The sequence below is a fragment of the Anaerosacchariphilus polymeriproducens genome (assembly GCF_003363435.1).
GTDB lineage: Bacteria > Bacillota > Clostridia > Lachnospirales > Lachnospiraceae > Anaerosacchariphilus > Anaerosacchariphilus polymeriproducens.
This window is the reverse complement of record NZ_QRCT01000015.1, coordinates 1-57,671: the sequence shown is the minus strand read 5'-3', so window position 1 is coordinate 57,671 and position 57,671 is coordinate 1. Positions and strand designations below refer to the sequence as shown.

Here is a 57,671-nt window from a genome sequence, read left to right as displayed (position 1 = left end):
TATTGCTTCTCGTTCGGATAATCCTGTCTGAGCAACAGTCATTCCAAAAATCTGGAATATTCCAGTTCCTAGAATTCCTCTGAACCTTAAGTCACCTCCAGTAATTACATCACCAGCAATCCTTCCTGTTTTATTTGCAGTAGAGCCCAGCGGACGATAAACCGGTTTTCCAGTTACTATATGATAATGTTCAATGCAATCCCCACAGGCATAGATTTCTTCAATATTTGTCATCATTTTCTCATTGACTTTTATAGCCTTTGTCATCCCCAATTCCACACCTGCTTTTACTGCAAGTTCAGTATTTGGTCTAACTCCTGCCGAAATTATTACCATATCCGCTTGAATCTCTCGTAAATCAGCTAGTATCACCCTGTTCTTTTCAATTTTTGTGGCAGTCGCACTAGTAAAAACATGAATTCCATTCTTCTCTAAATGCTCCTCTACATATACTGCCATATCTGAATCAAGCCCTGGTGTTACATGTGATAGATGTTCTACCAATGTTACATCGATTCCAAGTCCCTTCAGATTTTCACATACTTCAAGTCCAATAAACCCTGTTCCTATAATGACGGCTGATTTTGGATTACATTCATTTATACATCTTTTTATTTTGTTCATATCTCCAATATTACGTAAGGTAAATACAAACTCTTCATCTGCTCCACTAATCGGTGGTAGAAAGGAAGAAGCTCCGGTAGCTATTACCAGCTTATCATATTGTTCCACAAATGTTTGCCCCGTTAATAAATTCTGAATTTCCAATGTTTTATTTTCAACATCAATTGACAAAACTTCATGACGTACGAATACATCAACATTATATTTACTCTTAAAAAATGCCGGATCACGTGGAGTAAGTTTTTCTGCATCCTCTACCTCTCCACCGATATAATAAGGCATTCCACATCCCGAATAAGAAATAAAACCATCCATGTCATAAATTATAATTTCAGCATCTTCATCGTTTCTTCTTGCTTTTGCCGCTGCTGAAGTTCCTGCCGCTACTGCTCCAATAATAATTATTCGCATCTATTATCCTCCTTTGTATTCTTACAGATACAATTTTCCTGTTCTGTTGTTATGATATCCCAAAAAAGTTTAATTTCATTAATCAATTCATAATTATTACTATATCTAATCCAAGATCCATCTTTTCTACTTTTCACAAGACCACATTCTGTTAATATTTTCATATGATAGGACAGTGTTGGCTGAGTAATAGCAAAGGATTCAAGAATATCACATGCACAAAGCTCTCCACACGATAAAATTTCAATAATTTTTAATCTTGTTTCATCTCCCAATGCCTTAAACACTGGTGCGACATCAATCTGTAATTGCATTTCCCATCTCTCTCTTACTATATTTTTAACTATTATTAAGTATCTCTTTTATATCACATAGACATTTATCTATATGTTATTATATTGATCATATAGACGTTTGTCAATGTCTTGATTGTAATATTTGTGTAAAATATTTATATTTATTACCTTAAATGAAATGAAAAATACCATGGCTTTCACCATGGTACCTACGATTGCACTCAATTACTTAATTATCTGTTAATTTCTATAATAATAGGCATAACTAGTGGACTTCTTTTCATTTCTTTCCACAAAAATTCACCCATATCATCTTTTATTGTTGCTTTGATTTTTCCCCAGTTAGAAATATTGTTATTTATACATTTTTCCACACTTCTTCCTGCGACATTTCGTATCTTATTCATTAGTTCATCGGCTTCTCTAACATAAACAAATCCACGAGATACCACGTCCGGTCCTGAAATAATCTGATTGTTATGTTTATCGATGCCAACGACAACTATAATCAATCCATTTTCCGAAAGTACCAATCTATCTCTGATAACAATATTCCCAACATCTCCAACGCCTAACCCATCCACAAAGATTTCATTAGCCTTGACTTGTCCTATTATGCTACCCTGCTCTTTGGATAGTTGCAAAACATTCCCTGATTGTAAGACGAAAATATTACTCTTATCTGTTCCCATTTCCTGCGCCAGCTTTTCCTGCGCTTTTAAGTGCTTATACTCTCCATGTACAGGAATTACATATTGAGGACGCAATAATGAATACATCAACTTTAACTCTTCCTGACAAGCATGACCAGAAACATGTGTATCCTGATATATTACCGTTGCACCTTTCATAGAAAGTTCATTTATAACTTTCGATACAGCCTTTTCATTCCCAGGAATCGGAGTTGAACTAAATATAATATGGTCTCCTGGTTTAATCGAAATTGTCTTATGTGTCGAATCTGCCATTCTTGATAGAGCCGCCATAGCTTCTCCTTGGCTCCCCGTTGTTACTATGACTATTTTTTCATCCTGATAATTTTTCATTTGCTCAACTTCAATCACCGTATTTTCTGGGATTTTAATATAACCTAATTCAGAGGCGATATTTATGACATTTACCATACTTCTTCCCTGAATTACTACTTTTCTTCCAAATTCAAAGGCGGTATTGATAATTTGCTGTACTCTGTCAACGTTAGATGCAAATGTTGCTACTATCATTCTATTTGTTTTGTTTTCAGCGAACAAATGATTAAATGTCTTGGCTACCAACTTTTCAGACATAGTAAATCCCGGTCTTTGAGCATTCGTACTGTCCATCATAAGTGCTAATACACCTTTTTTCCCCAGGCCGGCAAATCGCTGTAAATCTATCGGATCACCAAATAGAGGTGTATAATCAATCTTAAAATCACCTGTGTGAACAATAACTCCCGCTGGCGTATGAATTGCTAATGCAGATGCATCGGCAATACTGTGGTTTGTTTTGATAAATTCCACTCGAAATCCACCCAAATTAATTGATTGCCCGTGTTTTACAATTTTTCTCTTCGTTTTCTTCAATAAATTGTGCTCTTTTAATTTTAACTCGATAAGTCCGTGTGTTAGTTTTGTCGCATACACTGGGACATTCAAATCTTTCAGCACATATGGAAGAGCACCTATATGGTCTTCATGACCGTGAGTAATAAAAAACCCTTTTACTTTTTCTTTATTATCCACTAAATAAGAAACATCCGGAATAACCAAATCAATCCCTAACATGTCATCTTCCGGAAAAGATATACCGCAATCTACAACGATTATACTGTCCTCATATTCAAATGCAGTTATGTTCATTCCGATTTTTTCAAGTCCACCCAATGGAATTATCTTTATTTTTTTATCATTATTCTCATTTTTTTCTTTCATTTAACTCCTGACTTTCTACGCTTATAGCGCTTTTTTAATTGTTTGCTAAACACAAAAATCTTGTTACACCTATATACTAGTCCACATACTCTGGCATTATAGAATATTGTACTGATGTTTTATCTAATAATTTTTCACATGCCTCACTCAAACCTTCAATTTTTATCTGTACATGCCTTTCATTATATTTCTTAATAAGTTTATCAAAAGTATCTCCAGCAGATTCATCCCAAAACTTTAAATGTTTCACATCTAGTTCAATCATTTGATGACTAATATCAAAGTCGAATTTGTCTAAAAAGTGTGTTGTCGAGGCAAAAAACAACTGCCCATAACAATGGTAACTTATTCCCTTTTCCGACTCTATCTTCTCAACTTTCACTTGAGATATCTTATTTACAAAAAATACTGAACTCATCAATATCCCGGTCACAACTCCCAAAGCTAAATTATCTGTTGCCAATACAACTGCTACCGTAGTAAGCATGACCGCAGTATCTGACTTTGGAATCTTAACGACTCTCTTTATTGATCCCCAGTCAAAGGTAGCAATTGAAACAATAATCATGACAGCTACCAATGCTGCGATTGGAATCTGCACGACCCATCTGTTTAACACAACGATAAGAATCATTAAAAACACACCAGAAGTAAAAGTTGATAATCTTCCTCTTCCACCTGATTTAAAGTTTATTACTGATTGACCAATCATGGCACAACCTGCCATTCCACCAAAGAAACCTGTTACTATATTAGCTGCCCCTTGACCAACACATTCTCTATTTTTATTACTTTTAGTATCTGTTAACTCATCTACTAGTCGTGATGTAAGCATGGACTCAACTAGACCTACTATGGCGAGTGATACTGAATACGGCAATATTATTACTAATGTTTCCAAACTTAATGTGATATTTGGAAATGCAAAACTTGGCAGTCTGCCAACTATATTTCCCATATCGCCGATAGAACTTACATCCATTCCAGATGCAATTGTTACAACGGACAAAACTAAAATAGCAACTAAAGGAGCTGGTATTATTTTATTAACTTTGGGAAAAAGAAAAATTATCAAAATTCCAGCTGCAACTAACAGATACATACTGATTCCTGCACCCTTAAAATAAGTTAATTGAGCTTTAAAAATTAGTATGGCCAGTGCGTTCACAAAGCCTGTCATTACCGGTTTTGGTATGAATCTAAGTAAATTACCAACTTTAAAAAACCCCATAATCATTTGCAATATACCTGCAAATACTGTTGCTGCCAGCATATATTGAACGCCATGTGTATGTACCAACCCGGCAAGCACCAAAGCCATTGCACCAGTTGCTGCTGAGATTAAACCTGGACGTCCACCTGCAAATGCTGTTATCAATGCGATACAAAATGATGCATATAAGCCCATCATAGGATCTACTCCGGCTAAAATCGAAAATCCGATTGCTTCAGGTATTAGTGCTATGGCAACAACCATACCTGCTAATATATCTTTTTTTACGTTTCCAAACCATTCTTGTTTCAAATTTCTCATAAAATCTCCTTAATTTCATTCTGTTTCAATAAATTAATCAACAAAAAATAAACTCTTATTAACTGAGATATTCTTCTTGCATCATACATTTAGTTTTCATTTATTCCGCTACTTATTCACTAAATCAAATTCACATTTCTTTTCATAGAATTATGATACTGAACAGTATTATTATTCCTTAAAAGCTTAAGCAATGAAAATCTCCATAGCTGTGAACTTCATTTTTACAATAATTATTCCGAACACACAATTGTTATTACAATACCATTATATACGTTATCATGTCAACTTTTTTTTATATAACAATTCATATTACGCTTCGATTATCTACACTTTAACAAAAAAACCTTCAAATCACACTGATTTGAAGGTTTATACTAATACATTATTTTTGCAATAATTTTACCGCTTCTTCTACCTTTAATACTTTTCCATATGACACAACTTTTCCATCTACCACTAATGCAGGTGTTGTCATAACGCCATATGCTGCAATTGCATTAAAATCCGTTACATGTTCGATTACCGTATCCATACCAAGTTGCTCCAATGCAGTTTTTACATTTGCTTCAAGCTCATTACATTTCGCACAACCTGATCCTAAAACCTTAACAGCTTCACCTGAATCTGGACTATCTGCAACCTTTTCTACTGTATCTGGTGTACATGCTCCTCCTTGGCAACAGCTTGACGATGTTTCCTTTTCTTCTTTTTTCTTCCCTAATCCAAATAATCCCATGATACTATCTCCTTTTCTAAATAAATTAAAATCCTAAATAAAACATATAAAAAGCAATAAATAAGATCGCACAGCCCATTACTATTTTAAGAATGATGCTGAATCGTCCGTATTTTTCGCTTTTTGAAAGTTTCTGCACAAAACCAATACTAGTACCCGCAATAACAGCCAATACCGCATGCCCAACTGAATATAGCAAAAGCAGTAGAATTCCCCAAACAACACTTCCCTTTCCAGCTACGATTGCGAGTAATGCAACCAAAACCGGTGTGGAACATGGTGAAGAAAAGATTCCTCCAAGTATTCCTGCAATCAAAGCTCTTATATATCCCTTTTTTGAGTTTTTTGAAATTAAATAGGTGGATGGGATAAAATGAAAAATATCCCATGTTTGAAGTGCCATTAAAACCATAAGAATCCCTAGTACGATATACCACCATTTTGCTGATGTCCCTATCAGATTACCTGCTAGCGATGCTGCTGTACCTAAGACCGTAAAGGTAATTGCTGTTCCAATTGCAAATGTAAGCGATAAACGAAACGCTCTTTTAGTATCCTTTTGACCTGTTCCTCCAACTACACCAATTACAAGTGGAATGGTTGACAAAGAACATGGGGTGACAGAAGTCAAAAGTCCTGCAAGCAAAGCCAGAAACGGTGCCAGCCAAAAGCTCTCCTTAATCAACACAGACAAGGATTCCAGAATCTCATTCATTACTTAACCCCCATCTCTGCAAAGATTTTTCTCATCTGTTCTTCTGTGATGCCCCCTTGATGTACCGTAAAGAGATGTTCATTACTTGTTTTTGAATTATAAAAAGTGAATTCAATTTCCTTTGATAGTGCCTCACTTGGTACATACGGTGTACCATCTGCATTATAAAAAACCTGTGTTGGTATAACTGAAACTGGAAAATCAGTAGCAGCTGTCTGGTTCTTCCATACGTCTACAAAATGCACAACGGCTTTATCCTGAAATTCTTCATGTAATGTTTCTAACACAGGAGCCATTTCCTTACACGGGATACAGGAATCTGAACCAAAATCAATTACGAAAGGTACTCCATATGATTTGATTTTCTCTAAATCCACAGATGTTATCTCTAATGGAAGACTATCCTCAGAATTTTTTTCTACTTGAGTCGAAGAATTATTGTTACCTTCCTCTGCTTTTTTAAAAATATAAATTCCTATAACCACAAGTACAATTAAAATCGGAACCGCTATTTTAATAAGTATTCCCTTATTTATTTTCTTTGTTTCCTCTGTCACAACACTTCCTCCCTGATCGATTTATTTTGTTAGCATACAGCTTTCTAATTCTTGCAATATTTTCTTTGCATTTTCATAGCCTTCCTTGTTAATGGAATAATGCATCCATTTTCCCTGTCTGTTTGATTCCACAAATCCTGCCTCGCATAAAATCTTCATGTGATGGGATAAGGTTGATTGGCTAATTTCTAAGTCTTCTAACAACTTACATGCACATTTCTCTCCACTTTGTAAAATTTCAAGTATTAATAGACGATTGGGATCACTAAGTGCTTTAAACACCGCTGCTTCATTTTCGTATTTTAATTTCATATATTTGCCCTCGTATTCATAAACATCGATATGTATATACTATACAACATATCGATGTTTGTCAATTCATTTTCTATAAGATACACAGTCTTTTCACAAATTATAACCTAAAATCGTACAGCAATTACTAGTTTTCTTACACAATCAAAAAACTAAATGCGTTAAAGAAATAACCAATAATGAGAATTCCTGCAGCAACTACACCAATAAAAATTGCTAATAACTTGTTTTTCACAACTCTTTTAAGCATTATCATGGATGGTAAACTAAGTGCTGTAACACCCATCATAAAAGATAGAATGGTACCTACTCCGACACCTTTTGCAAATAATGCTTCGGCAATTGGAATGGTTCCGAAAATATCCGCATACATGGGAATTCCTATAACTGTTGCTATCAAAACAGAAAATGGGTTATTTTCACCAAGTATTGTTTGGATCAAAGATTCCGGAATCCAATTATGAATGAAAGCACCAATTCCAACTCCAATTAAAATATAAAGAATAACTTTTTTAACCGTTGCCATAACCTGTTCTCTTGCGTAAATAATTCTATCTTTTCTTGTCAAATCCGGCTCTTCAATATCTACCGTTGCACCTGGATTAATAAATTTCACTACATAGTCTTCCATGCCTAATTTGTCTATTAACGTCCCACCTGCTACCGCAAGTACAAGTCCTACGATAACATAGGCAAATGCAATTTTTACTCCAAAAATACTCATTAATAGTATTAATGCACCAAGGTCAACTAGCGGTGAAGAAATCAAAAATGAAAAAGTAACTCCTACCGGAAGTCCTGCGTTTGTAAATCCAATAAACAGCGGAATAGAGGAACAACTACAAAACGGTGTCACCGTTCCCAATAAGGCACTTAAAATATTAGCCTTTATTCCATGAAACCTGCCAAGTATTTTTTTTGTTCTTTCCGGTGGAAAATAACTTTGTATATAGGATATGAAAAAAATCAGAACAGATAATAAAACTAATATTTTTATCGTATCATATAAAAAAAATTGAATACTTCCTCCCAGCCTCGAAGTAATATCGAGTCCTAATGCAGACAGTCCGCCTCCTATTAATTCATTTAACCATTTCATACCAAGTATCTGGTTCTGAAAAAAATCCCAAATTACTTTCATATTAAGCACCTTCCTATATTTTAATATATCGATATCCATCAATCTGATATTATTATATTCTTCATATCGATATTTGTCAATATGTGATTAATGTATCATATTAAATTCTGGCACCAAATACCGGAAATAATTTTATCATAGTCATCATTACTAACCAATTCCATTTTAGAAGGGCAAATATATTACAAGTCGTTATAGCTTTGTGGATGCTTTTTCTTTTTATTTTTTTAGCTTCACTTTGAATATTTTATTAGACTTCCCATAAACTCTTTTCCCCAAAGAATCTGTTTTATATGCTTTTACAGTTACATAATAAGTTCTTCCTTTTTTTATGGTTGCTGTTTTCTTTTTCGAAGTCAAATGAATGGTTCTGGCATTGCTTAATCTCTTATATAAGCCACAGATAGTGCTGTTTTGCTTCATACTCCTCCCCATTATCTTTCCACATTTTCAATAGCTGATAATTGACCTCTTGATCATAAGGCGCTATTTGAGATAACAGTTTTAAATACTTAAGTACTTCTTCCCTTTTATTATATTTACTATAATTTTTCACAATTTCATTTAATATTCTAATAAAATTGTCACCTAATTCCATATCTTTTCCCATGCTCCACAAATACCCCTGCTGTTCCAGAAATCCCTTTTTGTACAATTCCAAATATTTTTCAATACCTTCATAAGTTTTTTCATCGTCTAACTGAAAATCGGAAAATGTATGTTCCATTTCAACCAAATCACAAGCAACCTCTTTTAACAGGAGACAGTATTTGTTTCCACTATAATCTAAAATAATTTTTTCGCTCATCTGTGAAAATATATTTCTAATTCTGCTTACTGCAGTTTGTAAAATCTGCAAAGCCCTTGTGGGGTCGTAATCTGTCCACAAATCTTGTATAATTATATCTTTATGAATGTAACTATCATGATTCATAACAAGATAAGCAAATAATTCTTCTGACTTTGAGCGTTCCCATTTTACGGGTATCCCACCTATGCTGGCTTCCAATTTTTGAAAACAATTAATTTTTATTTTATCTGAATAGGAACTATGCTTCGTTTTAAACTCACTCTTTAGTTTCTCTACCATACGCTGAAACCGCTCCAATTTAATCGGTTTTAAAATATAATCCACCGCATTCAAATCAAATGCCGAAACAGCATATTGGTTCCAGCTGGTAATAAAGACAATCCTGATTCCAGGACAGACTTTATATAATTGCTCTGCCAGATTAATCCCGTCTATTTCTGGCATCTCTATGTCTAAAAAGGCCAATTCTGGTTTGTATTGTTTCGCTTCTTGCAACGCCCGGATGGGATTTTGATATTTCTTTATTACATGAATAAACCCTGTTCCATTCACTAAATCAACAATTTCCTCCAGATTGTACCATTCATCATCTATAACAATTGCATTGATCATTTCGCAGCTCCTTTGCTTCACAAATTTCCCCGTTTGGTATTCGAAAAGAAATTGTTGACCCTTTGCCTGGTTCACTTATAATTAATAAACCTTCACCGTAATATTTTAATAAACGTCTGTGTATATTTATCACACCAATTCCTTTTCTGACTCCCTCTTCGTTTAGCAAGCTTTTTCGTACTTCTTCTGCCATTCCAATTCCATCATCTTTGATTTCAAAATAAATGAACTGGGAATCCCTTTGTATTTTCAACCATACATTCCCTCCCACTATTTTCTTAAGTATTCCATGACGAATTGCATTTTCCACTAATGGTTGAATAATAAGCCTCGGTACTTTTATGTTTGGTATTTCTTCTCCAATAATATGAAATTGAAGCCTTTCTTGAAACCTAGCCTTTTCAATATTCACATAAGTATTAACTATTTCAATTTCTTTTTCTAAGTTCACCATATAGGATTTATTATCAAAATAGTAGGAATTTGCAAGATATTCTCCCAAATCTGCAATCAACACCTTCGCTTCATTCGGTGCTCTCGTTATCATGGAAGCAATTACGCTGAGACTGTTATTGATAAAATGAGGACTGATTTGTGCCTGCAAAAAAGAAACTTCACTGGTCTCAACTTGTTCTATAGCACTTGATACCATTTTCTTCATTTTCTTCTTTTCCAGAGATTCTGCTGTAATATCAAATATTTGAATGATCTTACCTATATCTAACTTATTATCTATCTGTATTTTTCCTACAACTACATTAAAATACCTTAATTCCTCAGATATCTCAGCTTCAAACAAAAATGTTTCCTTATTTAAGATGAGTTCTTTTAACTCTGAATGCCTTGTTACGAAATCCGATAATGGAATATTTTTCTTACAATTTTCCAACTCTGGATATATTTTTATAGCAGCTATATTTGCATCAACAATTATTTGCTCCATGTCCAGCAGAATGATAGCCTCTTTTGTATGTCTAAATACAATTTCAGTAGCAATGGGTATTGTATGGAAAATTTTATATTGAAAAATACCAATCACATATAATCCACCGGCAATTATAGTGGAAAAAGGGAAGAAATCTACTCCATATCCCAATTTCAATGCCCCAATATACACTGCTACCCATGGAAAAACTGTGGCTGCCATCATAATTAAATAACTATTTCGTTGAAAATTCGAAGATTTCATATATCCATTGATATATGCTATACTAGAAATAATCCCAATTACAGTTCCTGACAAAACGATAAGGTAGTATAAAATTCCATATTGAAAAATGAGTACATGAAAACTGCCTCTGTCTACAAACTGATATGATTTTATATAAAGATTACTAAGACCAGGTGTATAAAATACTAGGTAGTAAAGTATTGGATGAGATAGCCCAATTGTACTAATTATCTTAAACCATCTCTTATTAATATTCGTATATTCAAGGCTTAACAACAGTAGAAAATAGTGCTGCATCGGAATCGCTATGTGTTCTATATCAAACCATAATTTGGCTGTTTGATGATCATTTGCATTAATTTCAAAAAAGTAGCCACTATTATAAACAATTGCTGTAATTAACAGGAGCAAAAAATATTTCGCTCCTGGCATTTTACGTTTTTTATATGCATAGTGAACTAAATAGAACGCACAAATTACAGATCCAAACAAAAGTATGTTTAAAAATAGTTTCATTTTAATCTCCATATATTCTTAAAGATTGGATTACTCCGTAATTAAATACTCCCACTACATTCCCTATATCCTATTATACCTACTTTCTAAACGAAATCAATAATTAAAATTCACCTTGAAAAACAGTATCTGTTTCTCTGCATAAGTATTGAACAGCCTTTCGTCCCGTTTCTGCTGCTACCGGTAATCCTCCTGGCGGTGCTATTCTTTGTCCGGCAAAGTAGACATTTTTAATGCTTTCAGGCATAGAAGGATAACTATTCATTTTACTGCCTTTTCCAGTGATTGACATCCAGGAGCCCTTATAGGAATGTAAATACCTTTCATAAGTCAATGGGGTCGCCACATCCCAAACAGTTATCTTACCTGCCGTTTGCGGAAATTTTTTTTCAATAATCTCAATAAATACTTCTGCCAGCCTTTGCTTTTCTGAATCATAGGTACCATTTTCCTTACAACTCTTCCAAAATTCATAGCTGTCTTCAAATATTATGGAGGTTAAGGCAGTACATCCTTCTGGTGCATAGCCTTTATACCTTGCATAATTATTTATCCCAATCATATTGATTTGTATTTCACCACACATAATTGGTTTATCTATCTTAAATGTCAGGTTCTCTTCTACCTCAGACAAATCAGCCTCTACGCCCAGACTAATGAAGGTATTGAGCGCAGGTTTTATACTGTTGCGCATTTTTTGAGCCCAAGGTTCCCGAATAGGCTCTTCAAATAATGAATCGATGGCAACAAGTGTATCCTGAGTCACAATCACTGCATCTGACTTTATGTATTCACCATCAATAATTATACCATTAGCTATACCTTGCTGTACCGATACTTTACTTACTTTCTTGCCGTAATGTATCGTCCCACCCAGATTTATAAAGTGCTTCGCCATGCGACTTGCCATCTTAAGCGATCCACCTTCCGGATAGCCTCCGTCCCCTGAAGTAAATGCAGCGAGTGTAAATGCTAATGCAGTTGCGTAATACTCAGTACCCGCTATATTTTTAAGAACCTGTTGCAAAAGTGGACTCTTAAAGCGTTCTGCCAATTCTTGGGAGGATTGATTTACGTAATAAGACATGCGCAACATACCAGGTATCATTTTTAAAAGGGATGAAAAAGCTAAGGTCGATTTATTCTTGACTTTAACACCTTTGATATCCATAATAGGCATCGTTAACTTTTCAAATTTCTTAATATCATTACACAGTTTATTAATTTCCTTTTTATCAGCCGGTGAGATTTCTAAAAATTCCTGACGAATCTTTTCTATGTCACGATATAGACAAACTTTATGACCTTCGTACTCATAAGTACCAAAAGGGTCCTTATTATAAATATTCACGGAATCATCTAATGCACCAAGCTCCCGCCAAACTTTGTTCAATGGTGTTTCTGGTAAAGAACCGGTCAACCAATGCAATCCACCTTCGAAAAAATATCCCTTTCTTCGCCAGCCTGTGGAGGCGCCTCCCGGAATCGTATGACTTTCATAAATCGTAACATCAAATCCACTTTGTCTAGCATAAATCCCGGCTGAAAGCCCGGCAATCCCTGCTCCTACTACAATTATTTTCTTCATCCTTATTTCCTCCTTATGATATCAATAATCCATTCGCTTTCGGGATAAGGTATATCAGGTTTCAGAGCTATTTGTTCTGCAATACCCTGAATGGCACACCAAAATGCAATTGCCAATGCATATGGATTTCCCTCCCGTATCGTTCCATTATCCTGTCCTTTTTGAATTATCTGTATTGTTGGTGTATAAACATCAAAACTTTGTAACTTTTCTTTAATACTTTGTGGTGCAGCTTCGTTATAAAATGCCTGATTCATCAGCGTAAACATTTTTAAATTAAAAGGATCTTTAAGTATAAATTGAAACATTTGATTCGCAGTATTTTCAAAAAACACAAACGGCTCCATTCCAGTGTCATCCAATACACTCATCGGGCCTGATATCCCTATACTGATTAGTTCTTCATACAAAGCTTCCTTAGAATCAAAATAATGAAATAAAAGTCCTACGCTCATACCAACCTGTTCTGCAATATCACTAATTTTGGTTGCAGAATAGCCTTTTCTAATAAATATTTCAAGTCCAGCCAAAAGGATATCTTTACGTCTTTTTTCTTTTTGTTCTTCTCGAATTCCCATTTGTTGAATCTCCATTCATTGAATATATATTCAATCTTATAACTAATTGTTACCACTGTCAACAGAAATTTTCTAATATAATAAAAGTGTATTTTCTGTTATGAAAAATTATCTTTAAACAGAAAATACACTTATATTTATTCCTATATTACATTTTACCTAGCTATCTGATTCAACAAATAATATATTTTCCCCAGTTTCACACTCTACCCCCATAATGCACTTGCATCAGTGGAGCTTCTGTTAATACGGGAAAAGTCTGTGTTTACGAAAGATTTCGTTGACAGTACTATGAAAATTACTCCTATCATAATGATGATTAAAAAAGACATTGCCGGAGTAATGATTAAACCATTGATCTTAATTGCCAAGCCTTCTTTCACAAGCTCCGCATTGGATAAATTTATTTTTTCCAAAACTATCATGCGAAAAAATGCAGTTGCATAAGTCATTGGGTTAAGATATGCAACATATTTTAGCAAATCAGGCAGCATTGATAAAGGAATATATGCGCCCGAAAGAAATGTAAGTGGCATTGTGACTGCAGTCTTAATAATTTGAAAGGTTTGTCCACTGCGTACTTTTGTTGCCATAAATAAACCAACACCAGAAAATACCATGCCAATGCAAATCATGGAGATAAGGATATAAAATGGTGTTATCCATGATGTGAATTTTATGCCAATAAATAATCCAATTACTAAAATCATAATTCCTTGTAATGTTGAAACCGTAGCTGCAGATAAAAGCTGACCTACTGCAACTTCAATTCTTTTTGCTGGAGATACTAATACTTCTTTCATAAATCCACTTACCATATCGTCTACGGTCGTTGATGCTAAGTTAAGAGAGTTTTCAAATACTGTCGTTATGATGACACCAGATAACATGTAAGCAATTGGATTTTCTATAGCGTCATTTTTAAAGATTGCACCAAATACATATACAAAAAATAATGGAAAAATAAGTGAAAAAATTAAACCTGTTCTATTTCTTACAAACGCTTTCAATCCTCGTTTCCATAATGCAACTATTGTACTCATTTTATGACTCCTCCCTAATCTTCTTACCGGTTATTTCCAAAAACACATCATTAAATGTACCTTTTTTTATTTCAATATCCGTAATATCCTCTTTTTGTAAGCTTATTACTTGTAGTAAAACATCTATTGGTTCAGCATCAACTTTATAATAACCTTCTTTTTTGACGAAATTTAGATTATATTCTGATAACAATTGCTCCAATTTGGTTCCATCTTTTGTAGTTATGAATGCTTTATCTTTTGTGAACTCTCGTTTTAAGGCATAAGGGGTATCATGAGCAACAATTTTTCCCCCATCGATAATTGCAATTTTATTACATACCTCAGCTTCTTCCATATAATGAGTCGTTAGAAAAATTGTAATATTTCTTTCTTTTTGCAATTTTAAAATATACTCCCAAATATGAGCTCTCGTTTGGGGATCAAGTCCAGTTGTTGGCTCGTCAAGAAATAACACTTTGGGATAATGAATTAACCCGCGAGCTATCTCAACACGACGTTTCATTCCACCAGATAAGGCACCAACAAATTTCTTTCTCTCCTCTACTAAATCAACCAAATTTAAAACAAACTGTATTCGTTCTTCTACTTCCTTTTTCGGCACATGATAAAAAACACAGTGCATTTTAAGGTTTTCTTCGATAGTCATTTTTGTATCTAATGTTGAATCTTGAAACACCACTCCAATGGCTGACCTAACTTCACTCTTTTGGGTAGTAACATCTTTTCCGTCGATTAAAAGGGTGCCTGATGTTTTTTCGAAAATTGTACACAATGTATTAATTGTCGTACTTTTTCCTGCTCCATTTGGACCAAGAAAAGCAAAAATAGTCCCCTCTTCAACTTCAAACGATATATCATTTACTGCTTTAAAATCTCCATAAGTCTTGCTGAAATTTTTAACTTCGATAATAGAATTCATCTAATACACTTCTCCTTTGTAGCTATACTCTAAGATTCTCAATATCTTTTTTTCCTTTCATCATTTTACCTAATACTTATCCTAAAGTAAATGGATTCGCATTAATTATTATATATTTATACAATAATTGGGATATGCATCATATCCCAATGAGTTCTACCAGATCAAAGTTTATTTTTTTCGTCCAGTTTTAAAATCCCTATTTTTCAAGTTCTTCAACCTTCTTCATCACAAAATCTTCTAATTCTTTCTTATAATTTTCAAGTGAAGAGTATAATTTTTCATCAGAAACAGCTAAAATCTGTGTTGCCAAAATTGCAGCATTCTTTGCTCCATTTATTGCCACCGTAGCTACTGGAACACCACCTGGCATTTGTACGATTGAATACAAAGAATCTATACCACTAAGTCCACTGCTCTTAACCGGTACTCCGATTACAGGAAGCGAAGTCAGAGCTGCTGCCATTCCTGGCAGATGTGCAGCTCCGCCTGCTCCTGCAATAATCACCCTGATCCCCTTATCTTTTGCTTCCCTTGCATAATTATATAACCTGTCAGGTGTTCTGTGTGCAGATACAATCGTTACTTCATGGGGTACTCCAAAATAGTATAGGATATCGGAAGCTTCCTTCATTACTTGCATATCTGAATCGCTTCCCATAATTATTCCTACAATCGGTTTCATTATTCTCTCATTCCTTCCATATTATTTTGAAATTATTCTAATTATCTTACATGCTCTATCGGCTTTTTCTCGTGCCTTGTCTAATGTTGGTGCTGTAATTGTCAAATGTCCCATTTTTCTATTGGGCTTTGTCTCTTTTTTACCATAAATATGGAGCTTCAATCCATCAATTGCAAGTACTTTATATGCCCCTTCAACAACAGGAACTCCTTTATATCCATTTTCTCCTAGGATATTTCTCATAACTGTCGGCATTATTAAATCAGTTCTTCCTAAAGGCAGCCCGACAACTGCACGTATATGATTTTCAAACTGTGATGTAATACACCCCTCTATTGTATAATGACCTGAGTTATGTGGTCTTGGAGCAATTTCATTTACAAGCAGTTCACCATTTGTTGTCAAGAACATTTCTACACACAGCATTCCAACGCTTCCAAAAATATTATAAACTTTCTTTGCAATTTCTATTGCTTTAATTGTTTGACTTTCATTTATCATTGCCGGTACTGAAGTATCATAAAGAATACTGTTCTTATGAATATTTTCTGCAATCGGATATATCACAAGTTCTCCATTCATATCTCCACAGCAAAGTATCGATATCTCCTTTACAAAGGGTATAAACTTCTCAACATAAATTGAGTCAGCGTTGCCTCCAAGTTCCATGAAAGCTTTTTCTATATCTTCCTCACATTTGATTATGCTATTTCCTTTGCCATCATAGGCTCCTGTAGAAGTTTTTAGCACAACAGGATAATCAAATATTTTTACTGCATCTTTTATTCCTTCAATGCCATCTGCTTTTAAATAATCCCCTACAGGTATCCCATGTTTTCTAAGTTTTGTCTTCTGATTAAATTTATTTTGAATTGTTTCCAACTTTTCGGCTGTTGGGTAAACTGTAAACCCTTTGTTTTCCAAGTACTTCAAAGCTTCTGTTGATATATGTTCAAATTCACAGGTTAAAATATCTGTCCGATTTGCTATTTTAAGTAATGCTGCATGATTATCAAAACTTGCAACAATTTTTTCATTTGCAAGAGAAGCTGCTACACTATCTTCATCCGGGTCAAGTATAACCGTATAGATACCCATTTTTGCTGCCTCACTAACTAACATTTTACCTAATTGTCCTCCGCCTATTATCCCGACTTTTTTTGAAATAAAATCATGCATTTTGCTAATCACCTTCCTTAAGATATATCTAAATTATTAACAATAATCTCTTCAGTCTTTCATTGTTTTTATTGCCAACAGACAACCTGAAGCACATAGTACTATTATCAGATAAAATATATAGTAATAACTCTTAAAGATATCTAAGATTAATCCAGAACCTGCTACACCTAAAACAGCTCCTATACCATATGCTGTAAATACCACTCCAAAATTTTGACTGTAGTTATTCGCCCCGTACAGGATTCTTGTAGCAGTGGGGGCTATTGCAAGCCATCCTCCCAAATTAAACCAAAATATAGAAAACGCTATACCAAACAAAACAATGCTTCCATTGCCTGCAAAAGACATAATCAATGCTGCTGTAGCAATCAGGATATAGGAAACTATCATTGCTTTTTTTGTTGAAAATTTATCTGTTATCCACCCGAATACAGGTCTTCCAATCCCATTAAAAATTGCAAAGAAGGAAATCATCAAGGCTACCTGAATTTGTGATAGTCCAATTAATTGTATGCCAACACTGCTTGTCAGTCCGATTAACATTAAACCAACCATAGTTCCAATTATAAAATTTACATATAATCCTTTAAAACTAAAAGTTCTAATCATCTTTTTGGTGTCAAATTCATTTGATTCTTTCTCTTTACCTGTAACATTTTTCAATTCGTTCGTTTCCGATTCAGAAGGATATTTTAATGGATAAGAAAGAATAGGAATAATAATTCCGAAAGCCACACCTAATACAAGAAAAGTCTTCATCACCCCAAATATTTCTATTAAGATTTTTGCAAGTGGAGCTGTGACCAAAGGCGATACTCCAAAGCCTAACAAAACAAGACCTATAACAAATCCTTTTTTATCTGGAAACCACTTTGTTACTATTGCTAATGGAACTCCATATGCAATGCCAACTCCTGCGCCGCTTATCGCTCCATATGTTATTGTCAGAGTGTATATGTTTGGTGAAAATGAGGATAATATCCATCCAGCCGAAAGCAACAATGAACCGGTTAAAATAATAACTCTAGGGCTGAATTTATTAAAATACCTACCTGATAACATCATAAACAATGCATAGAATGCCAAAGATGTCATGTAGGGGAAACCGCTCTGAGTTGAACCTATATTAAAAACTTTTTCTACAGGCATTCTAAATATGCTCCAAGAATAAACTGTGCCAAAGCACAACATTATTATTATTCCTAAAATCACATATAACCATCGTAAATTAGATACCTTTCCTTGTTTTCTCAAAAATAACTTATTTCCCATTTATATCCCTCTTTTCTTTTTTAATCATTTTTTTCATAACACTATAAAAAAGCCAATAACAAATCCCCTAATAAGGAAAATTGTTATTGGCTTACTTTGTGACTGGTTTGAAACCCTTCAATAAGTCTTCCAAATTACTTTAAAAAATCTTCAAAAATTTAAAATTTTTTCAACCTCTACCCATTTGTTCAATTTCAAACTTACTTATTGCTTCACTTATTTTGACTCAACTTGTCTTTTTTGCATTGAACTTCTTTTAGATTTCATCCCTCTGAAATCCTAAACCATATAATTTTTAATCATAGATACATTATCATAAACACCATATATTGTCAAGTTGTATCTTAATCAGAATTTTAATTGGTCTTAAGTTGACGCCATTGACCATACCGTGAAAATAAAGATTTGAAATTTAGCTTACTATGGGGATACAGACATTTGGAAACTCCAGTTTCCTATTATTCTTCCATTACTTTCAATGGCTGTAGAATCGAACTCTGAAAATCCATTTTGGATATAAAATTTTCTGTTGATTGCATTATTCGTAAAAGTTATAAATGATTCTGACTTATTACTTTTAATATGTTTCTTAATATATGGAATGATACAATCCTTAAGCATTCTACTTCCCAGCTGCTGACCCTTGCATAACTTATCTACTGCCAGGGTTTCTAAGAACCAGGAACGCTTTTTAAGCTCCTTACAAGGTTTGTGACCTTCATTAAGAACATTTAAAAATTTGAAAACTTTAGGTATACTGACTGTTCTAAATAACTTTAATGCACCAGCACGGAAGTAGTCAAATAAACCGATATCAGAACTGTAAGGGCGGACTAAAATAGCAAAGCTTTTAATCAGATTATCTTCTTTACCCACAATAACGACACTTTTCTTAAAATAAGCTCCTATGTAAACCTTAAAAACTTCCGTCATAAAATCAACAAAGCTATCCTCATCCAAAAAATCATTTCGGATTTCATCACATAATGGATAATCGGCAAATGTCTTTGCATTCATTCTTGCTACCTCTTTTAATTCCTCTAACCTTAGACTTTTATATTTGATCATGTTCATTACCTCCTAAATTAAAATTTGAAACATAATTGTACATTGCATTTACAATATTTAACCATGTATGAGCGTTCTTTACAATAAGCAGATTAAAGCAAAATATCCGTTAAAGAACATTATCGTGTAAAGTGTTCTTTAACGGATATTTTAGAGATGGCTGATTGTCCTTGATGACATAGCTTCTTGTAAATCTCATAAATTGCTGCCTTATCTTCAAATCTAAACTCTTTATCTTTAAAAGTTTTTATTTTTTCATTTCTTCTATCTTTTCATATACGACTTTATCCGGAGATGATGCGTTTTCTTCTTGCAGTACTTCAGTTATAGCTTCATTAAGGAAATGTTCTTTTTCAACTTCTATCAATCTTTTCCGTACCGCTTCCTCAATCTCGTATTCTTCCTGCAATCCAATCTTTAAGGAATAAACAAGCAAAATCAAGAGAATCGCAAAGGGCAAACCTGTTATGACTGAGGCAGTCTGAAGTGCATTTAAACCTCCTCCAATCAATAATGTTGCAGCTACAACTCCTTCCATAAGCGCCCAAAAGATACGTTGTGGAACTGGTGAGTCAAGCTTTCCGCCCGATATCAAATGGTCTACAACCAAAGACCCAGAGTCTGAGGATGTAACAAAAAATACTGTTACCAGAATAATTCCAACCATAGATAATAATGAAGTCCATGGCAGATGTTTAAGCATCGAAAACAAAGCTACTGCAACATCCTGTGAAACGACAGATGCAATATCACCTATACTATTCGTCTGTAAATATAATGCCGTTCCTCCAAACACGCTCATCCATAAAAAAGACAACAAAGATGGAATTAACATTACACCTAATATAAATTCTCTAACTGTTCGTCCTTTTGAAATACGTGCAATGAACATTCCCACAAATGGAGACCAAGAAATCCACCATGCCCAGTAAAAAATTGTCCATACACCTTGCCATGAGCTATCTCGATAGGTCTCTGCCCAAAAGCTCATCTCCAAAAGCTCAGATAAGTAAAAACCAAGATTCTGTGTAAATCCACTTAAAATATATACTGTTGGCCCTGCAATTAATATAAATATCATAAATATGCCAGCCATTATCATATTAATCTCACTTAGCCGTTTTACGCCGCCATCAAGTCCCAGAACAACTGAAATGGTAGCAAATCCCGTTATCACTATAATAAGCACTACCTGTACTCCTGTACTCATTTGTATTCCAAATAAATAATTTAAACCAGCATTGACCTGTGCAACACCTAGGCCTAATGAAGTTGCAAGTCCGATAAGTGTTGCAAGCACAGATAATACATCTATAATATTTCCTAAAAGTCCATAGATCTTATTACCTATAAGTGGATAAAAAACTGATCGGATTGTTAATGGCAATCCTCTATTGTAAGAAAAAAAAGCAAGTCCCAATCCTACTATGGCATATATAGCCCACGGATGAAAACCCCAATGAAAAAATGTAGTTGCCATTGCTGCCTGTGCTGCCGCAGCTGAACCTTTCTCTATGCCTCCAAACATAGGTGACGGATTCTGCAAATGACTAATCGGTTCTCCAACACTCCAAAACAACAGACCAATTCCCATACCCGCACTAATTAACATTGCATACCAGCCAAATTTACTAAACTCAGGCTTTGCATTATTTCCTCCGATTCTAATGTTGCCGAATCTACCAAATGCAAAATATAAAGCTGCTATGATAAAAATATTCGCTGCCATGATAAAAAACCATCCTGCATTCTTTGTAACGCTTGTCATCAAGCCTGAAAATATATTTTCTGCTTTACTCGGGAATAATAAAGTTAATAATATAAATAGAAACAATAATGCAACTGATATCAATGTAACCTGTGGATGTATATCAAAACCAAGACCTGACCAGTTATTCTCACCTGGTTCCTGTCGTCCTTCTTCATCGAATAATGAAGGCGTAAGTCTTATTTGTAATCCCTTAAACGGTTTACGATTTTTAATCGCTTTTTTACGAGCTTCCTTTTCTGCTTTTTTTAACTTTTTTGCAAGTATTTTTTTTGATTCATTTTCCTTGTTTTCATCAATCAAACCATATTCCTCCTAATTATAACTATTATTAATGTTTAAAAACAACAAACTTGAAATCATCTGTCTTAAACATTACCATTTTACCATTATGTTCATAAAATTCAAAATAAAATGTTAAAAACTTGAATTATAGTTACTTAATTTTAATATATTTATCATAGTATTATAGGAATATAATAATTTAATTTATACATTTAAATGAAAATTAATTTGACAAGGAGAAAATAATAATGGAATGTTCTATTCACTCAAAATCTACTGTTCTTCCAGTTTTAGCTGATTCTCTCACTGCTTCCATGAAACGAAGTACTCTTCTGACTTCTTCAAATTTAACAATAAACTCTTCTTCGTCATTTATTGCCTTGATAAAATTATCAAAATACATGCTGTGTTTGACATTTACTTCTGGCAAATCTTCTACAATAATTCTTCCTTCTGGTGGAGGACCAAAAGAACGGGTCGGACCCGCTGCTGTCATTGTTGTTTTACCTGAAACATTCTCAAGAAGCTGTGAAGTTCTTATAATTTGTCCCACAGGTTCAAAGCCATCCAAATACATACTACCTTTGTTACCACCGATAAACCAGTGTTTTTCAAACCATTTCTCTTTGTTTCCAAGAAAATAGGTTCCTAATTCTATTTCAGCTATAATGTTATTCTCAAATTTAATTATAATTTTAAAATAATCATCTACCTTTTCGTTTATTACATTACGTAAATCCGCATAAACAGTCTTAATCTTACTATCAACCATCCAAAGCATCTGGTCAATCAAATGTACGCCCCAATCATAAAGCATTCCGCCTCCAAACTCTGGATACACGTGCCAGTCATGCATATTTCCATTAAAACCATATAATTTTGATTGAATGGTAAATATATCACCTACCAATTGTTTATCATATACTTCTTTTGAAATTCTAAAATCTTTATCCCATCTTCTTTGTTGATGAACACTAAATTTCACACCACATTCATTCACTACATCCATCATTTCATCAAATTCAATTACAGACAGAGCAGCTGGTTTTTCACATAGTATATGTTTTCCAGCACGTGCAGCCTTGATTACTGCTTCTTTATGTACATGATTGGAAATGGATACTAATATAGTATTTACATTTTCATCAGCAAACAAATTATCCATGTTTGTATATTGAACTATTCCTTCTGGGGCATCGATCAGCTTCACAGGATCGTTGTCGCAAATTGCAACAACCTCTGCTCCTTCTAAGCTTTTGATCATATCCGTGTGAATATGTCCCATAAAACCATAACCTAAAATTCCAAATTTTATTTGCATCTTTTCGTCCTCTTATCTTGATTTAAATTCACTAATATTTAAATGACAACTTTTCTTACCTTAGTTCCACCAAATGGAACTGGAATGTAAGCTACACGAATCATGGTTGTAAGTGATACTTCATGTTCGCCTTTGGAAAGACCTCCATCTACGAGCACTCTCACATGTCCCTGCACTCCATACTCCCATTTATAAGTAGTCACGGTTTCTAATTCATCTAATGTAAAATACGTTTCGCCATCTGGGCTGAAACGAATCGACTCTCTAGGTATTTCTTTATTATCTACTTTCACTTTCACATCATGAACCATAGAACATGGAATTCCTCTATAATATGTAATTAAGGTTTGTAGTTCAAAACCTATTACCTTATCTCCTTCTATAACATTTTTGCATGATCCTTCTGTAAACACATAATTATCAAACATTCTGATTCCTCCTTCCTATCATACCTCAATATATTTCTTAAGCATATTCTGATGCGCAGTTACGTTTTCCTTATCACGAATCTCTTCATTGGCTAGTGCAAATCGATTACCTTCATACTCGGTTGCAATATAGCCATCGTATCCTACTTTATCCAGATACTGAATCAGCTCATCAAATGGTATCGAATACTCAATACCTTCCTCTGTCATTTCATAGATTTTTCCATGAATGTGTTTGATATATGGTAAATATTCATCAAGAATTGTAAAATCGCTCATTTCATATCCATCACAGAATAATGCATATTCAAATTCATCCTGCGTTTCAATCATAGCCTGCAATTCATCTGGGAAATGTTTTCCCTGCTTTCTTGCTTCCATGAAGAAATGTTTTGGATCTACACCTGATGAAAAAATATTGTCTACATAATCAATAATTTCCTGTTTTACACCTAATTCTTTAAAAAATGCGGAGGAAACTCTTGGATGTCTTCTACAGAATATTCCAGTATCTACGGTTAATCCTACATATGGTGAATTTAATTTCTTCATCACTTCAATGAACGCCTGTGTTAATGGCTGATCAAAACTCATACCTGCATGAATTTCAAGAGTCATAACTACATCATTTTCAATTGCAACTGGAAGTGCTGGTTCAATGATGGATGCTCTTGTATTGGATACAAGACGAATCATCTTAAATCCTAATCGATGTGCTAACTTAATTTCCTTAATTAGTAAGTCAAGTGCTTCCTTGTCTGTCAGCTCTCTATTCTTATATAAACAGGTGTTAATAAATACATCATTACATACCAAAACTGGCTTATATTTTTCTACTAATGCATCCCACTCTTTTAATGTCTCTTCTGTTGGTTCTGGAGTTCCCTTCATCATCTGATCGCTGATGAATTCAAGTCCTGCTCCTAATTCATCCAAGTATTGAAATATATCTTCCAAGTTCATTTTTCCTCTTGCATATTGATCCTGCAAACTATACATACTTACTGCTCTTTTTATTTTGCTCATTCTACTGACTCCTTTCACAATCATCTTATGGAATAATTTTAACTATTTAAATAATTTTGATAAGCTTTTTTTAATTCTTTAAGATTTGGAATCTGTCCTGGTCCAGCTGCTCTCGTTTTAATTTCTGTGGAATGTTCCAGTTTTCCATCCCAGTGTAATCTCGAACGCTTCTGCTCTTCTTTACTAAAAGTAGTTTTTATTTTACCATCTACTACTTCTACTTCTCCAGGAATTCCACATACTGGACATTCTACATAGGTTCTGTCCTTGGACACGGTCAGCATGTCACAATGACAAACAGGACAAACTCCCTCTTCTTTACCACGCCATTTTGTACGTTCTTCTTCTATTTCTGCTGCTAAAGCCTTAGCAATATTTTGTCCCATTAATTTTGCACGAAGCATTTCCTTTTCATTTCCAAGTACATGCTCATATGCCATAGCTCCAAAATATTCATGCATATCCACTACATCAATTCCCATTGACATAGTAAATTCATACATCGTTGGTAACATAAAGGATAACCAGTTCCGGGTCATGGCTCCCCCTACGGATAACAGTGCTCCTACACGAGGCTTAAAGCTTCTTTCATCCGGTAAAGTATCTACTGCTTTTCCAGCCATTAATCCCTCATCAAAGATTGCTTTTCTGAAGGTTACATCATGAGATGGTCCGATTCGGTCACACACCGTCTTAAATCTTCCTGTTGGAGAAAGTACATAGGTTGGTGATCCTACAATTACAGCATCACACTCCATTAATGCTTCATCTATGATATAAAAATCGTCTTTTAAATGACACTCCCCTTTTCCTCTTCCGCTTATCATTCCTTCTACACAAGCAATACACCCTGTACAAGTTTTAATATCTAAATCATCAACACGAATAAACTGTACCTCGTTTCCTGCTTTCTCACATTCCATTAAGGCTGTTTTGATCATGACATCTGTGTTGCCCATTTTTCTTCCAAATGATATTCCTACTACTTTTTTATTCATTCTCTTCTCCTTTTTTCACATTTTTGGGGCATCCTTACTGCTAACTTTAGGATACATTTATTCTATACAATCTTAACTTCTTTAGCATTTGAATTATTAACTTATTCATAAACGTATTTTATTCAATTGCACTTATATTTCTTCTGTTTCTGCCTATTTAGCAAATATCATAGTGTTTTTTTTGCATTCAAGAATTACAATGCTTTTGTTGAAACTACCTTTCTCACCTTAGCCTGTTTTTGATACGTATCATAACCTATAGCAAGTAAGAGGATAATTCCTTTTACAACATACTGTACATAAATTCCAAGTCCAATCAACTGCATTCCATTTGATAAAACGCCGAGAATTAACGCACCTATAATGACACCCTTTACTTCTCCTTCTCCACCAATGAAACTGATTCCGCCAAGTACACAGGCTGTGATTGCATTGAATTCTGTACCTGGTCCCATGGTTGAATTGGCAGATCCTGCTCTTGATACCATTACAACGCTGGCAAGTGCGCCTAAAGCACCGCAAATAATAAATACCATCAATTTGACTTTTTTAACACTTACACCAGCAAGTCTTGCTGCCTCTGGATTGCCACCTGAAGCAAATATGTAACGGCCAAAATAAGTTTTCTTGGCTACAAAATCCACGATAAGAGCTACCACTACTACGATTATTACTGGAACTGGTATAAATCCAATATAACCCTGACCAATAAATTTAAAGCTGTTATCCAAATCATAAATTGCTTTTGAGCCAGAGATCAAGAAAGAAATACCCTGAAACATGGTCATGGTTGCCAAAGTAACAATCATAGGATGAATCTTTAATAAATTTGCAACAAAACCATTAAATGCTCCAAGTATCGCACCAATTAGAATTGCGAGTATCATTACAAGTGGCAGCGGCAGATTCATCCATTTTAAGAATGCTCCAGTACAAACTGCAACCACACTCATTAACTGCCCAATAGATAAATCCGTTCCACCACTAATCATAACCAATGCAACACCGATAGATGCAATAATTAAATAAGCATTTTGTTTTACGATATTCAAAAGATTTGATACAGTAAAAAAATTCTCTGATAAAACTGCGAATAACAAACATAACCCAATTAATATGAGTAGTAATACATTTTTTTTAATTATTTTTTGAACTTTTATTGTATTCATGGTTTTCCTCCTAATCGATCGAAGCTAGTTCTAATATTTGATTTTGTGAAAATTCTTCTTTATTTAGTTCCCCTGAAATTTTACCTTCGCAAAGAACTATAACTCTGTCAGACATTCCAATTAACTCTTCCATGTCTGAGCTTATCATGATAATTGATTTTCCCTGCTCTACCAGTTCCGACATCAGGATATAGATTTCATGTCTTGCTCCAACGTCAATACCTCTTGTTGGTTCGTCAAAAATAATAATGTCGGAATTGCCTGCAAGTACTTTTGCTAAAACAACCTTTTGCTGATTACCACCACTTAGATTTCCTACTTTTTGTAAAATAGAAGGAGTCTTTATGTTTAATCGATCTGAATAGATTTCTGCTTGATTCTTAATTTTTTTATCACTCACAATGAACTTTTTTGATAATGTTTTAATATTTGAAATTGCGATGTTCCATTCAATAGTCATATTCAGAAAGCAGCCCTGCCACTTTCTATCTTCCGGAATCAATCCTATTCCCTTTGCAATTGCATCTTTTGGAGATTTAATATATGATTTTACTCCATTTATGAAAACTTCTCCGCCATATTTTTTATCTGCTCCAAAGATAGCTCTCATCAACTCTGTTCTTCCAGAACCTACCAATCCTGAAAAACCGAGTATTTCCCCTTTATGTAGCTGAAAAGATACATTTTCATTTTTAAATCCATAAATATTTCTTACCTCTAGGACAACTTCCTCTCTCACACAGTCTCTTTTGGGATAGGTCTCTGTCAGCTCCCTTCCAACCATAAGTGCAATCAAAGACTTTCTATCTGTCTGAGAAGTATTTACTGTGGTTACATATTGCCCATCTCTCATGATAGTTACTTTATCTGTAATTGTAAATATTTCTTCCATACGATGTGATATAAATATAATTGTAACATTTTTCTTTTTCAAGGTCCTAATTATATCATAAAGATGTTCCACTTCTGCTACCGTTAACTGGGCTGTTGGTTCATCCATAATAATTATTTTTGCATCTTTTGAAATTGCTTTTGCAATCTCTACTAATTGCTGGTGAGCTGGTGTTAAATCTCGAACCAATGTTTTTGGATTAATGTTAATATGATATGGCTGAAAGATATCATTTGTAATCTTCTCCATTGCCTTATAATCCACTAATCCTTTGCTCTTTGCACCAAGACAAATATTCTCGGCTACGGTTAGGGAATTGATTAAGTTATATTCTTGATATATAACCTCAATTCCATGTCCTCTTGAAATCTTAGGATTCATTTTATGATAGGTTTCATTTCCTACCATAATTGTTCCAATATCATTTTCGATCGCTCCGGAGATTACTTTGATTAAAGTTGATTTACCGGCACCATTTTCACCAAGCAGTGCATGCACTTCACCTCTGGAAAAATCTATTGATACATCGTCTAATGCTACAACGCCAGGATATCGCTTTGTAATGTTTTTCAATGATAATACTATATCTTCCATATTCCATCCTCCTGTTTTAATGCCAAATACTTTTTCTTATGTAATCATTATATCGAGATGGAGTGGTTACAACAATGTGCTTGATTTTCAAATAAGTGTAAATTTTTTGGATTTCTTATTTATATTCAAAATGGTGGTATCATCATTGATACCACCACACATACTTTATTAAATTTCTTCTCCTTTGGATTCAATTACATTCTTATACCAATAGAACGATTTTTTGGGGGTTCGTTTCAAACTTCCATTTCCCTCATTATCAGCATCAACATGTATAAAACCATATCTTTTTTCTATACTTCCAGTAGATAAAGCAATTAAATCTATTGCACTCCACGGAAGATATCCAATCACATTTACCCCATCCATTTTAGCCTCTTTTAACTCTTTAATATGCTGGCTAAGATAATCAATTCGATAGTCATCTTTGATAGAACCATCTACTTCAACTACGTCCACAGCTCCTAATCCATTTTCTACAATCATAATAGGTTTTTGGTAACGGTCAAAGACATTATTGAGTACCCAACGAAGCCCCAAAGGATCTATTTGCCATCCCCATTCACTTGCTTTTAAATAAGGATTCTTTAACCCTTGAATCAAATTACCACTTGTTTTTTCTGCATCTGTTTTGGCTGCAATGCAATTGGTCATATAGTAGCTGCAAGAATAAAAATCTACTATTCCATTTTTTAATACTTCCTTATCCTCTTCCAATGTTTCTACATAAATATCATGTTCCTGCATATAACGTATAGCAAATCCAGGATATTCACCTCGAACCATTACATCGCCACAGAACATATTTTTCATTTGATCCTCTTGTTTTGCAGTCCATACATCTATTGGTTTACACGTTAATGGGTAGTTTGCCATGTATGCAATCATACACCCTATCTTAAAGTTTTCATCTATTTCATGAGCCAATTGTACCGCTTTAGCACTTGCTACAAATTGATGGTGTAAAGCCTGAAAACGAATTTGCTCCGTGTTTTGGGTTGAATCAATAGGACTATAGATTCCTCCCGCTGTCATGATCCCAAATGGAACTAATAAACAATTTATTTCATTAAATGTAATCCAATATTTTATTTTTTGTTTATATCTGGTAAATAACACTCTACAGTAACGTAAGTAATGATCAATCACTTCACGATTCGACCAACCACCCTTTAATGCAAATGAAAATGGAGGTTCATAATGAGAAATTGTTACTACTGGCTCTATTTTATATTTCAGTAATTCATCGATGACCGCATCATAAAATTCTAAACCCTTTTCATTTGGATTTTTATCACAACCATTGGGAAATATCCTTGTCCATGCAATCGACATACGATAAGCCTTTAGTCCCATCTCATGAAACAATTTTATATCTTCTTTATAATGATGATAAAAATCACTGGCTTTATGGGAGGGATAATATCGATCAGGATATATTTCTGGCGTCTCCTCCCGCATGGCACCATTCACTCCCTTTGCTAAAACATCCGCCACGCTCATACCTTTTCCATCTTCATTCCATGCTCCTTCTACTTGGTTCGCCGCTGTTGACGCCCCCCATAGAAAATCACTTTCAAATACATTTTTATTCGACATGTAAAATAACCTCACTTAGTACAACATCTGTTTTATGCAAAACTTCAATTTTGCTGAATTTATCTGTATTGGCAACAATAACAGGAGTTGTAACATCATATCCTAATTCAATTAATTTATCTAAATCAAATTTAATTAAAGTCTCACCCTTTTTTATTTTTTTTCCATTTTCAACAAAGCTTTCAAAATACTGACCATTAAGCTTTACTGTATCCAGGCCTATATGAATTAATAATTCCATTCCATCTTCTCTTCTTAAACCAATCGCATGCTTTGTTTCAAATATTGCATCTACTTGACCATCAAATGGTGCTGTTATCTCACCTTTTGTTGGAACAATTGCATACCCTTTTCCTAAGGTTTCTGAAGCAAAAGCTTGATCATTTACTTCTGAAAGTGGAATTACTTTACCTTCTACTGGTGATGCAATTAATTTTTCTTTCTCACTTGAAATATCTTTAAATCCTAAAAACCAAGTAATTGCAAAAGTTATTACGAAGGTTACTGGTACCGTGATAATAGCGCCTATTAATGAATTTCCATTTCCACCAGCAAAAATAGGTAATGATAATATACTAGGACTCACGAAGGCATATGCAGTAACACCAAGAATTCCTGCTATACATCCAGATATTAAAGAGCCTAACATCACTGCAGCAAATGGGCGTTTCATTCTTAAATTAACACCATATAAAGCTGGTTCTGTGATACCAAGCAAAGCAGAAATACTTGCAGATAGTGCAGTTCCTTTTAGTTCTTTATTTTTAGTCTTAAATGCTACAGCACTTGCCGCACCGCCTTCTGCAATATTGGCGACCAATCCGCTTGTTATTAATATTGCATCAAACCCCTGTGTTGAAAACATTGTTATGATAAGTGGAATTAATGCGTTATGCATACCAGTTAAAACAAGTAGCGGAAAAACAGCTGCATTTAGACCTACAGCAATCCAGCCCCAGTGATTCATAATATCAACAAATTTTGAAAAATAATTACCTAGAACTGAGCCCATTGGGCCAATAATCGCAAGCATAATTGGCGCTGTTATTAATATGTTCAGCATAGGCCTTAAGAATATTTTAACTATATTTGGACAAATTTTATTTATAAACTTATCAATATATTTCATTAACCATACTGTAATAATTACTGGTAACGCCTGTGCACTATAACTTACAATTTGAATTGGTATATTTAAAAAGCTTGTGGTATTTACACCTTCTGTAGCAAGTGCCGCAAAATTAGGATGTAGCAGAATACCAGCTAATACCATTGAAGTAAATGGATCTGTTTCTAATTTCTTTGCCGCTGTATACGCAACAAATATTGGAAGAAAATAATATACAGTATCTCCAAAAATTGTTAATATAGCATAAGTTGACGAAGTATCCGTCAAAATGTGCGCATTAAGTAAAAGTGCACATATTACTTTTATCATTCCACATCCTGCTATAACCGGAATAATTGGTGTAAAACAACTGATAAAGACATTTAAAACTTTACCAGGTATTTGTTTTGATTTAAATGTGTTTTTTTCTTGCATCGTGGATTCTTGTTGAACTTCCATAATCCCCGCCTGCTTTATTAATTCCTCATAAACCTCATCAACCTTGCTTCCAATTACAACCTGATATTGTCCAGAAGCAAACATAGCGTTTAAAACACCTTCCATATTTCTCACCTTTTCATTCGTTACCTTTTTGTCATCATATAGCGAAAAACGTAATCTTGTATAGCAATGAGAAACTTGTTTAATATTTTCCTTCCCTCCAATGCATTTTAACAATTCACTAACCAACTTAGAATAGTTCATAATCTCAACTCCTTATCTCCAATACAGTTTTTGCTTACCACTATATTATAGAAAAAATTCTTCTAGGGTTCGCCCAATTAATTAATTAATCCCTTGTTAATTATTAATTAATTTTTATCATATTCTAAATAGACGATATTATAAATTAATTTTTAATGATTAATTTATAATATCGTCTTCTATTATATCTTTTTAATATTGGTAAATGATATGAATATGCTTTATTTCATTTGGTTCTAATTGATATTCCAAACAAAGGGTCCCATCTGTCACTTGGGCACTATAAAGTCGAATACTAGGGGCAGCCATATTCTTTAAATAATCAACTTCACTTAATCCTATATTTATTTCCTCAGTTTCTATCATCTGAAGCCAAGTATCTTGGACACTTCCGAAATGTTTATTAATTGACCTTTCTTTTATACAATATTTCCCGTTATCAATATTTTTAAATTGAAATTGAAGCGTCAATTTATCGTTATCTTCAAATAATTCATCATAGCTACCAGTTAAAACTTGATGTTCCTTCTGTGTATAGTACTTGTAATTTAATTTTTTGCAATTATGACAGACAATTGAATAATTTTTTGTTTCAGATGCTGTTATTAATAAGTGTTCTTCTTTTTTTAATAAATACTTTCCTATTTTATTTAGAAAGTAATAAGCATAAAAGGCTGGTTTTTTTATTCCTTGCTTGGTAAGCATACCAGCTAGTCCGCTTACAACACTATTTGAATTTTTACTATCTAACATAATATCCAGTGGGCTGCTATAACACAGTACATTTACTTCATCAAAGCAACTAAGTATATTTTTTACAATAAGTGCACCTTTATAACACGAGTCATTAATAATATCATTTTGCATTAATGATTCTTTCCATTCTGTAAAATAAATGTTTTCAAAATCTACACCATGTTTTTTCATAATGCTTTTTGCCAAAGCATATTGATTATTCATGTATTGATTATTAGATATTCGGTGCAACATTATTTCCTCTTCTACTTTGCCATATAAATAAGGGTATACAGATAAAGTAAGCGTATCATATGAGATTTTACTTCTTTTCATTACCTCCAAATAACGTTGCAAATTATCACCTTCGTAGCTTAGAAAAATACCAGGCCCCATTAAATCTTTACGAATATTATATTTATTAATTATAGCAGATATCTTCTTATATTCTTCAAAATAGAGAATCGCTTTCTCATCTTCAAAATCGCTGTCATAAAATAATTCAAATCTCCAATTTTGTACATTGGTAATACTATAACGATTGGCAAAATGAGAAAGTAATTTATCCAAGTATGCATAAAAATTATTATTTAATCTAATCTTTCGATAATCAATTACAATATAGAGTTTAAAGTTATTTTCAAGAAGAAAGTCAAATACTCTTTCATTTTTAAAATAATCAAATTTACCAATTTCATTATATTCAATCGTATTATCTAAGACAATCTTAGCATATTCAAAGCCCAATTCTTTCTTTAATATAGAAATTTGATTTTGTATGTCACTATTTGATAAAAAATCAAAATTTCCAACATCTATCATTTCTCTCCAATATGCTTTATATCTCTGCTTTTGAAAAGCATCGATTTCTACTGAAATATTATTACATTCAATATTATCCTCATTATAACTAACATTCTCTTTCAATATAGTTTGCACTTCTATATCTATCTTCTCCAAATCAAGATTGGAATCTAAATTATCTTTTCTATATTGATTACGAAAAACCATTGGTTTTATTTTAAAATTCTCATAAAATACTCTAGAAAAAGAGGCTACATTAGGAAATCCATTGTCTAAAGCTACTTTTAATATGGTTTGATTCGTATTTTTCAAATCTTCTATGGCAGCTTTTAACCGTACATGATTTAAATATTTTAAGAACGTAGTTCCAGTTTTTTCTCTAAAATATTTTGCTAAATATTGTGGAGTTAAAAAAAATTCTTTTGACAAATCATTTAACGTAATATTCTGTTGATAGTGGATTTCAATATACTCAAGGATATCAGTTAGTCTCTTTTCGTCTTCGTCTTTATCTGATATCTCTAACTCATTTTTCTTTATCTGAAACTCGTTCAATAAAAATATTACTATCTCATAATAAATTTTATTTAAATATACCTCTTTATAATTTTGATATATAAAATGTTCGTTAAGCAATTTTATAATAAGTTTTCTTAAATCTTCGTAATTATTATTAATCTCAACAACGGAATTACATATAAAGTAAAAATTTTTAGAATTTAGCAATTGACATAATTTCATATATCTTATAAATAGCTTAACATAAAGTGTGTTATTCTTTTTAATAATACGATGTTTGTTCATTGTATTAATCATAATGACATCATCTGCTTGAAGATGATATATTTTATCTGCAACTTCTACTTCCAACTCACCTTTTAGAAGGTAAATCAACTCAATATCTCGATGTATTTGATAGCTTTCTGTTTCGCCTTTTGCAAATTCATAATACAGTATAGAATTACTTAACTCCTGCATAAACTTCCTCCAAACTTATAATATACGTCTTTTATAAATTTTTAATCAGCTGCCAAATAGGTAAAAGGAACTGACTAAGTCAGTCCCCTATTAAATGTACTATTCTTCTTTTACTTTAAATTATCAGCCGTAATTAATTCAGTTTCTCCTAAATACTCAGGTTTTACCTGATCTTTTTGACCTGTAAGGATTAATTTACATGGTACCCAAAGATCATCCCACATAGCATCATAGTCTCCTAAAGATACCGCACCTCTAACAATACTTGCATTAGTTTTAGAAGCACCGATATTAGTCATTACTTCTGCACTAATATCTGAACCAAAGGTTGCTTTTTCTTCCACTGATAAACCACTAGACATAATATAAGCATTAACACCATTAGACATCCCTGAGTTGTAACATAAAATTAATTTTGTATCAGGATTTGTCTGAAATAAGTTTTCAGCTGCCTGTTGTGCTGCATCTAACGTATTGCTTTCTGGTTCCATATATTTTACTTTACATTTTGTATTTTTTGCAATTTCTTCTTGAATACCCTTTGATCTATCTGCTGCTTCTGGCGTACCTGAATATCCAAAGATTACCGTTTCGACAGAACCATCTGCTGCATCCGGAAATGTTTTATTTACCCAATCAGAGCCTAAAGTTGCAATTGCTGTTCCAATTTCATTTTCACTAGCAGAGCCAACATAAGTTGTTTCCCCACCTTCAATTTTTGTTGTAAATGCTACAATTTCTGTACCTGATTCCATAGCCTTTTTACCAACGTCCTTAAGTCCTGTTGGGTCAACAGCCATTACAAGTACCATTTTTGCTCCCATAGTAACGAAATTTTCAATTTGTTCGATTTGTGTTGTAGCATCCCCATCTGCTGAAGAAACCTGACAATCATAACCTTCTGATTCAAATTTTTGTTTTACCATGTCAGCAAGTCCTTGCATAAAATCATTTCCAGTATAAGAAATTGCAAACCCAACAAATTCTTTTTCAACCTCTGAATTAGTTTCTGTTGTGCCACTTGTACTTTCTGTTGATTCACTTGATCCCTTTGTATTACAACCAGTTGCCATTGTCACAACCATTGTTAAACAAAGGATTGCGCTTAAAATTTTGTTTTTCATAACCTTCCTCCTTTTACAATGAATTTCATTACCATTCAGCCAGCTTTTCCAGTCTAGTCACATTATAAACGATATTGCTGAACTAATTAATAACTTCATTATAAGATTTATACTACTATCATTCAACGAGAGTATCTTTTAAAAAAGTGCAAATTCTTTCACTTTTCTATTTGAATTATTTTCACTTCAATTGTTTTTCTAGTGCTGTTACAACATACCCTTCTTCATTTAGAATAACAATTCGATCACAAATGGGTTTTAAATCCATAATATACGGAGATGTAATAATAACACTGCACCCTTGTTCTGCCAAATTTTCAATTGCCTCATATATAATTTTTTGCATCTGTATATCTGCATTGGAACATGGTTCAATACAAACCATTATCTGTGGTTGAAACAGTACCCACCGTGTAAGTAATATGCTTTTTCGTATGTATGCATCAAAGGTTTTTACTTTCTCTTCTTTGTAATTTTCTGTTATACCAAGCTCTTCCATATATTCCTTACACAAAAAATTAAGCACCGAGTAATCATTTAAAAACTTAAACTTACTTGTCTTTTTCATTACAGGTAAAAACAAATTATCCATAAAGCTCATAGAATCAACTAAATCTACATGAGACACGCTTCTTGGAAGATATCCAATGTTATTGCTGACTGCATAATCAATATCTCTTGGAATGTACAGTTTTCCATTGTAATACAGTTGACCACTTTGAATTTTACACTCACCCACCAGGGATAATGCAATTTCTTTGTTTCCTTTATTGTCTAAGTCATAAAGTCCAATTACTTCTCCTTGATGAATTTTTAAATTTACATTTTTAACTTTTTCTCCACAATGCAAATGAATAATTTCAAGTCTGCATTTTTCTTTTTTATGACTTGGCCGCTGTACTACTTTTGGAATTTCATTTCCTAGAAGAAGTTGTGTTGCCAACTGAGTATTATAATCCTCATTATAGAAGGTTCTAACATTCATTCCCCTTCGTATAATTACAATTTTATCTGAAATATTTAAATTAAAGTTTTCATTATGACTTTCACACAAAATCGAAATATTATTATTCTTTAATTTTAAAAGCAGTTTTCGCATCTTCATAATTTCATTTTGTCCATAGAATTGAAAAATATCATCAATGATAATAAGTCTTGCTTCATTTTCTACTGCGCGGAGCAAAGCAACCACATGTTGTTGAAATTGTGTCAACTGCTCTACCAGCATATTGGGTTTAATATCAGGAGCATATTTCCCTAATAATAATTTTGTACGATAAACAATATTTCTGCGTTTAATAATAAAGCTTCTTTTCTGCTTTCTGGATAGCACAAATATATTTTCTGCTACCGTCATCTTTTCAACCAATGTGCTATTGTGTCCAATGCAATTCAATTTTTGATCTGGAATAAATGTTCTGCCTGGCTCAAATATTTTTTTATCCCATATTACTCTTCCTGAATGTAATACTACCCCACCATTAAAGTAATCTAGGAGCAAAGATTTCCCTGCTCCTGACAAACCAATTAAATTGACTATTTCCCCTTCATTAATAGTGAGATGAAAATTATTCAAAAGAAATGGTGGGAAGCTACCTACATATACATTTTCCATTCTTAGAATCTCTTTTTTCATACATTCATCCATCCTATTTCATATCTTTTAATACTTTAGGAATTGTAATTTCAACCTCACTTCCAACCATCCACGTACTTGATATATGAATTCCGTATTCCTTCCCAAACAGAAGTTTCAAACGATTGTTCACGTTCTCAATTGCAATTCCATTCCCCTTTTTCTTATAACTTACAACCATTGGCGATTGGTTCAGTTTCTTATGAATTTCTTCCAATGTTTCTTCTTTCATTCCTATACCATCATCTGCCACAGTTACAATCAATCTCTCTTCTGTTGTAACGATATGAAAATCAATGGTTCCAGTTCCTATCTTTCCTTCAATTCCGTGAAAGATTGCGTTCTCCACAATTGGCTGCAAAGTCATCTTCGGCATAATACAATTTTTATATTCTTCTGTATCATCATGTACATAAATATGAAAGGTAAATTTATCCGCAAACCTATACTGCTGAATTTTGATATAATTGTAAACATTATCAATTTCTTCAGATAATGTGACTTTATCATTATCCTTACCAATATTATAACGAAAATATTTCGCCAATGCCTCTGTCATATCTGCAATTTTATAATTATCATCAATCAACGCCTGTCCACGTACTACTTCCAGCGTATTATAAAGAAAATGAGGATTAATCTGGCTTTGCAGTTGGGCATATTCAGATTCCTGACGCAAAACAATTTCTGTATGTTCTCTTACCATGCTCTTCTTATATTCTTCCAGAATCCGCGTTAGACTGTCTGTTAAGGAATCATCTTCTAATTCCTCTAATACATAATCAAAAGATGCATGGTTTATAGTTCTAATTGTTCCTTCCAGTACTCGAATTGGTTTGATTACATAGTGCTGAAATATCAGTAAGAATGTAATTAAAATACTAATTTCAAGCAGTAATAGTATACAATATCCATATTTTGATAACTTTTCATTAGCAAAACTTATAAAAACAATTATATTGATTACACTTATTGCAAGTAACCCACCAAAAACAACCTTTGCATATTTAAATACTCTGTCCTGGAATCCAGTGTTTCTCTTCTTCATAAGTCCCTCTTTACATAAACAGCTTTCTATATACAGATGGTTTCAGTCCTACCACTTTTAAAAAAATCTTACTAAAATATCTGTAATCTACATAGCCCACCTGTTCAGCGATTACCGCTATGCTTTCATCTGTGGTCTTTAATAATTCTTTTGCCATTTCTATTCTGCATGATATCATATAATCTGTAAAACTGATTCCTAATTCCTTCTTAAAAATGGTACTCAAATATGCCGGGCTTAAATTGGTAGCTTCTGCAACATCTTCCAACATTAACTGTTTTTTATAATTTTCCTGTATATACTGTTTTGCAATTCTTACCGGCAGCTGGCTTTTATTTTTCTTATCCTGTATCAACTGGTCAATGCAATCCGAAATAATACTTTGACACTTGCGATTCAAAGATTCTTCTTTTAAACACATATCCATCGCTGCTTCAAATTGCTGTTGGATACGTTCTATCAACTTTTCATCTGCATTTATTTTAATCAGTGCTTTTACAATTTGATGCTCGATTGTTTCAAAAAAATCAAATACAGATACCGGAGAATAAAAAGGCGTTTGTCGGAGCAAAATTATTTTTTCTTCCATAAAAGTATGCAATGCAGAAAAATCCATGATTTCCATAAAATTCTCAATTTTAAGTTTTTCACTTTCATTTAATATATCTCTTATATATACTTTGTTATAAGCCAGCTGCTCATTATAAATGATGCGGTTTACTCCCTTTTTAATGCGGCACTTCACTGCCTCGATTGCACCATTTACAGTTGTTTTCACGCTAGAAATACTAGACACAGTTTCTCCCACACCAATTGTAATGGAAAATAAATGGAACTTATTCATTTCATACATTAATTGATCCTGAAAACGATTATACATCTCTTCTACATGTTTCTTTTCTGAAATATCGAAGTTAATAACTGATACAATTCCACTTTTCATAGTATTGTTGATATACTCATAACCGCTTGTTTTTAAAATACCATCTATTACAGCTTCAATCATTGGAAGTAAACCGTTTAATTCACCTATTCCCTGAATCGGAAAATCTACTTTAGCAAAGATTGCCTGGAAACAGCCACTATTAAAATTATTTTGATATTCCTCCTTCAACTCATCCACCGCTTGTCCATCATATTTTATTATGCTTGTGAGGAAATGCTTTTTCATGGTTTTTCTTCTCGTGTATATTTCTTCTTTTAACTGCTTTTCTACGAACTCTTTCTGCTTAAAGGATTCTATTTTTTCTACAATTCGTTTTAATGATTTTTCCAATTCTTCTTTGTCAATCGGTTTTAATAGATAATGCTCTACTCCCATACTAAGTGCACGGTGAGCATATTCAAAATATTTATACCCACTAATAATAATAAATTCAGGTCTCTTCGGAAGTTCAAGAGATTTCTGTATCAATACCAAACCATCATATCCTGGCATTCTTATATCACTGATTACTATGTCTGGCTGTTGCTTCTTTATACATGCGAAAGCATCTACTGCATTATGAACAATATCAATTACTTCTAATTGAAGTACTTCCCAGTTCATTAACTTTTTTATCAGCATACATATATTTACTTCGTCATCTGCTATTAGTACTTTATACAAGCTCCCACCTCTTTCACTTATATAGTAATAGTATAGCTAATTTTTTTTGATTCGTATATCCTTTATTCTAAAAAATAAAAATTTTAATAATTAAACGACTTTTATTGTTACACTTATCCCAAAAAGGAGAAGTGTGTTCACAACTTCCCCTTCTTATCCGATTAAGCAGAATTCAAAATCTGCTTCTTAACTATTTATAACTCTTTTTGAAACTATATAACAAATTGTTTTAAATATCTTTGGCTCAAAAGTAAGGAATTTTGTACGTTTTTATCATATCCTTCAAATGCTTTATCCTCAACTTCGATACAAGTATAACCCGCATATGAGATATCCGTTAATGCAGAAACATATTTTCCCCAGTCCACGTCACCAAGACCTGGCAATTTCGGTGACATATATTGAAGCGGCGTAGCCATAACACCTACATCTGCAAGCTTATCAGGATATACCTTAATGTCTTTATAATGAACATGAAATATCTTATTACGGAATTCATAGATTGGTTTAATATAATCAATCTGCTGCCATACAAAATGAGATGGATCATAATTAATACCAAGATACTCACTGTCAATAATTTCAAATACTTTTCTCCAGTTTGCAGGTGTAGTCATAATGTTCTGACCACCTGGCCATTCATCTTCTGTAAATAACATTGGACAATTTTCAATTGCAATTCTTACCTTCAGTTCTTCGGCATATTTTACTATAGCTGGCCAAACTTCTTTTACAAGCTTCAGATTTTCGGAAACTGATTTCTTTGGATCTCTTCCTAAAAAAGTAGTAACCATATTTACGCCTAATTTCGCAGATGCATCAATTAATTTATGTAAATGTCCTACATAAACTGCTCTTTTTTCCAGGTCTGGATCCATTGTATTTGGATAATAAGCAAGAGAAGAAATTTTTACATTTTTATCTGCACAATATTTTTTAATATATATTGCTTTTTCATCATTTAAATTAGCAACATCAATGTGACTTACACCGGCATATCTTCTCTCTGCCTTTCCTTTTGGCCAACAGGCGGCTTCAACACATTCAAATCCATTTTCTGATGCAAAATCTATCATTTCTTCAAAGGTATAACTATCTAAAATTGCACTAACAAATCCTAATTTCATAAATGCCTCCTAGAATTTTATTTCCTGACCACTAGCAGCTGATTTATAAACAGCATCCAGAATTTTTGTTACAATAAATGCTTGTTCTGGTTGAACAACCGGGTCTTTGTCATAAATAATCGCCTCTAACCATTGTGTACATTCAACATCCTCTTCTTTATCCGACTTACCTTCAAAAAAAGCAATGGTCCCACCAGGTGAAAGAGTTTCCTCTGTTAATTTTCCATGAGTTGTTTTGTTAAAAATCAATTCATGTCCTTCTTGGCTCATTCCTCCAAGCACTTCCGCTCCTGCTTTGGTACCACATAAGGTTGTACAAGCTTCTCTTGATTCTTTCATGTTGATAGCCCATGAGGATTCTAAGAAGATAGTCGCACCGTTTGACATTTTAATATATCCAAATGCAGAATCTTCAACTTCATAAGTTTTTGGATCCCAAGCGCCAAACATATTTCCTTTTGTTGCTTCTTCCAGATGGCCTAATTTTTCAAATACAGAACCAGTTACTGATACAGGTTCATAATTATTCATCATCCATAAGGTGATATCAAGTGCATGTGTTCCGATATCGATAAGTGGACCACCACCCTGTTTTGACTTATCTGGAAATACTCCCCACGTAGGAACTGCTCTTCTTCTAATTGCATGTGCTTTTGCAAAATATATATCTCCAAGATCTCCTGCCTCACAAGCTTCATGAAGAGTAAGTATTTCTGGACGGAATCTATTCTGATATCCTATTGTAAATTTCTTACCAGATTTTTTCCATGCATTCATCATAGCCTGTGCTGCTTCTGTATTATGTGCCATTGGTTTTTCACACATTACATGTTTTCCTGCCTCAAATGCTGCTACAGTAATTGGACTATGTGAAACATTAGGTGTTAATACATGTACCAAATCAATTGCTTTGTCTTTTAATAGCTCCTCATAGTCTTCGTATACTTTCGCACCTTCAACGCCATATTTTTCTGCTGCTTTTTTTGCTCTCTCTACATCAATATCACAAAAAGCTGCCATTTCTACTTTATCACTTTGTCTTGACAATGCCGGTAAATGTTTTTGATTTGCAATTCCACCACAACCAATAATTCCAACTTTAAGTTTACTCATTAAAATACCTCCTGCGCACTTATCACTTAGTTAATTTATAATTCAATTATAGATTTTCTTTTCCTTTCCATCTCTCAATTATTTATTCCAAATTTCTTTTCCTTTTTGCCCTTTTACCTCTATTAATATGAAGTCAAAAAAATAAGGGCAAAAAACTCATCTTTATTTTTGCCCTTATAAAAACTAATCGTATAAATATTGTATTTTAATATATTGTATTTCCTGTGCCATTAACTTTGTTTCCAGATTAAGTTTTCCATCCTTTACCTTACAGGTCTTCATGAAGATTCGAGGAGTACAAATGCGGTTCAAATACTCGATTTCATGTTTTGTAAGATGTTCACTGTACTCCATCTTTGCCCATTCATCTTGTACGCTACCATTCATTTGGTTCACACTATAAATGGTAATCTGATAATTTCCATTCTTAATACCACCAATCTGATAATTCAATTTTAATTCTTTATTGTCTTCAAATACCTGAAATTGTTTTGAAATACTGATTTCATCCTCATTTTTTAGATAATACTTATAATTGAGATGACGATAGTTATGGCAGGCTACGGCATAGTTATAATGCCCTTTATCTGTAATAATGCTGTTTTGATCTATACCCAGCAAAGATTTTCCCATTTTATTCATAAAATCAAATGCGTAAAATGCCGGTTTTTTTATTCCATCCTTGCTTATAAGTCCACAGGCACCATTTAATAAGATTTGACTGTCATAAAATTCTGCAAAAATATCTGAGCCAATCCAATACCCCAAAATATCCACGTTATCTATATTATCCATAATACTTTTCATGGTGTATGCTGCTTTAAAGCAACTGTCATTCAATGAACTTCGATTGGATATGGTGGAATTCCATTCTGATACATGCACTTCAATTCCTGCAAACTTTGTCATGTTAATTAACTCTTTTGCCATACTAAGTTGATTTTTCACAAAATCCCGATCTGTTGATATTTTAACATAAGACCTGTCTCCCTCTGTTCCTACAATATAGGGATAACAGTATAGAGATACAAAATCAGGCTTACATTCCTTCTTTGCCCAAAACTCAAGTAAATCTGACAAATTCTTACGTCCAAACTGAATTCCAATTCCAGGACCACCTATTTTGATATTTGGTGAAACCTTTTTAAGTGCCTGATAAGCATGTTCAAATTCTTCAAAGAAAAGAGCCTGTTCATGATCAATAAGCCATCGCTCATCATTCCATTGTTCAAAATACCACTGCTCAATTTCTTCAATTCCGTAACGATTAGCAATATGCACTGCAAAACTATTTAGGAATCTTTTCTGGCTTTTCTTATCTTCAAATTTGGATTGAGTCTCTTTGATGACCATTGGGTTTTCTACATTTCGATATAATTTCTGTGGTTTAAATCCCAGTTCGATATATGGAAACAATTCATTATCTACAAGAAAATCAAGTATCTTGTCCAACTTCTCATAATTGTATTTTCCATGGAGATTATTTTCATTTATATAAAGTTCTTTGCTATATATATTCCAAAAACGAATATAGCGAAATCCAAGTTTTTCCTTTAATACCAGCACATGATTTTGAATATCTGATCGCAATAGATCACTTGCTTCTCCAATATTAATCATCTTGTTCCATGGTTTATTAAGAACTTTTTTTTCACTCGCATTTACAATCAGGCTTGACTCCATATAATCCGTCTGGTCAGGTGCACTAGTAAAATTATTCTCAATGAAATAACTTAATTTCTTTGCAACTGCTTCTTCCTTTTTCTGCTCAGCAGTAATCTTCTCTTTCATTTTCTGCGGTTTCATTTTGATACGGTATTCTGAAGGTGACATTTCATATACTTTTTTGAAAGCCGCATTAAAAGAGGCAGTATTTGCAAATCCATTTTCCATGGCAATGCGCATAATTGTTTTATCGGTATAGAGCAACTCATCCATTGCATGGAATAATCGAATGCTATTTACATAGTCAACAAAATTCTGACCGAATTTTTTCTTAATATATTTCGATAGGTAAGGAACAGATAAATACATTTTCCCAGAAAGGTCATTTAAGCTGATTTGCTGGTCGTAATTTGCATTGATATAATTATATATTTCTGCAACTCTCTCTTCTTCCATATCCTTATCATTCTTAAATCTCTGATCATCACTTTTCATCATGAAATTGCTTACGATGATATGCAGTAATTCATAATACTTACTTGAAAGATAAATCCTTCCCTGGTCGATCTCTTCAAAATACTGGTTAAAAATTCTTTTCATGATTTCACGCAGGTTATCATAAGCTTTATTCTTATCTATAATGGAATTGCACCAAAATAAAATCTGGGAGGTATTCAGCAAAAGACTTAACTTCTGATAGTTAATACGAAAACAACTAAGCAATACTTCCATCTTTGCCTGATAAGAATGTTTCTTGTTGGCATTTATTATGATAATATCATCTGCTTTCATTTCAAACTCTTCGTTCTCCACCTGCAGAAGTATTTCACCTTCTAATACATAAATTAGTTCAATATATTGATGGAAATGGGGCACTTGGTTTTTTTTTATTTGGAAACTATATTCTATAACAAAGTTATTGTGATCATTCTCCATAAAATCCCTCCACCTGTATCTTTCTATTATTATGATACCCCGTGGGATTGAAAAAATCAACCTTAACAACGAATGAGTTGACCCTTTCTTTCTACCATAGATAATGCTCCATTTTCAACAATGATTTCACCTCTTAGTATTGTCATAACCGGTTTTCCTTTACCTTTTAATCTTGTAAAAGCGGAGAATTTATTTAAATAAGCTAAGGATTCATCCGTAATTTCCCAATGAGCTTTGGGATCAAGTAATACTAAATCAGCATCATAGCCAATTTGAATCTGTCCTTTGAATGCACCTAAACCAAATAGTTCTGCAGGTCGTTTAGCCATAGTTCTGGCAATAAAGGTCGGTTCAAGACCTCTTTTAACAACCCCTTCATTGTACATAGTCATTAAGCCTGTCTGAAGACCGCTTATTCCACCCCATGCATCAAAAGCTCCAAGGGACTCAGCCTTTTCATCAATTTGACTTGGTGAATGATCCGATACGATACAGTCGATCCTATCATTTTCAATAGCTTCCCACATTAAATTTAGATTGTTCTTTTCACGTATCGGTGGTGAACATTTATATACATTTCCGTTTTCTATCACATCTTCTTCTGTAAATATTAAATAATGAGGACAGGTTTCCAATGAAACCTCCACACCTTTATTACGATACTCATGAATCATATCCACAACATCTCTGTGGCTGACATGACAGATGTGTACCTGTGCACCTTTCTCCCTGGCAATTTCCAATATTTCCTGTGTAGCTATAATTTCTGCACTTAAAGGTCTTGCTTTTAAATAATCTTTTATCGAAAGCCGTCCCTCACGACGAGCTTTCTGTTCTTCATATGCAATTATATTATAATCTTCACAATGAAAACCTGCTAATGCATCCATCGATTTTGTGATTTCCAGCATATCTCTGATTTGACCGGTGAAAAGTGAAGTATAGTCTTTTCCTACTGGGCACATAAAGCTTTTAAATGCTTTTGCACCTGCTTTACGCAATCCTTTTATATCACTCCTGTTATAATCCACTAATGCTCCCCAAAAGCTATAATCAATATAGCTTGCAGACGAAACGTGTTTTGCTTTGATTTCAAAAATTTCTGCATTGGAAACTGCCGGTTCATTTTGCATCGGCATATCAACAATCGTTGTTACACCCCCTATGGCTGCAGCTTTCGTTCCATGAGCAAAGTCTTCCCGCCATGTAAAACCTGGATCATTAAGATGCACATGATTATCAATAATTCCCGGGAACAAATATTTTCCATCACCCTGAATGACTTTATCAGCTTCAATTGGTGATTGACTGATTAATTCAACTTTTCCGTCTTGGATACCGATTGACCCTTTAAATATATTTTTATCTGTTACAATCATAGCATTATTAATAGCCAAATGCATCATACGATCACTCCTTCCTTACTTTTCTATAGTGACTAAATCCGGTAATACTTTTTCCAATGCTTCTGGGTATGAATAGGAATAGAAATCCGGAACAGCATCAATATTTCCTGTTTCCATCATGAAATTTGCCATTGTATTCGTTCCATCAACAAACTCTTGATTGAATTCCATGGAATATACATTATTCCCCATGATTCGTTCGCATTCATCCACCTCCAGGTTAATTTTCCCTGCTATAATTTCTGCTGCTTCATGTCGGTTTTCATTAATATACGTTGTTGCTTTATTGAGTGCTCTTAAAACAGCTGCTACTTGCTCAGGATTTTCATCATAGAAGGCTTTTGTCGTCTGAACTGTCATATGAAAATCAATCCAGTGTACGTCACCCTTTTTTTCAGGTAAATTTGACTTGAAACCACTAAATAATAATTGACCTCCATTATCAATTGCTTTTCCCACCCATGGTTCCCAGCATGCCATGGCATCAATGTCACCACGCTCTAATGCTGCTATCTGATCTGCAGCCTGCAATGTTACAAATTCTATTTTGTTAATATCTACACCAAGTTCATCACACATACGGCGGATTGCAATATATACTCCTGCACCGGATGTCATTCCAATTTTCATACCTTCTAAATCTTTTGCTGATGTAATCTTAAGATCACCTCTTGCAACAACACTCTGAGTACCACCTGCATTCGCTAATGGTGCTAACAATGCAATTTCAACACCATTCGCTGCCAGAGATATATTGTTATAAGTTGATTGAAACGACAACTTTGCATCACCACTTGCTACTAAAGCAGCTCTTTCACTTGGTCCTGATAATAAAATGTTTTCTACCTCTAAACCTTCTTCTTCAAAATAGCCCATTTCTTTCGCTATAATTTGTTGGGCTGATACTTGCGGGTCAATTTCTCCATAAGCTTTAATCTTAAATAATTCTTTCGTTTCTGTTTCACTATTTGCTGAATTACTTTCTCCTTCTGTTGTTTTTGACGCTGTATCTTGACTTTCTTTCTCTTTAGAACAGGCTGCCATAGATAATGTAAGTACTGCAATTAATAAAATACAAATAAATTTTTTCATATCTTTGTCCTCCTAAATTTTGATTTATCCTTTATATTATCAAGATTTTTGACACTTCCCAAGCAAACATATGCCCAGAATTTCGGCGCCTGCATACATTTTTTTGACGTATCATCCATCTTAATAGCTAACTATTCAATAGCTCCATCCAATCCATCTTTTTTCCATTTAAAAATTATCTTTTCGATTCGAATAATAGCTGATAAAAATAATGAGTATAAGATTCCGATTAATGCAATCGCCAAGAAAATATCCCCGGTTTTAAACCAATTTCTGGCATTAATAATCATGAATCCAAGACCTTTATCAGCTCCCATCATTTCTGCTACAACTAATGCAGAAAACGTTAATGCTAAGCTCACTTTCATTCCAGTAAACATGTTAGGCAATGCTGCAGGTAAGACAATTTTAATAAAAACTTGCCGCTCACTGGCTCCAAGACTCATCGCACTTCGTATCCATATCGGATTTACATTTCGAATCCCATCAATTGTATAAGTTAATAAAGGCATAAAAGTTGCATAAGCAATTAATCCGACTTTTGAAGATTCTCCAATCCCAAACCAAATAATGAAAATTGGCAAAAAAGCATATACAGGTATCGGACCAATTAAATTCAAAAGGGGGCTAATGGTATTATCAAACATTTTTGATTTTGTAATAAGGATGCCTAGCACTAAAGCTACAACAACACCAGCAAAGAACCCTGCAAGTACCCGGTATACACTTGCTCCAATATGAACAAGCAGTGTTCCGTCCATTATGTATTTAACCGCTACTTCAATTACCTGCGTCGGTGCTGGTAAAAACTTAGGGTTAAATAACTCTTGTGTCTCATTAATCATGCATATAAACTGCCATCCAAGAAAAAACACGATTAGTGAAACGATTCGAATCACTTGATGGCGGTCAATTTTTATAAATGATATTTTTTTCCTTTGTTTATATTCCATTGTCTCTAATTGTACTCCTTCCATATCCATCCTCCTTCCTATTCGCTAAAAACGTTGTCATCACAATCGGTTAACAACTGTTCCAGTTCATGTACATAATTTTGAAAAGCTTCTGTTCTAACTTGTCTTGGTCTTTTAAGCTCTATATGTTGATCCAGTTTTACTTGACCATCTTTCAATAAAATAACCCGATCGGCAAGATAAACTGCCTCTGGTACACTATGAGTCACAAATATAATCGTTTTCTTCTTCTTTTGCCATATATCCAGAATCTCTACTCTCATCTTTTCACGGGTCATGGCATCAAGAGCGCCTAAAGGTTCATCCATTAGCAGCAATTTAGGATCTGTTGCAAGAGCTCTGGCTATACCGACACGTTGAGCCATACCTCCTGATAAACTACTTGGATATTTATCTTTATAATCAGTTAATCCAACTAAATCCACAAAATAATCTGCCCTTTGATCTGCATCTTTTCTTTTGGCAAGTTTTAAGCCAAAAGCTACATTTTGCTTGACTGTACGCCATGGAAATAATCCGTGTTCTTGGAAAACGACACCTTTTTCTGCCGATGGTCCTTCGATAGCTTTTCCATCAAGTAGAATTTCACCATTATCAGGCTTGGTAAATCCTGCAATCAAATTCAACAATGTAGATTTACCACATCCACTTTTTCCAATAATGCAAATAAATTCATTTTCTGAAATTTTAAAATCAACATCATCCAGTACATAAAATCGGTCTGATTTCAGTCCTTCAAAAGTTTTGAAAACTCGTTTCACTTCTAACGTTGCCATATCCAGCACCTACTTTCTATCAATGGGATACCCGACTATGGGTATTTTTATAAGATAGAGTCTGACTCGTCAGACCCTAGCGCTGACGCACTGTCACTTCAGTGACATATTTCCTTGTCGCGTCATTTGCATCCTGCCCGGAGGGCTTTTTTATCTTATAGGACATAATTTCCTATAAGATAAAAACGAGGCATACAAATAGATTTTTCTATTTATATACCTCGTTGTATGTTATTATTATGTATAAATTACTAACTTTTTTGTATGTCAAACACAATTTATTCATTCGCTAATGTCAGCAGACTTTCTGCTAATATTTCTGTTCCTAATTTAATATCTTCAAAATCTGTCCACTCATTAGGATTATGGCTTAGTCCCCCTTGACTGGGAACAAAAATCATTGAAATTGGTGCAAATTTTCCTACAAATATGGAATCGTGATACGCTCCACTAATCATTCTATTATAATCAATTGATTTTCTTAAACATATCTTTTCAATCATACTATTAATATGATTATCACAGTGCATCGGCTGATCATGGTTATCGACAACATAATGTATACTTACTTGACGTTTGCTTTCAATTTCCTTGAAAGAGCTTAGAAGCTCCTGAAGAACTTCTTCTTTTACTGCCATATCGCTATCCCTTAAATCAATGGTAAAAGTTACTTTTCCGGGTATGGCATTCGATGCATTGGGATAAACCTCCATGAATCCAACAGTGCCTACCGTATGCTCACTAGATGAACCTTTAGCTAATGCTTCCACTTTTAAAACAATCTCAGAAGCCGCTGTTAGTGCATCCACTCTTATTGGCATTGGTGTTGAGCCCGCATGTTCCTGTACCCCTTCTATCGTTACGGTTATATTCGACGGACCTGCAATAGCATCGACAATGCCAATGGGCTTGCCTAATTGTTCTAATACCGCCCCTTGTTCAATATGTAATTCCACACTTGCATATACATCATGATTACTTTTTTTGATTAAATGAAAGGCATTTAAGTCATAGCCCAAACGTTCTAACACTTGTTCCAGACTTTCTTCATCCTCATCACAAATCTCTCTTAAGTCTTTACGTTGTAATTCTCCTGCTAAAGCTCTACTTCCCAGGCAACATAATCCGAATCTTGTTGGTTCTTCAGATGTAAAGACTACTGATTTAATGGTTCGTTTATGTTTCATACCGGCTTCTTTAATCATTCGTTGTGCTTCCAACGCCGCTATAACACCAGCCATTCCATCAAACTTTCCTGCATGCTTTACCGTATCAATATGAGAACCTGACCAGATCGGTGGAAGCTTTGGGTCTTGTCCTTCCAAAACACCAAATATATTGCCAATCGCATCCTCTTCCACTGTTAAGCCGTTCATTTTCATTTTATCCTTAATATATTCTCTTGCTTCTAATTCAACATCTGTAAACAAAATCCTTGTCGTACCCTGGCCCTTAGTGCTGTTGAATTGATCTAATTCATTAATCCCGTTCTTGATATTTTCTAAAGAAGCATTCATAGTGAACATCCTTTATAACTACTGCTTATATTAATTGGCTTGCCTTTAAGAAAAGCTTTGACATTATCAAATGTAATAATAGCACGTTTCACTAATGATTCCTTGGTTGCAAATGCAACATGCGGTGTTACAATGGTATTCTTTGAATGCAGCAACGGATGGTTCTGATTAATCGGCGGCTCAATTTCAAATACATCAATACCTGCACCTGCAATTTGACCATTGTTTAATGCGCTTGCTAAAGACTGACTATCCACAACCGGACCTCTTGCAGTATTAATCAATAAAGCTGTTGGTTTCATTAATTGAATTTCTTTAGCACCAATTAAATGCTTACTTGATTCATTTAATGGTAAATGTAAGGTAACAATATCACTTTCTTTCAATAAGGTCTCCAAATCAACATAACGAACACCTTTTTGCTCCAATGCTTCCTTTTTTGTTCGACTATAGGCAATAACCTGACATCCGAAGGCTAACGCAATATCAATGACCTGGCTTCCTATCGCACCTGTGCCTACAACACCAAGGGTTTTTCCTGCCATTTCAAAACCGATTAGCCCTTGTTTTGTTTTTGAATCTCTAGTTGCCAGGTCACATGCCAACATATTTCGATAAAGACCTACCATTAATCCTATCGCTAATTCTGCAACCGCATTGGTTGCATAACCCGCCGCATTAGATACAATGATTTGTCGTTCATCGCAGTATGCAACATCAACATGATCCACACCGGTAAAAGCAACTGATATCATTTTTAACTGCGTACATTGTTCAATCACTTCTTTTCTAAACGGTAGATTGGTAAGGATAATAATATCTGCGTCCTTGCCTCGTTGTATCAGTTCCTTCGTATCCTCTGTTCTTGAATCATAACTGACAAATTCATGACCGCCTTCTGTTATTCCACGGCTTAATTTCTTAAGTTCAGCTTCTTCAATTCCTAGTGGTTCTATTAATACTATTTTCATCTATCATTCACCTCTCATTCTTAACCTTTACAGTTCCACATCACGATTACAATCTTTTGAGTAAATATATGTAAATCGATTTAATCCAACACCATAGGCACCTTGCGTTACATATGGTCCGAACCATATAAAATCGTCTTTCTTGATCGGCATCCATTCATTGTCTAATAAATACATGCCCTCACCTTCTAACACATAAGCACCGTGTTCTTGTACATGCGTTTCTACAAAAGGATGACACCCTCCTGGTTGAAAGCTTAGAATGTGCATGTTCATATCAAATCTTAAATCAACCGGAAGTAAATCTTTAATTTGCACATTTTCCATGGAATCATAATTCTTATACATTATTTCTTCAGTATTTCCCCATACAACCGGTGGTATCGGTTCACCTTCTAACGACACATACTTTTGCTTGTAAAGCAATAACTTAAGCTCTGAATTATCTTTGTCATTAAACTCTATCGCTTCATTAACAGATGCATAGACATACACACCTTTTGAAAGGTTTTTTCTAGTACCATCAACCACACATTCCCCTTCACCGGAAAGGCAATATAGGAACTGCTCCACATCTTTTTTGGCATCAGATATTTGATTCTTAGTAGCTTTTCCCTCTAATCGGATCAGATACTTTGCAAAACCTGCACCGAGCTTTGGTGATGCAAGGATACTGACTTTGCATGCATCCATACCCGGCACCACATTTTTAACCAATCCTTCCGGAGGGATTACTGCATACTTTCCGACTTCAATCTTACTTCTTGTTGATAATATATCTTTTGGATAACCCATTACATCACCTCATTCATTTTTATAATCGCTTTTTCTGTTATTTCAATAGCCTTTTCAATGGTATTTTCTTCACTATATTCATCCGGATGATGACTGATCCCATTAACACTAGGTATAAACAACATTCCAGTAGGAATATATGGTGCAATCGCTAATGCATCATGACCGGCTCCGCTGGACATTCTAATATAATCAACATGACATATCTGACAGCTTTGGCAGATTATTTCTATCAATTCATCATTTAATTTCACAGGATCAACAGATAATTTTTCTTCAATTTCATAATAAATACCGGTTTCTCTTTTGATTTGTTCCGCTTTTTTTATAATAGCTTCATATACATTTTCAATCGATAAACGGTCTATCGATCGTATATCAATTCCAAAAGAAACCTCTCCGGGAACGACATTGATTGCATTTGGTTTAACTGCCATATATCCAACTGTAGCGACTGTTTTTATTTCTTGAACCTTAGCAGAATCACTAATAATTGATATAATCTTGCTTGCACTATCAATTGCATCTTTTCTTAAATCCATTGGTGTAGTGCCTGCATGATTAGACTGGCCTTTTATCGTCATCAAATAACGTTTCATGCCTACAATACCTTCAACAACACCAATATCAAGACCTTCTTTATGAAGTATCGGTCCTTGCTCAATATGAACTTCAATAAACGCTTTTATGTCTTCATGATTCCTCTTTGATGAATGAAGCCCTTTTGGTTCATAGCCACTATACTCCATGGCATCATAGATACTAATGCCTTCTTCATCTCTAAATTCAATCAGTTCTTTATAATCAAGTTGTCCAAGCATTGCTCTGGCACCTAAAAAACCATTTCCAAACCGAACACCTTCTTCATCATTCGTTGCAAGAATCTCGATATTGTAATTTGGTATGTAGCCTTTTTCTTTCAGACGCCGAACCACTTCGAGACCAACGGCAATCCCTAATGCACCGTCATATCGTCCGCCATTGATTACTGTATCATAGTGAGAGCCAATGAGAATCGTTTGATTTTTCGTTCCACTACCTTCCCATTTACCATATATATTACCAAATGCATCTGTTGTCACATCTAAGTCTAATTTTCGCATTAACTTTGTTAAATACTTTGCTGCTTCCACTCCTTCTTTCGTAAAAGGTAAACGTGTAACACCATATTCTGTGGAACTATACCCAGCCAGATGATCCAATACATTCTGCACTTCTCCCATCGTTTCACCTCTCTTCAAATATTAATTGATTAAGTATGAAACTATTATAAAACGTATCTCATATTCTGTATTGTGCTTTGTGCACAAACTTGTCCCGTTCCAATCAACTTTTTGCACATAAGTCTTATATTGTTGTTGTTTCTTTAGGCTCTTTCTTTAAAAGAATTATAAAATTAATCCATAAGATAAATTTTTAATCGTTAATGCTAAAACATTTAATCCATTTACAATATCTTCATTTTTTGTATATTCTTCCATTCGATGACTAATTCCTTCTACACTAGGAATAAATATCAGACCTGACGGAATGTCATGGCTGGACATAATTTGCACATCATGTCCAGCTCCGGATTTAAATTCCATTTGTCTTAAACCTATTTGTCTCGTTACTTTTTTTATTTGCTCATTTATTTCAGTACTCAATTCAACAGGTTCTATTTTCACTAGTTTTTCAAACTCGATATGTACACCACGTTTTTCCTCTTCTCGTTTCGCATAATTTGTAAGATCCTCCAGCATTTGGTTAAATACTTCCGGGTCATGGTGACGCATATCATGAATCAATTCTACTTTTGAAGGAATGATATTAGTAGCGTTTTTAGCGTTAATTGTATATCCAGTTGTTGTAACACCTTCATATTTAATACCTAAATGTTCAACAAAACTAATAATTTTGGCTGCGCAGCAAAGCGCATCTTTTCTTTCAAACATAGGAGTTGTTCCTGCATGATTAGCTTCTCCCACAATCACCATGCGAATTTTCATTTGCCCCGGAATATGTGTACAAATACCAATTGGGATTTGAGTCTTTTCCAAATATCTACTTTGCTCAACATGCAGTTCAATCGCAGTTATGATATCATTTCTTTGACATCGGTCAAGTTCTTTTTGAGAAAAAGGTTTTAATCCAATAACTTCTCTTGCTTTAAAAAAACTGATGTTTTGTTTATCCTTCAATCGTTTCAGATTTTCATATTTTAAATCGCCAAATAATGCCCGACATCCTAGGAATGTTGTCTTAAATCTGGCTCCTTCTTCTTCCGCAATACAAATAACTTCTAAGGATACTTCTGGTGTTCCGAATTTCTTTTTTAACATACCCAATGCTTCAATACCCGCAAGAATACCAACAATACCATCATAGGCCCCGCCATTTTCGACTGAATCAAAATGGGATATGATCGATATGGTTTTTGACCTATTATATCCTTCTAATCGGCAAAAAAGGTTTCCTATTATATCTTCTGATACTTTCAAACCATCTTCTATGGCATATCTTTCTAACGCCTTTTTTGTTTCTACCCATTGTTCATTATATAATTGACGATTGTTTCCAATATTTTTTATTTCCTGAATTCGTTTTAATATCTTCATTTTATCTCCAAATCATTTAAAAAAGTTCATGTATCTCTATCAAATCTTTTGCATAAAGACCCATTTGTATCCTCATATTGTTGTTGCCGTCTTCTAAATCGTATGCCAAAATTTCTCTAATCTTATCTAAGCGGTATGCTAGTGTATTTCTATGTAGATGAAGCTTTTCTGCTGTTTCTTTTGATTTAAAGCTGCAATTAATAAATTGTTTTAGCGTAACTACCAATTCACTATTGCTCTTTTCATCAAATTCATTTAACTTGCCAATTGTATCATCATATAGTTCAGTTAATTCACCAAAGGACATCCCATCGTTTAATATATGATATAAAAAGTCATCATAATAAGAATATATTTTTTTGTCCTTATGTATTCGTTCACCCAAATTAATCGCATCAATGGCCTGTTTAAAACTTTTCCCCACTGTGCTAATGCCTTCATAGCACTTTCCAATACCACACTGTATTTTATACTCCGAACCAGTTGCATGAAAAATGGCTTCAGTGACTTCTAGTCCATATCTGTTTAAAATTTGATTCTCCTTATCATGATTAAAAAACAAGTATAAAATTATATTATTGTTATGACTGAACCGATAGCTGTTCAGGCTTTTTTCTTTACAAACTTTATTAATCCCCTGAGCCAAGGCTACTTCCTGCTTATGTAGGTCATTCCGGCTCATATTGGCCTTCCTGGCTGGTTTGATAATGATACATATTCGTTTCACTGAATAATCGAATCCATTCATATCACATAGTGCAGCCAATTCTTTCGAATCGGTAATGTTTCCCATTAAAACATAGGTAACAAAATCCGAGGATATACCTCTTGTTTTTCGTCGATTAAAAAGAACTTTTATTAATTCCATTTTTAGAATAGTTATTAAATACTTTTCTAATAACAAACTTTGTATTTGATGATTCCAATGTTCATTAATTGATATAAAACAATAACCAATTATATCTTCTCCATCAGCCAGCTTAAAAAGTCCAAATTTTTTAAATTTTTGTAATAATTCAGGTTTAAATATATAGATATCTTCATATTCATACATAAATGCTTCTTTTATTTCATATTGTTCATGATTGGAAAAGAGAAGCATTCCTCCTGATAATTCGCTGAAATATTGATCGCCGTTACTAATTTCCGACCCTGATTCCGAGAACTCAATTAAACGAAATGACTCATCGACAATACCGATTGTCAATTGGAGCAAAGCAGACAGTTCGTCCAGCATTCTTTTCAAACCTACGTCTTGAGATATTAAATTCATAAATCGAATCATAACGTCTTGATTGTTCATTTAAGTCCTCCATTATCTTTTATCTTACTTTAGCAGACTTAAAAAATTGTCGTATAACCCATATCTTTCTCTTGTTGCATCCAAAATATGTCAATCCAATAATTTAAGTTCCTTTAGTATTGTTTGAACGTGCATAGCACTCCTCATTTATTTTATTATTTTTAATCCCAATTTTTAATAATATATTATATATAATATCATTACTGATTAAATTCAGCAATTAATTACAGTGAAATGTTTATTTCATTGTATAAACTCTGATAGATTAATATATTTCGCACAAACTTTTTTAATGTTTATAGGACTTAAGGAATTGTTGTGACAAACTATAAAAAAGGAGTATTATAAAAAGTTATAATTCTATTTGTTCCATTGGGGTATACATCATGGAATCGTACGCTTCAATGGCTTCTGCATCTGCTGTATTTCCAATATTGTTTTCAAAATCCTATCCACTAAGTCATAATATAATAAATATTTTACATATAATATGGTTATATTATAAAAATATGGTAAAACTAATAAAAAAATAAGACGAGGTGGTTTGATATATTTACGAAAAGTCGAATAGCTGTATATTCAGCTCAAATAGATAAGACAGCTTATAAAAATTTATTTAGAAATCTATTTTCTGAAACCTGTACCATAAAATTCTGGGACGGAGAAGATATCACTTTTGGCACAGGGAACAGTGCTTTTAAAATTATTTTCAATGAACCCTTGCCTATATCTGACATAATTACAAATCCGTCCGTTACTTTAGGAGAAGCTTATATGCATAAGCAGATTGAGATTGACGGAAACATAAAAGATGTGATAGAAGCTATATATAACAATCCGAAAAGCTTTTTACGAAACAAAGGAAAGCTTAACAAGTTTATAATACCAGTAAAAAATTCCTTGCAAAAAAGCAAAAAAAATGTCAGCTTTCATTATGATATTGGCAATGACTTTTACCAATTATGGCTGGATAAAACCATGACCTATTCCTGCGGTTATTTTAAAACAGAAGCTGATACATTAGATCAGGCACAAGAAAATAAAGTTGACTATATCTTAAAAAAGTTAAATCTACAAGAAGGAAATACCCTGCTTGATATCGGCTGTGGATGGGGAGAATTAATTATAGCAGCTGCCAAAAAATATAATGTGAAAGCAATGGGTATTACGTTGAGCTCTGAGCAAATGGAAAAAGCCAATAAAAGGATTGAAGAAGAAGGTCTAAAAAATCTTGCGGAAGTCCAGCTTATTGATTATCGTCAGATTAAAGATCGATCTTTTGACCGGATCGTTAGCGTAGGAATGATAGAGCATGTCGGAAAAGACTGCCTTCATGAATATTTCATGTCGGTAAATAAGCTATTAAATAATGGCGGTATTTCTTTATTGCACTGTATTACAAGCTTAAAAGGGGGAAACAACCCGTGGTTAGAAAAATATATCTTTCCAGGTGGATATGTACCTTCCATGTCGGAGCTTGTTACTATAATAACTGATGAGTCCTTCCATCTTATTGATTTGGAAAGTTTAAGGAGACATTATGGCAGAACGCTTGAAAAATGGACTGAAAACTTTGAAAATTCCCTTCCAACCATTAGTAAAATGAAAGATGAAACCTTTATAAGAATGTGGAGACTCTATCTGAATGCCTGTGCGGCTTCCTTTAATTCAGGTAATATTGATATACACCAATTTGTTTTTTCAAAAGGAATTGCTAATGAGCTTCCATGGACTAGAGAATATTTATACAATTAATCAAAACAATGATAAAAAAAGGGGCTGTGAAAAAACACCCTAATTAAAAAGAGGATTTTCAATTCACATTAGTGAGTTGGAAATCCTCTTTTTGTGGTAAAATTTAACTGCATATGAAAAATAAAAC

48 protein-coding genes (1 of these 48 running past the window's edge) are annotated in these 57,671 nt (G+C 33.7%); 1 reads left to right on the top strand and 47 read right to left on the bottom strand.

All coding sequences use genetic code 11. From position 1 onward, the window contains the following. The 47 genes from DWV06_RS06210 to DWV06_RS05980 all read right to left on the bottom strand — a co-directional run. Positions 1 to 1,035, bottom strand: partial view of an FAD-dependent oxidoreductase gene (locus DWV06_RS06210; RefSeq protein WP_115481318.1) — the 5' portion only. The gene continues 609 nt to the left of window position 1, outside the view; the window shows 1,035 of its 1,644 coding nt (coding positions 1-1,035); its start codon is at positions 1,033 to 1,035; its stop codon lies beyond the left edge, outside the window. Next, positions 1,026 to 1,349: an ArsR/SmtB family transcription factor gene (locus DWV06_RS06205; protein WP_115481317.1), complete on the bottom strand. Its 324-nt coding sequence runs from the start codon at positions 1,347 to 1,349 to the stop codon at positions 1,026 to 1,028. Before DWV06_RS06205 ends, DWV06_RS06210 begins: the two co-directional genes overlap by 10 nt. Before the next feature lie 215 nt (positions 1,350 to 1,564). Further along, complete coding sequence (locus tag DWV06_RS06200; RefSeq protein ID WP_115481316.1) at positions 1,565 to 3,244, bottom strand: ribonuclease J; 1,680 nt, start codon at positions 3,242 to 3,244, stop codon at positions 1,565 to 1,567. Between the two features lie 76 nt (positions 3,245 to 3,320). After that, positions 3,321 to 4,778, bottom strand: coding sequence for a SulP family inorganic anion transporter (locus DWV06_RS06195; RefSeq protein WP_115481315.1), 1,458 nt, complete (start codon positions 4,776 to 4,778; stop codon positions 3,321 to 3,323). A 385-nt stretch (positions 4,779 to 5,163) separates the two neighbouring features. After that, entirely contained in the window at positions 5,164 to 5,517 is a 354-nt protein-coding gene (locus tag DWV06_RS06190) for a thioredoxin family protein (protein WP_115481314.1), read from the bottom strand. 25 nt (positions 5,518 to 5,542) lie between these two features. Next, positions 5,543 to 6,232, bottom strand: coding sequence for a cytochrome c biogenesis protein CcdA (locus DWV06_RS06185; RefSeq protein WP_115481313.1), 690 nt, complete (start codon positions 6,230 to 6,232; stop codon positions 5,543 to 5,545). Beyond that, positions 6,232 to 6,789 carry a thioredoxin family protein gene (locus tag DWV06_RS06180; protein ID WP_115481312.1) on the bottom strand — a complete coding sequence of 186 codons (558 nt, stop codon included), beginning with the start codon at positions 6,787 to 6,789 and terminating at the stop codon, positions 6,232 to 6,234. Before DWV06_RS06180 ends, DWV06_RS06185 begins: the two co-directional genes overlap by 1 nt. A 21-nt stretch (positions 6,790 to 6,810) precedes the next feature. After that, on the bottom strand, positions 6,811 to 7,101 hold the full coding sequence (locus DWV06_RS06175) for an ArsR/SmtB family transcription factor (protein WP_115481311.1): 291 nt from the start codon (positions 7,099 to 7,101) through the stop codon (positions 6,811 to 6,813). A 136-nt stretch (positions 7,102 to 7,237) separates the two neighbouring features. After that, positions 7,238 to 8,242 (bottom strand): permease, encoded by a 1,005-nt coding sequence (locus DWV06_RS06170; protein ID WP_115481310.1) that lies wholly within the window; start codon positions 8,240 to 8,242, stop codon positions 7,238 to 7,240. Positions 8,243 to 8,461: 219 nt separating this feature from the next. Next, positions 8,462 to 8,665, bottom strand: coding sequence for a hypothetical protein (locus tag DWV06_RS06165; protein ID WP_115481309.1), 204 nt, complete (start codon positions 8,663 to 8,665; stop codon positions 8,462 to 8,464). Further along, on the bottom strand, positions 8,631 to 9,665 hold the full coding sequence (locus tag DWV06_RS06160) for a response regulator (protein ID WP_115481308.1): 1,035 nt from the start codon (positions 9,663 to 9,665) through the stop codon (positions 8,631 to 8,633). The genes DWV06_RS06165 and DWV06_RS06160 overlap by 35 nt, the downstream gene beginning before the upstream one ends. Then, on the bottom strand, positions 9,640 to 11,352 hold the full coding sequence (locus DWV06_RS06155; protein ID WP_162300587.1) for a sensor histidine kinase: 1,713 nt from the start codon (positions 11,350 to 11,352) through the stop codon (positions 9,640 to 9,642). Before DWV06_RS06155 ends, DWV06_RS06160 begins: the two co-directional genes overlap by 26 nt. Positions 11,353 to 11,455: 103 nt before the next feature. Then, positions 11,456 to 12,940 (bottom strand): phytoene desaturase family protein, encoded by a 1,485-nt coding sequence (locus DWV06_RS06150; protein WP_115481306.1) that lies wholly within the window; start codon positions 12,938 to 12,940, stop codon positions 11,456 to 11,458. Positions 12,941 to 12,942: 2 nt separating this feature from the next. Further along, positions 12,943 to 13,518: a TetR/AcrR family transcriptional regulator gene (locus DWV06_RS06145; RefSeq protein WP_115481305.1), complete on the bottom strand. Its 576-nt coding sequence runs from the start codon at positions 13,516 to 13,518 to the stop codon at positions 12,943 to 12,945. Between the two features lie 206 nt (positions 13,519 to 13,724). Further along, a complete protein-coding gene (locus tag DWV06_RS06140; RefSeq protein ID WP_115481304.1) occupies positions 13,725 to 14,561 on the bottom strand; it encodes an ABC transporter permease in 837 nt (278 codons plus the stop codon). 1 nt (position 14,562) lies between these two features. Continuing rightward, positions 14,563 to 15,483, bottom strand: coding sequence for an ABC transporter ATP-binding protein (locus tag DWV06_RS06135; RefSeq protein WP_115481303.1), 921 nt, complete (start codon positions 15,481 to 15,483; stop codon positions 14,563 to 14,565). A gap of 199 nt (positions 15,484 to 15,682) precedes the next feature. Further along, complete coding sequence (gene purE / locus DWV06_RS06130) at positions 15,683 to 16,168, bottom strand: 5-(carboxyamino)imidazole ribonucleotide mutase (RefSeq protein ID WP_115481302.1); 486 nt, start codon at positions 16,166 to 16,168, stop codon at positions 15,683 to 15,685. A gap of 21 nt (positions 16,169 to 16,189) precedes the next feature. After that, positions 16,190 to 17,347: a 5-(carboxyamino)imidazole ribonucleotide synthase gene (gene purK, locus DWV06_RS06125; protein WP_115481301.1), complete on the bottom strand. Its 1,158-nt coding sequence runs from the start codon at positions 17,345 to 17,347 to the stop codon at positions 16,190 to 16,192. 51 nt (positions 17,348 to 17,398) lie between these two features. Further along, positions 17,399 to 18,622, bottom strand: a complete 1,224-nt coding sequence (locus tag DWV06_RS06120; RefSeq protein WP_115481300.1) for an L-lactate MFS transporter — start codon at positions 18,620 to 18,622, stop codon at positions 17,399 to 17,401. 420 nt (positions 18,623 to 19,042) lie between these two features. After that, the gene (locus DWV06_RS06115; RefSeq protein WP_115481299.1) at positions 19,043 to 19,690 is read right to left on the bottom strand and encodes an N-acetyltransferase; all 648 of its coding nucleotides are present in this window, start codon (positions 19,688 to 19,690) and stop codon (positions 19,043 to 19,045) included. 247 nt (positions 19,691 to 19,937) lie between these two features. Continuing rightward, the gene (locus DWV06_RS06110; protein ID WP_235828903.1) at positions 19,938 to 21,761 is read right to left on the bottom strand and encodes a BCCT family transporter; all 1,824 of its coding nucleotides are present in this window, start codon (positions 21,759 to 21,761) and stop codon (positions 19,938 to 19,940) included. Between the two features lie 244 nt (positions 21,762 to 22,005). Next, positions 22,006 to 23,064, bottom strand: a complete 1,059-nt coding sequence (locus DWV06_RS06105; protein WP_115481298.1) for a Gfo/Idh/MocA family protein — start codon at positions 23,062 to 23,064, stop codon at positions 22,006 to 22,008. A 38-nt stretch (positions 23,065 to 23,102) separates the two neighbouring features. After that, entirely contained in the window at positions 23,103 to 23,492 is a 390-nt protein-coding gene (locus DWV06_RS06100) for a C-glycoside deglycosidase beta subunit domain-containing protein (RefSeq protein WP_115481297.1), read from the bottom strand. 18 nt (positions 23,493 to 23,510) lie between these two features. Then, entirely contained in the window at positions 23,511 to 24,518 is a 1,008-nt protein-coding gene (locus tag DWV06_RS06095) for a sugar phosphate isomerase/epimerase family protein (protein ID WP_115481296.1), read from the bottom strand. A 38-nt stretch (positions 24,519 to 24,556) separates the two neighbouring features. Next, positions 24,557 to 25,516 (bottom strand): flavodoxin family protein, encoded by a 960-nt coding sequence (locus tag DWV06_RS06090; RefSeq protein WP_115481295.1) that lies wholly within the window; start codon positions 25,514 to 25,516, stop codon positions 24,557 to 24,559. 194 nt (positions 25,517 to 25,710) lie between these two features. Next, entirely contained in the window at positions 25,711 to 26,685 is a 975-nt protein-coding gene (locus DWV06_RS06085) for an ABC transporter permease (RefSeq protein WP_115481294.1), read from the bottom strand. A 10-nt stretch (positions 26,686 to 26,695) separates the two neighbouring features. Then, complete coding sequence (locus tag DWV06_RS06080; protein ID WP_115481293.1) at positions 26,696 to 28,171, bottom strand: sugar ABC transporter ATP-binding protein; 1,476 nt, start codon at positions 28,169 to 28,171, stop codon at positions 26,696 to 26,698. A 168-nt stretch (positions 28,172 to 28,339) separates the two neighbouring features. Next, complete coding sequence (locus DWV06_RS06075; protein WP_115481292.1) at positions 28,340 to 29,770, bottom strand: glycoside hydrolase family 1 protein; 1,431 nt, start codon at positions 29,768 to 29,770, stop codon at positions 28,340 to 28,342. Further along, positions 29,760 to 31,583: a beta-glucoside-specific PTS transporter subunit IIABC gene (locus DWV06_RS06070; RefSeq protein WP_115481291.1), complete on the bottom strand. Its 1,824-nt coding sequence runs from the start codon at positions 31,581 to 31,583 to the stop codon at positions 29,760 to 29,762. The genes DWV06_RS06075 and DWV06_RS06070 overlap by 11 nt, the downstream gene beginning before the upstream one ends. A gap of 192 nt (positions 31,584 to 31,775) precedes the next feature. Then, a complete protein-coding gene (locus DWV06_RS06065; RefSeq protein ID WP_115481290.1) occupies positions 31,776 to 34,100 on the bottom strand; it encodes a GH39 family glycosyl hydrolase in 2,325 nt (774 codons plus the stop codon). A gap of 110 nt (positions 34,101 to 34,210) precedes the next feature. Further along, positions 34,211 to 35,224, bottom strand: a complete 1,014-nt coding sequence (locus tag DWV06_RS06060) for a sugar ABC transporter substrate-binding protein (protein WP_115481289.1) — start codon at positions 35,222 to 35,224, stop codon at positions 34,211 to 34,213. A 181-nt stretch (positions 35,225 to 35,405) separates the two neighbouring features. Beyond that, positions 35,406 to 36,860 (bottom strand): ATP-binding cassette domain-containing protein, encoded by a 1,455-nt coding sequence (locus tag DWV06_RS06055; RefSeq protein WP_162300586.1) that lies wholly within the window; start codon positions 36,858 to 36,860, stop codon positions 35,406 to 35,408. A gap of 13 nt (positions 36,861 to 36,873) precedes the next feature. Further along, positions 36,874 to 37,908, bottom strand: coding sequence for a sensor histidine kinase (locus tag DWV06_RS06050; RefSeq protein ID WP_115481287.1), 1,035 nt, complete (start codon positions 37,906 to 37,908; stop codon positions 36,874 to 36,876). A gap of 10 nt (positions 37,909 to 37,918) precedes the next feature. Beyond that, complete coding sequence (locus tag DWV06_RS06045) at positions 37,919 to 39,517, bottom strand: response regulator transcription factor (protein WP_115481286.1); 1,599 nt, start codon at positions 39,515 to 39,517, stop codon at positions 37,919 to 37,921. A 212-nt stretch (positions 39,518 to 39,729) separates the two neighbouring features. After that, the gene (locus DWV06_RS06040) at positions 39,730 to 40,644 is read right to left on the bottom strand and encodes a sugar phosphate isomerase/epimerase family protein (RefSeq protein WP_115481285.1); all 915 of its coding nucleotides are present in this window, start codon (positions 40,642 to 40,644) and stop codon (positions 39,730 to 39,732) included. 9 nt (positions 40,645 to 40,653) lie between these two features. Further along, the gene (locus tag DWV06_RS06035) at positions 40,654 to 41,757 is read right to left on the bottom strand and encodes a Gfo/Idh/MocA family protein (RefSeq protein WP_193726002.1); all 1,104 of its coding nucleotides are present in this window, start codon (positions 41,755 to 41,757) and stop codon (positions 40,654 to 40,656) included. 183 nt (positions 41,758 to 41,940) lie between these two features. Beyond that, complete coding sequence (locus DWV06_RS06030; protein ID WP_115481283.1) at positions 41,941 to 44,358, bottom strand: GH39 family glycosyl hydrolase; 2,418 nt, start codon at positions 44,356 to 44,358, stop codon at positions 41,941 to 41,943. A 62-nt stretch (positions 44,359 to 44,420) separates the two neighbouring features. Further along, entirely contained in the window at positions 44,421 to 45,764 is a 1,344-nt protein-coding gene (gene allB / locus DWV06_RS06025) for an allantoinase AllB (RefSeq protein WP_115481282.1), read from the bottom strand. Positions 45,765 to 45,779: 15 nt separating this feature from the next. Beyond that, a complete protein-coding gene (locus tag DWV06_RS06020) occupies positions 45,780 to 46,856 on the bottom strand; it encodes an ABC transporter substrate-binding protein (RefSeq protein WP_115481281.1) in 1,077 nt (358 codons plus the stop codon). Positions 46,857 to 46,987: 131 nt separating this feature from the next. Next, a complete protein-coding gene (locus DWV06_RS06015) occupies positions 46,988 to 47,833 on the bottom strand; it encodes an ABC transporter permease (protein ID WP_235828902.1) in 846 nt (281 codons plus the stop codon). Between the two features lie 14 nt (positions 47,834 to 47,847). Continuing rightward, complete coding sequence (locus DWV06_RS06010; protein WP_115481280.1) at positions 47,848 to 48,606, bottom strand: ABC transporter ATP-binding protein; 759 nt, start codon at positions 48,604 to 48,606, stop codon at positions 47,848 to 47,850. A 278-nt stretch (positions 48,607 to 48,884) separates the two neighbouring features. Next, positions 48,885 to 50,123 carry a M20 family metallo-hydrolase gene (locus DWV06_RS06005; protein WP_235828901.1) on the bottom strand — a complete coding sequence of 413 codons (1,239 nt, stop codon included), beginning with the start codon at positions 50,121 to 50,123 and terminating at the stop codon, positions 48,885 to 48,887. Continuing rightward, positions 50,120 to 51,094 carry a 2-hydroxyacid dehydrogenase gene (locus DWV06_RS06000; RefSeq protein ID WP_115481278.1) on the bottom strand — a complete coding sequence of 325 codons (975 nt, stop codon included), beginning with the start codon at positions 51,092 to 51,094 and terminating at the stop codon, positions 50,120 to 50,122. Before DWV06_RS06000 ends, DWV06_RS06005 begins: the two co-directional genes overlap by 4 nt. 27 nt (positions 51,095 to 51,121) lie before the next feature. After that, the gene (allE, locus tag DWV06_RS05995) at positions 51,122 to 51,889 is read right to left on the bottom strand and encodes a (S)-ureidoglycine aminohydrolase (RefSeq protein ID WP_115481277.1); all 768 of its coding nucleotides are present in this window, start codon (positions 51,887 to 51,889) and stop codon (positions 51,122 to 51,124) included. After that, positions 51,889 to 53,112 (bottom strand): M20 family metallo-hydrolase, encoded by a 1,224-nt coding sequence (locus DWV06_RS05990; RefSeq protein WP_115481276.1) that lies wholly within the window; start codon positions 53,110 to 53,112, stop codon positions 51,889 to 51,891. The genes allE and DWV06_RS05990 overlap by 1 nt, the downstream gene beginning before the upstream one ends. 165 nt (positions 53,113 to 53,277) lie before the next feature. Continuing rightward, positions 53,278 to 54,486: a M20 family metallo-hydrolase gene (locus DWV06_RS05985; protein WP_115481275.1), complete on the bottom strand. Its 1,209-nt coding sequence runs from the start codon at positions 54,484 to 54,486 to the stop codon at positions 53,278 to 53,280. A 16-nt stretch (positions 54,487 to 54,502) separates the two neighbouring features. Continuing rightward, complete coding sequence (locus tag DWV06_RS05980; protein WP_115481274.1) at positions 54,503 to 55,789, bottom strand: PucR family transcriptional regulator; 1,287 nt, start codon at positions 55,787 to 55,789, stop codon at positions 54,503 to 54,505. Between the two features lie 549 nt (positions 55,790 to 56,338). On the opposite strand from DWV06_RS05980, the gene DWV06_RS05975 reads away from it, so the two are divergent. Further along, positions 56,339 to 57,544: a class I SAM-dependent methyltransferase gene (locus DWV06_RS05975; RefSeq protein ID WP_456297934.1), complete on the top strand. Its 1,206-nt coding sequence runs from the start codon at positions 56,339 to 56,341 to the stop codon at positions 57,542 to 57,544. Positions 57,545 to 57,671 lie beyond the last annotated feature (127 nt).

Bases quoted from the DNA above. Each gene is read 5' to 3' on its own strand.
- DWV06_RS06170 (WP_115481310.1), bottom strand. From the start codon at position 8,242: ATGAAAGTAATTTGGGATTTTTTTCAGAACCAGATACTTGGTATGAAA.
- DWV06_RS06105 (WP_115481298.1), bottom strand. From the start codon at position 23,064: ATGCAAATAAAATTTGGAATTTTAGGTTATGGTTTTATGGGACATATT.
- DWV06_RS05985 (WP_115481275.1), bottom strand. From the start codon at position 54,486: ATGAAGATATTAAAACGAATTCAGGAAATAAAAAATATTGGAAACAAT.
- DWV06_RS06140 (WP_115481304.1), bottom strand. From the start codon at position 14,561: ATGAGTACAATAGTTGCATTATGGAAACGAGGATTGAAAGCGTTTGTA.
- DWV06_RS06175 (WP_115481311.1), bottom strand. From the start codon at position 7,101: ATGAAATTAAAATACGAAAATGAAGCAGCGGTGTTTAAAGCACTTAGT.
- DWV06_RS06135 (WP_115481303.1), bottom strand. From the start codon at position 15,483: ATGAATTCTATTATCGAAGTTAAAAATTTCAGCAAGACTTATGGAGAT.
- DWV06_RS06095 (WP_115481296.1), bottom strand. From the start codon at position 24,518: ATGAGCAAAATAAAAAGAGCAGTAAGTATGTATAGTTTGCAGGATCAA.
- DWV06_RS06145 (WP_115481305.1), bottom strand. From the start codon at position 13,518: ATGGGAATTCGAGAAGAACAAAAAGAAAAAAGACGTAAAGATATCCTT.
- purE (WP_115481302.1), bottom strand. From the start codon at position 16,168: ATGAAACCGATTGTAGGAATAATTATGGGAAGCGATTCAGATATGCAA.
- DWV06_RS06060 (WP_115481289.1), bottom strand. From the start codon at position 35,224: ATGAAAAACAAAATTTTAAGCGCAATCCTTTGTTTAACAATGGTTGTG.
- DWV06_RS06205 (WP_115481317.1), bottom strand. From the start codon at position 1,349: ATGCAATTACAGATTGATGTCGCACCAGTGTTTAAGGCATTGGGAGAT.
- DWV06_RS06040 (WP_115481285.1), bottom strand. From the start codon at position 40,644: ATGAAATTAGGATTTGTTAGTGCAATTTTAGATAGTTATACCTTTGAA.
- DWV06_RS06015 (WP_235828902.1), bottom strand. From the start codon at position 47,833: ATGGAAGGAGTACAATTAGAGACAATGGAATATAAACAAAGGAAAAAA.
- DWV06_RS06150 (WP_115481306.1), bottom strand. From the start codon at position 12,940: ATGAAGAAAATAATTGTAGTAGGAGCAGGGATTGCCGGGCTTTCAGCC.
- DWV06_RS06160 (WP_115481308.1), bottom strand. From the start codon at position 9,665: ATGATCAATGCAATTGTTATAGATGATGAATGGTACAATCTGGAGGAA.
- DWV06_RS06005 (WP_235828901.1), bottom strand. From the start codon at position 50,123: ATGAATGCTTCTTTAGAAAATATCAAGAACGGGATTAATGAATTAGAT.
- DWV06_RS06020 (WP_115481281.1), bottom strand. From the start codon at position 46,856: ATGAAAAAATTTATTTGTATTTTATTAATTGCAGTACTTACATTATCT.
- DWV06_RS05990 (WP_115481276.1), bottom strand. From the start codon at position 53,112: ATGGGAGAAGTGCAGAATGTATTGGATCATCTGGCTGGGTATAGTTCC.
- DWV06_RS06010 (WP_115481280.1), bottom strand. From the start codon at position 48,606: ATGGCAACGTTAGAAGTGAAACGAGTTTTCAAAACTTTTGAAGGACTG.
- DWV06_RS06115 (WP_115481299.1), bottom strand. From the start codon at position 19,690: ATGATCAAATATAAAAGTCTAAGGTTAGAGGAATTAAAAGAGGTAGCA.
- DWV06_RS06075 (WP_115481292.1), bottom strand. From the start codon at position 29,770: ATGTCGAATAAAAATGTATTTGAAAGTGATTTTCTATGGGGGGCGTCA.
- allE (WP_115481277.1), bottom strand. From the start codon at position 51,889: ATGGGTTATCCAAAAGATATATTATCAACAAGAAGTAAGATTGAAGTC.
- DWV06_RS06195 (WP_115481315.1), bottom strand. From the start codon at position 4,778: ATGAGAAATTTGAAACAAGAATGGTTTGGAAACGTAAAAAAAGATATA.
- DWV06_RS06035 (WP_193726002.1), bottom strand. From the start codon at position 41,757: ATGAGTAAACTTAAAGTTGGAATTATTGGTTGTGGTGGAATTGCAAAT.
- DWV06_RS06185 (WP_115481313.1), bottom strand. From the start codon at position 6,232: ATGAATGAGATTCTGGAATCCTTGTCTGTGTTGATTAAGGAGAGCTTT.
- DWV06_RS05980 (WP_115481274.1), bottom strand. From the start codon at position 55,789: ATGAACAATCAAGACGTTATGATTCGATTTATGAATTTAATATCTCAA.
- DWV06_RS06055 (WP_162300586.1), bottom strand. From the start codon at position 36,860: ATGAAAAAAGAGATTCTAAGAATGGAAAATGTATATGTAGGTAGCTTC.
- DWV06_RS06190 (WP_115481314.1), bottom strand. From the start codon at position 5,517: ATGGGATTATTTGGATTAGGGAAGAAAAAAGAAGAAAAGGAAACATCG.
- DWV06_RS06155 (WP_162300587.1), bottom strand. From the start codon at position 11,352: ATGAAACTATTTTTAAACATACTTTTGTTTGGATCTGTAATTTGTGCG.
- DWV06_RS06100 (WP_115481297.1), bottom strand. From the start codon at position 23,492: ATGTTTGATAATTATGTGTTTACAGAAGGATCATGCAAAAATGTTATA.
- DWV06_RS06070 (WP_115481291.1), bottom strand. From the start codon at position 31,583: ATGAACTATTCTAAGTTGGTTAGTGAATTGTTAAAATGCATTGGAGGG.
- DWV06_RS06120 (WP_115481300.1), bottom strand. From the start codon at position 18,622: ATGGGAAATAAGTTATTTTTGAGAAAACAAGGAAAGGTATCTAATTTA.
- DWV06_RS06030 (WP_115481283.1), bottom strand. From the start codon at position 44,358: ATGGAGAATGATCACAATAACTTTGTTATAGAATATAGTTTCCAAATA.
- DWV06_RS06080 (WP_115481293.1), bottom strand. From the start codon at position 28,171: ATGGAAGATATAGTATTATCATTGAAAAACATTACAAAGCGATATCCT.
- DWV06_RS06085 (WP_115481294.1), bottom strand. From the start codon at position 26,685: ATGAATACAATAAAAGTTCAAAAAATAATTAAAAAAAATGTATTACTA.
- DWV06_RS06065 (WP_115481290.1), bottom strand. From the start codon at position 34,100: ATGCAGGAGTTAAGTAATTCTATACTGTATTATGAATTTGCAAAAGGC.
- DWV06_RS06200 (WP_115481316.1), bottom strand. From the start codon at position 3,244: ATGAAAGAAAAAAATGAGAATAATGATAAAAAAATAAAGATAATTCCA.
- DWV06_RS06000 (WP_115481278.1), bottom strand. From the start codon at position 51,094: ATGAAAATAGTATTAATAGAACCACTAGGAATTGAAGAAGCTGAACTT.
- purK (WP_115481301.1), bottom strand. From the start codon at position 17,347: ATGCATGATTTTATTTCAAAAAAAGTCGGGATAATAGGCGGAGGACAA.
- allB (WP_115481282.1), bottom strand. From the start codon at position 45,764: ATGATGCATTTGGCTATTAATAATGCTATGATTGTAACAGATAAAAAT.
- DWV06_RS06050 (WP_115481287.1), bottom strand. From the start codon at position 37,908: ATGAAGAAGAGAAACACTGGATTCCAGGACAGAGTATTTAAATATGCA.
- DWV06_RS06165 (WP_115481309.1), bottom strand. From the start codon at position 8,665: ATGAAGCAAAACAGCACTATCTGTGGCTTATATAAGAGATTAAGCAAT.
- DWV06_RS06090 (WP_115481295.1), bottom strand. From the start codon at position 25,516: ATGAATAAAAAAGTAGTAGGAATATCATTTGGAAGAAAAATGGGCAAC.